52 protein-coding genes, 4 tRNA genes and 1 pseudogene (1 of these 57 cut by a window edge) are annotated in these 55,885 nt (G+C 62.4%); 34 read left to right on the top strand and 23 right to left on the bottom strand.

Going from position 1 to position 55,885, the window contains the following annotated elements:
- A protein-coding gene (locus ACX80E_RS10945) for a hypothetical protein (protein WP_459301959.1) crosses the window boundary here: on the top strand, positions 1-637 show its 3' portion. It extends 20 nt beyond the left edge of the window; only the last 637 of its 657 coding nucleotides appear in the window; the start codon falls outside the window, past its left edge; it ends in the stop codon at positions 635-637.
- Positions 638-692: 55 nt separating this feature from the next.
- Here the strand turns inward: ACX80E_RS10945 and disA are convergent, their stop codons facing one another.
- The 3 genes from disA to ACX80E_RS10930 form a co-directional block, all read right to left on the bottom strand.
- On the bottom strand, positions 693-1,766 hold the full coding sequence (disA, locus tag ACX80E_RS10940; RefSeq protein WP_459301958.1) for a DNA integrity scanning diadenylate cyclase DisA: 1,074 nt from the start codon (positions 1,764-1,766) through the stop codon (positions 693-695).
- A gap of 233 nt (positions 1,767-1,999) precedes the next feature.
- Positions 2,000-3,391, bottom strand: coding sequence for a DNA repair protein RadA (gene radA, locus ACX80E_RS10935; protein WP_459301957.1), 1,392 nt, complete (start codon positions 3,389-3,391; stop codon positions 2,000-2,002).
- Positions 3,392-3,485: 94 nt separating this feature from the next.
- Positions 3,486-4,619, bottom strand: coding sequence for an FUSC family protein (locus tag ACX80E_RS10930; protein WP_459301956.1), 1,134 nt, complete (start codon positions 4,617-4,619; stop codon positions 3,486-3,488).
- 282 nt (positions 4,620-4,901) lie between these two features.
- Between ACX80E_RS10930 and pstS the strand changes: the two genes are divergently transcribed.
- From pstS to pstB, 4 genes are read left to right on the top strand one after another with little or no spacing between them, the layout of a single operon-like run.
- A complete protein-coding gene (gene pstS, locus ACX80E_RS10925; protein ID WP_459301976.1) occupies positions 4,902-6,020 on the top strand; it encodes a phosphate ABC transporter substrate-binding protein PstS in 1,119 nt (372 codons plus the stop codon).
- A 23-nt stretch (positions 6,021-6,043) separates the two neighbouring features.
- Positions 6,044-6,976 carry a phosphate ABC transporter permease subunit PstC gene (gene pstC / locus ACX80E_RS10920; RefSeq protein ID WP_459301955.1) on the top strand — a complete coding sequence of 311 codons (933 nt, stop codon included), beginning with the start codon at positions 6,044-6,046 and terminating at the stop codon, positions 6,974-6,976.
- A gap of 11 nt (positions 6,977-6,987) precedes the next feature.
- On the top strand, positions 6,988-8,082 hold the full coding sequence (gene pstA / locus ACX80E_RS10915) for a phosphate ABC transporter permease PstA (protein ID WP_459301954.1): 1,095 nt from the start codon (positions 6,988-6,990) through the stop codon (positions 8,080-8,082).
- Positions 8,083-8,108: 26 nt separating this feature from the next.
- Positions 8,109-8,888, top strand: a complete 780-nt coding sequence (gene pstB / locus ACX80E_RS10910; RefSeq protein WP_459301953.1) for a phosphate ABC transporter ATP-binding protein PstB — start codon at positions 8,109-8,111, stop codon at positions 8,886-8,888.
- Positions 8,889-9,131: 243 nt separating this feature from the next.
- Here the strand turns inward: pstB and ACX80E_RS10905 are convergent.
- The 4 genes and pseudogenes from ACX80E_RS10905 to ACX80E_RS10890 all read right to left on the bottom strand — a co-directional run bounded on the left by ACX80E_RS10905 (position 9,132) and on the right by ACX80E_RS10890 (position 13,238).
- A pseudogene (locus ACX80E_RS10905) lies at positions 9,132-10,444 on the bottom strand (amino acid permease).
- A 323-nt stretch (positions 10,445-10,767) separates the two neighbouring features.
- Positions 10,768-11,778 carry an inorganic phosphate transporter gene (locus ACX80E_RS10900; protein WP_459301952.1) on the bottom strand — a complete coding sequence of 337 codons (1,011 nt, stop codon included), beginning with the start codon at positions 11,776-11,778 and terminating at the stop codon, positions 10,768-10,770.
- A 2-nt stretch (positions 11,779-11,780) separates the two neighbouring features.
- The gene (locus tag ACX80E_RS10895; protein WP_459301951.1) at positions 11,781-12,344 is read right to left on the bottom strand and encodes a DUF47 domain-containing protein; all 564 of its coding nucleotides are present in this window, start codon (positions 12,342-12,344) and stop codon (positions 11,781-11,783) included.
- Positions 12,345-12,590: 246 nt separating this feature from the next.
- Entirely contained in the window at positions 12,591-13,238 is a 648-nt protein-coding gene (locus ACX80E_RS10890; protein ID WP_459301950.1) for a hypothetical protein, read from the bottom strand.
- Positions 13,239-13,475: 237 nt separating this feature from the next.
- Here ACX80E_RS10890 and ACX80E_RS10885 point away from each other — a divergent pair.
- The 4 genes from ACX80E_RS10885 (at position 13,476) to ACX80E_RS10870 (ending at position 15,691) form a co-directional block, all read left to right on the top strand.
- Positions 13,476-13,548 (top strand) — tRNA-Lys (locus ACX80E_RS10885).
- Between the two features lie 157 nt (positions 13,549-13,705).
- The gene (locus ACX80E_RS10880; RefSeq protein ID WP_459301949.1) at positions 13,706-14,539 is read left to right on the top strand and encodes a hydroxymethylpyrimidine/phosphomethylpyrimidine kinase; all 834 of its coding nucleotides are present in this window, start codon (positions 13,706-13,708) and stop codon (positions 14,537-14,539) included.
- 54 nt (positions 14,540-14,593) lie between these two features.
- Positions 14,594-14,929, top strand: coding sequence for a GNAT family N-acetyltransferase (locus ACX80E_RS10875; RefSeq protein WP_459301948.1), 336 nt, complete (start codon positions 14,594-14,596; stop codon positions 14,927-14,929).
- Entirely contained in the window at positions 14,930-15,691 is a 762-nt protein-coding gene (locus ACX80E_RS10870) for an SDR family NAD(P)-dependent oxidoreductase (RefSeq protein ID WP_459301947.1), read from the top strand.
- 142 nt (positions 15,692-15,833) lie between these two features.
- Here the strand turns inward: ACX80E_RS10870 and ACX80E_RS10865 are convergent, their stop codons facing one another.
- The 6 genes from ACX80E_RS10865 to ACX80E_RS10840 all read right to left on the bottom strand — a co-directional run bounded on the left by ACX80E_RS10865 (position 15,834) and on the right by ACX80E_RS10840 (position 23,508).
- Positions 15,834-17,429, bottom strand: coding sequence for an MFS transporter (locus ACX80E_RS10865; protein WP_459301946.1), 1,596 nt, complete (start codon positions 17,427-17,429; stop codon positions 15,834-15,836).
- 211 nt (positions 17,430-17,640) lie between these two features.
- Positions 17,641-17,916 (bottom strand): HPr family phosphocarrier protein, encoded by a 276-nt coding sequence (locus tag ACX80E_RS10860; protein ID WP_459301945.1) that lies wholly within the window; start codon positions 17,914-17,916, stop codon positions 17,641-17,643.
- Between the two features lie 45 nt (positions 17,917-17,961).
- Complete coding sequence (locus ACX80E_RS10855) at positions 17,962-19,680, bottom strand: phosphoenolpyruvate--protein phosphotransferase (protein WP_459301975.1); 1,719 nt, start codon at positions 19,678-19,680, stop codon at positions 17,962-17,964.
- Between the two features lie 30 nt (positions 19,681-19,710).
- On the bottom strand, positions 19,711-21,759 hold the full coding sequence (locus tag ACX80E_RS10850; RefSeq protein ID WP_459301944.1) for a PTS fructose transporter subunit IIABC: 2,049 nt from the start codon (positions 21,757-21,759) through the stop codon (positions 19,711-19,713).
- A 1-nt stretch (position 21,760) separates the two neighbouring features.
- A complete protein-coding gene (locus ACX80E_RS10845; protein ID WP_459301943.1) occupies positions 21,761-22,723 on the bottom strand; it encodes a 1-phosphofructokinase family hexose kinase in 963 nt (320 codons plus the stop codon).
- Positions 22,720-23,508 carry a DeoR/GlpR family DNA-binding transcription regulator gene (locus ACX80E_RS10840; RefSeq protein ID WP_459301942.1) on the bottom strand — a complete coding sequence of 263 codons (789 nt, stop codon included), beginning with the start codon at positions 23,506-23,508 and terminating at the stop codon, positions 22,720-22,722. The genes ACX80E_RS10845 and ACX80E_RS10840 overlap by 4 nt, the downstream gene beginning before the upstream one ends.
- A gap of 206 nt (positions 23,509-23,714) precedes the next feature.
- On the opposite strand from ACX80E_RS10840, the gene ACX80E_RS10835 reads away from it, so the two are divergent.
- Both ACX80E_RS10835 and ACX80E_RS10830 read left to right on the top strand, forming a co-directional pair.
- Positions 23,715-24,356 carry an alpha/beta hydrolase gene (locus ACX80E_RS10835; RefSeq protein WP_459301941.1) on the top strand — a complete coding sequence of 214 codons (642 nt, stop codon included), beginning with the start codon at positions 23,715-23,717 and terminating at the stop codon, positions 24,354-24,356.
- Between the two features lie 118 nt (positions 24,357-24,474).
- Positions 24,475-25,365, top strand: coding sequence for a hypothetical protein (locus ACX80E_RS10830; protein ID WP_459301940.1), 891 nt, complete (start codon positions 24,475-24,477; stop codon positions 25,363-25,365).
- A 70-nt stretch (positions 25,366-25,435) separates the two neighbouring features.
- Here the strand turns inward: ACX80E_RS10830 and ACX80E_RS10825 are convergent, their stop codons facing one another.
- Positions 25,436-26,725, bottom strand: a complete 1,290-nt coding sequence (locus ACX80E_RS10825; RefSeq protein ID WP_459301939.1) for a DUF445 domain-containing protein — start codon at positions 26,723-26,725, stop codon at positions 25,436-25,438.
- Positions 26,726-26,747: 22 nt separating this feature from the next.
- Between ACX80E_RS10825 and ACX80E_RS10820 the strand changes: the two genes are divergently transcribed.
- Genes ACX80E_RS10820 through ACX80E_RS10800 form a run of 5 tightly spaced genes read left to right on the top strand, consistent with a single transcriptional unit; the run spans position 26,748 to position 30,998 of the window.
- Positions 26,748-27,617 (top strand): glycerophosphodiester phosphodiesterase, encoded by an 870-nt coding sequence (locus tag ACX80E_RS10820; protein ID WP_459301938.1) that lies wholly within the window; start codon positions 26,748-26,750, stop codon positions 27,615-27,617.
- Positions 27,618-27,650: 33 nt separating this feature from the next.
- Complete coding sequence (locus ACX80E_RS10815; RefSeq protein ID WP_459301937.1) at positions 27,651-29,525, top strand: glycoside hydrolase family 15 protein; 1,875 nt, start codon at positions 27,651-27,653, stop codon at positions 29,523-29,525.
- On the top strand, positions 29,522-29,920 hold the full coding sequence (locus tag ACX80E_RS10810; protein WP_459301936.1) for a DoxX family protein: 399 nt from the start codon (positions 29,522-29,524) through the stop codon (positions 29,918-29,920). The genes ACX80E_RS10815 and ACX80E_RS10810 overlap by 4 nt, the downstream gene beginning before the upstream one ends.
- Positions 29,917-30,690 (top strand): AzlC family ABC transporter permease, encoded by a 774-nt coding sequence (locus ACX80E_RS10805; protein ID WP_459301935.1) that lies wholly within the window; start codon positions 29,917-29,919, stop codon positions 30,688-30,690. Before ACX80E_RS10810 ends, ACX80E_RS10805 begins: the two co-directional genes overlap by 4 nt.
- A complete protein-coding gene (locus tag ACX80E_RS10800) occupies positions 30,687-30,998 on the top strand; it encodes an AzlD domain-containing protein (RefSeq protein ID WP_459301934.1) in 312 nt (103 codons plus the stop codon). The genes ACX80E_RS10805 and ACX80E_RS10800 overlap by 4 nt, the downstream gene beginning before the upstream one ends.
- Here ACX80E_RS10800 and ACX80E_RS10795 read toward each other — a convergent pair.
- On the bottom strand, positions 30,975-31,577 hold the full coding sequence (locus ACX80E_RS10795) for a DUF5684 domain-containing protein (RefSeq protein WP_459301933.1): 603 nt from the start codon (positions 31,575-31,577) through the stop codon (positions 30,975-30,977). The genes ACX80E_RS10800 and ACX80E_RS10795 overlap by 24 nt on opposite strands.
- A gap of 99 nt (positions 31,578-31,676) precedes the next feature.
- On the opposite strand from ACX80E_RS10795, the gene ACX80E_RS10790 reads away from it, so the two are divergent.
- The 3 genes from ACX80E_RS10790 to ACX80E_RS10780 all read left to right on the top strand — a co-directional run bounded on the left by ACX80E_RS10790 (position 31,677) and on the right by ACX80E_RS10780 (position 33,696).
- Positions 31,677-32,009 carry a thiamine-binding protein gene (locus tag ACX80E_RS10790; protein ID WP_459301932.1) on the top strand — a complete coding sequence of 111 codons (333 nt, stop codon included), beginning with the start codon at positions 31,677-31,679 and terminating at the stop codon, positions 32,007-32,009.
- 86 nt (positions 32,010-32,095) lie between these two features.
- Entirely contained in the window at positions 32,096-32,764 is a 669-nt protein-coding gene (locus ACX80E_RS10785) for an O-methyltransferase (RefSeq protein WP_459301930.1), read from the top strand.
- Positions 32,765-32,835: 71 nt separating this feature from the next.
- On the top strand, positions 32,836-33,696 hold the full coding sequence (locus ACX80E_RS10780) for a spermidine synthase (protein WP_459301929.1): 861 nt from the start codon (positions 32,836-32,838) through the stop codon (positions 33,694-33,696).
- A 241-nt stretch (positions 33,697-33,937) separates the two neighbouring features.
- Here the strand turns inward: ACX80E_RS10780 and ACX80E_RS10775 are convergent, their stop codons facing one another.
- Positions 33,938-35,371, bottom strand: a complete 1,434-nt coding sequence (locus ACX80E_RS10775) for an amino acid permease (RefSeq protein ID WP_459301928.1) — start codon at positions 35,369-35,371, stop codon at positions 33,938-33,940.
- Positions 35,372-35,573: 202 nt separating this feature from the next.
- Here ACX80E_RS10775 and ACX80E_RS10770 point away from each other — a divergent pair, with 202 nt between their 5' ends.
- The 4 genes from ACX80E_RS10770 to ACX80E_RS10755 all read left to right on the top strand — a co-directional run bounded on the left by ACX80E_RS10770 (position 35,574) and on the right by ACX80E_RS10755 (position 42,042).
- Positions 35,574-36,368, top strand: coding sequence for an IclR family transcriptional regulator (locus tag ACX80E_RS10770; protein WP_459301927.1), 795 nt, complete (start codon positions 35,574-35,576; stop codon positions 36,366-36,368).
- A gap of 234 nt (positions 36,369-36,602) precedes the next feature.
- The gene (hutH, locus tag ACX80E_RS10765) at positions 36,603-38,174 is read left to right on the top strand and encodes a histidine ammonia-lyase (protein WP_459301926.1); all 1,572 of its coding nucleotides are present in this window, start codon (positions 36,603-36,605) and stop codon (positions 38,172-38,174) included.
- Between the two features lie 116 nt (positions 38,175-38,290).
- The gene (locus ACX80E_RS10760; protein WP_459301925.1) at positions 38,291-40,021 is read left to right on the top strand and encodes an ABC transporter ATP-binding protein; all 1,731 of its coding nucleotides are present in this window, start codon (positions 38,291-38,293) and stop codon (positions 40,019-40,021) included.
- Positions 40,021-42,042: an ABC transporter ATP-binding protein gene (locus tag ACX80E_RS10755; protein ID WP_459301923.1), complete on the top strand. Its 2,022-nt coding sequence runs from the start codon at positions 40,021-40,023 to the stop codon at positions 42,040-42,042. Before ACX80E_RS10760 ends, ACX80E_RS10755 begins: the two co-directional genes overlap by 1 nt.
- A 116-nt stretch (positions 42,043-42,158) precedes the next feature.
- On the opposite strand, the gene hutG is transcribed toward ACX80E_RS10755, so the two are convergent.
- On the bottom strand, positions 42,159-43,112 hold the full coding sequence (gene hutG / locus ACX80E_RS10750) for a formimidoylglutamase (protein ID WP_459301922.1): 954 nt from the start codon (positions 43,110-43,112) through the stop codon (positions 42,159-42,161).
- Positions 43,113-43,334: 222 nt separating this feature from the next.
- On the bottom strand, positions 43,335-44,789 hold the full coding sequence (locus tag ACX80E_RS10745) for an NCS2 family permease (protein ID WP_459301920.1): 1,455 nt from the start codon (positions 44,787-44,789) through the stop codon (positions 43,335-43,337).
- A 273-nt stretch (positions 44,790-45,062) separates the two neighbouring features.
- On the opposite strand from ACX80E_RS10745, the gene ACX80E_RS10740 reads away from it, so the two are divergent.
- Positions 45,063-45,635 (top strand): copper resistance CopC family protein, encoded by a 573-nt coding sequence (locus tag ACX80E_RS10740; RefSeq protein ID WP_459301919.1) that lies wholly within the window; start codon positions 45,063-45,065, stop codon positions 45,633-45,635.
- Positions 45,636-45,668: 33 nt separating this feature from the next.
- Here the strand turns inward: ACX80E_RS10740 and ACX80E_RS10735 are convergent, their stop codons facing one another.
- The 3 genes from ACX80E_RS10735 to ACX80E_RS10725 form a co-directional block, all read right to left on the bottom strand.
- Entirely contained in the window at positions 45,669-46,322 is a 654-nt protein-coding gene (locus ACX80E_RS10735; protein WP_459301918.1) for an FAD-binding protein, read from the bottom strand.
- A gap of 75 nt (positions 46,323-46,397) precedes the next feature.
- Positions 46,398-47,705 (bottom strand): D-arabinono-1,4-lactone oxidase, encoded by a 1,308-nt coding sequence (locus ACX80E_RS10730; RefSeq protein ID WP_459301917.1) that lies wholly within the window; start codon positions 47,703-47,705, stop codon positions 46,398-46,400.
- Positions 47,702-49,003 carry a type III PLP-dependent enzyme domain-containing protein gene (locus ACX80E_RS10725; protein ID WP_459301916.1) on the bottom strand — a complete coding sequence of 434 codons (1,302 nt, stop codon included), beginning with the start codon at positions 49,001-49,003 and terminating at the stop codon, positions 47,702-47,704. Before ACX80E_RS10725 ends, ACX80E_RS10730 begins: the two co-directional genes overlap by 4 nt.
- Positions 49,004-49,217: 214 nt before the next feature.
- Between ACX80E_RS10725 and ACX80E_RS10720 the strand changes: the two genes are divergently transcribed.
- On the top strand, positions 49,218-50,222 hold the full coding sequence (locus tag ACX80E_RS10720; protein ID WP_459301915.1) for a universal stress protein: 1,005 nt from the start codon (positions 49,218-49,220) through the stop codon (positions 50,220-50,222).
- Between the two features lie 72 nt (positions 50,223-50,294).
- On the opposite strand, the gene ACX80E_RS10715 is transcribed toward ACX80E_RS10720, so the two are convergent.
- Both ACX80E_RS10715 and ACX80E_RS10710 read right to left on the bottom strand, forming a co-directional pair.
- Positions 50,295-51,743 (bottom strand): C40 family peptidase, encoded by a 1,449-nt coding sequence (locus ACX80E_RS10715; RefSeq protein WP_459301914.1) that lies wholly within the window; start codon positions 51,741-51,743, stop codon positions 50,295-50,297.
- Between the two features lie 177 nt (positions 51,744-51,920).
- The gene (locus ACX80E_RS10710) at positions 51,921-52,328 is read right to left on the bottom strand and encodes a metallopeptidase family protein (RefSeq protein ID WP_459301913.1); all 408 of its coding nucleotides are present in this window, start codon (positions 52,326-52,328) and stop codon (positions 51,921-51,923) included.
- Between the two features lie 140 nt (positions 52,329-52,468).
- On the opposite strand from ACX80E_RS10710, the gene ACX80E_RS10705 reads away from it, so the two are divergent.
- From ACX80E_RS10705 to ACX80E_RS10665, 9 genes are all read left to right on the top strand, one after another.
- A tRNA-Glu gene (locus ACX80E_RS10705) sits at positions 52,469-52,541 on the top strand.
- A 103-nt stretch (positions 52,542-52,644) separates the two neighbouring features.
- Positions 52,645-52,718: transfer RNA gene (locus ACX80E_RS10700), tRNA-Asp, on the top strand.
- A gap of 58 nt (positions 52,719-52,776) precedes the next feature.
- A tRNA-Phe gene (locus tag ACX80E_RS10695) sits at positions 52,777-52,852 on the top strand.
- 299 nt (positions 52,853-53,151) lie between these two features.
- A complete protein-coding gene (locus tag ACX80E_RS10690; RefSeq protein WP_459301912.1) occupies positions 53,152-53,667 on the top strand; it encodes an Asp23/Gls24 family envelope stress response protein in 516 nt (171 codons plus the stop codon).
- Between the two features lie 2 nt (positions 53,668-53,669).
- Positions 53,670-53,861, top strand: a complete 192-nt coding sequence (locus ACX80E_RS10685; RefSeq protein WP_459301911.1) for a hypothetical protein — start codon at positions 53,670-53,672, stop codon at positions 53,859-53,861.
- Positions 53,858-54,250, top strand: coding sequence for a hypothetical protein (locus ACX80E_RS10680; protein ID WP_459301910.1), 393 nt, complete (start codon positions 53,858-53,860; stop codon positions 54,248-54,250). Before ACX80E_RS10685 ends, ACX80E_RS10680 begins: the two co-directional genes overlap by 4 nt.
- An 8-nt stretch (positions 54,251-54,258) precedes the next feature.
- Positions 54,259-54,822 (top strand): hypothetical protein, encoded by a 564-nt coding sequence (locus tag ACX80E_RS10675; RefSeq protein WP_459301909.1) that lies wholly within the window; start codon positions 54,259-54,261, stop codon positions 54,820-54,822.
- Positions 54,819-55,439 (top strand): hypothetical protein, encoded by a 621-nt coding sequence (locus ACX80E_RS10670; protein ID WP_459301908.1) that lies wholly within the window; start codon positions 54,819-54,821, stop codon positions 55,437-55,439. Before ACX80E_RS10675 ends, ACX80E_RS10670 begins: the two co-directional genes overlap by 4 nt.
- Positions 55,440-55,508: 69 nt before the next feature.
- Positions 55,509-55,796 carry a hypothetical protein gene (locus ACX80E_RS10665; protein ID WP_459301907.1) on the top strand — a complete coding sequence of 96 codons (288 nt, stop codon included), beginning with the start codon at positions 55,509-55,511 and terminating at the stop codon, positions 55,794-55,796.
- Positions 55,797-55,885 lie beyond the last annotated feature (89 nt).

Genomic DNA, 55,885 nt, shown 5'->3' with positions numbered 1-55,885 from the left:
AACAGGCGGCAGGGGCCCCGCAGCTGTGCCCGCTGCCAAGCCCCGCGTTTCGGCCAAGGTGTTCCGCAGGCGCCGCCAAGTCGCGGGCGTTTTGGTCTTGCTGATCATCGCAGGGCTGATAACCGGCGGAATTTTCGTTTCCCGGCTGATGAGCGGCGGCCCGGCGCCAACTGCCGGCGCCGGGCCGACCAGCAGCAGCTCAGCGAAACCCAAGGCGGCAGTGGATCCGGGCACCCCGCCGGCCGCCGTCTGCGATGAGGGCGGTATCAAGGTGACGGCCGCTGTCGACAAGAAGTCCTACGGGTCGGAGGAATCCCCCGTGCTGACCTTGCGTGTGACAAATTCCGGCAAGTCATCGTGCGACATCAACGTGGGCACCAGCCAGATGGAGTTCCAGATCTCCAGCGGTGAAGACGTCGTCTTTAACTCCATGCACTGCCAGCTGAAAGCCACCGATCTGGTGAAGAATCTGGCCCCGGCCGCTTCGGAGTCGGCCAATTTTGTGTGGAAAGTAAAACGCAGCGCCCCCGGATGCGCCAAAGCTGCCGCTGAGCCGGGCCGGGCGGGTGGGACCTATTCGTTCGTGGCAAAACTTGGCAAATGGTCTAGCGACGCCGTGACGTTTACGCTGCAATAGTTTCACCCACCGTGTTGCCGTGCCGGCCGGGCATTGCCGCCGGTGGCCTGTGTGGCTAAAGGAAGCGGTCCAACAGGCTGGCCTCGGCGATGCGGGACAGGCCTTCGCGAACGTTCCGCGCCCGCAGTTCGCCAATGCCGTCAACAACCATGAGCTCATCAATGGTGGCCGCCATCAGGTCTTGCAGTCCACCAAAGTGGTCCACCAGGCGCCCGGCCACGGCACCGGGCACAGCCTTCAAACCGGACACCAGACGGTATCCGCGCGGTTGAATGATGACATCAAGGGAATCGTTGCCGCCAGTGGGCAGGCCAACAATGTTGGCGATGAGGTTCAAGTTGATCAAGTCAGCCTGATCGATCTCTTGCAGTGCAGTTACCGCGGCGTCCACATCCGTTGTCTCCGGGGCTGTGTAATCCCGAATGACCATGTCAGCACCGGAGCCTCGGGTGGTGGAGAGCTCCTCCAGCTGCAAAGAGAGCAGGCGCCCGTCCACGCCCAATTCCAGCACGTACTGGGCGATTTCCTCGGAGATGCGGCGCACCATCTCGTGACGCTGCAATGTGACGGCAACATCGCGCACGGTAACCATGGCTTCGATCTCCAACGCCGAGAGGGAGCTTGTCACCTGGTCGAGGCGCGCACGGTAACGTTCCAAAGTAGCCAGGGCCTGATTGGCGCGGGCCAGAACCTTCTCCGAACCTTCCAAAACGTAGCGCAGCCCGTCAACATACAGGGCAATGATTTGCATTGACTGGCTGACCGAAACAACTGGTACACCGGTTTGGATGGCTACCCGCTCAGCCGTTCGGTGGCGGGTGCCTGATTCTTGGGTTTCAATGCTGGGGTCCGGCACCAGCTGAACGGCTGCCCGAACAATCTTGGTGACGTCCTTGTCACACACAATGGCGCCATCCATTTTGGCAAGCTCACGCAAACTTGTGGGGGCAAAGTCGATGCCGATCTCGAAGCCGCCGGAGCACAGGCTCTCGATGATTTTGTCCGAGCCCAACACAATAAGGGCCCCTGTGCGGCCTCGAAGAATCCGTTCCAGTCCATCACGCAGCGGCGTTCCCGGCGCGACACGGGCAAGAGTGGCCTTCAAGGACTCTTCGGGACTGCGGGTCATGGGCGGTTCCTTCTTTTCGAGCGCGGGAATCCGCACAAGTCACAATGCCCATAATAGGGGAAGTACCTGCCAATTCCGGTTGGGCTGGCCTTTTGGACAGCTCTTTGTGGCCTATGCGCCGTTTTCGCGGGATTTCGGGGCCACAATGCGGTCGCGGAGGCCGTTGTGGACATTCGATTGCGGCCGACCAGGGGCGTATGTCCACAACGGCCCCCGCGGTGGCGGGGCCTGATTTAGCCGTGCAGCAACAGCTCCGTGGCCTCGGCGATGTGCTCAATTTCCTTCACGGTGAAGTCCGGGGGGATGGGGCCGGGGCCGGTGGCACTCAGGGGGACAAGGGCGTGGGTGTAGCCGAGCCGGCTGGCCTCCTGAATGCGCTGATTGATGCCGGGCACCGGGCGTACCTCCCCTGCCAGCCCGACCTCGCCGAAAGCCACCATCTTGCCGTGGACTGGCTTGTTGATCTTGGCGGACACAATGGACAAGGCCACAGCCAAATCCATGGCCGGTTCGGAGAGTTTGGCGCCACCCACAGTCGCCACGTAGCTGTCATCGGCATCCATCCGCAGACCGGCCCTTTGCTGCAGCACAGCCAGCAGCATGCCAATGCGGGTGGAGTCCAGGCCGCTGACTGTCCGCCGGGGCGACGAGCCAAGGGCCGGGGTCAGCAGGGCCTGCACCTCCGCCAACAGCGGCCGGCGGCCCTCCATGGTCACCGTGATGCAGGTGCCAGAAACCGGTTGTGAGGTGCGGGAGGTGAACAACCCGCTGGGATCGGCCAGGCCTTCAATGCCATTGTCCGTCAGGTCAAAGCAGCCCACCTCATCAGTCTGGCCGTACCTGTTCTTCACAGCGCGCAAAAGACGCAGCCGGGAGTGGCGCTCACCGTCGAACTGGCACACAACATCCACCAGGTGCTCAAGCAGGCGAGGCCCAGCGATGGAGCCGTCCTTGGTCACGTGACCCACCAGCAAGGTGGTCATGTTGAGGCGCTTGGCTGCGGCAATGAGCGACGCCGCGACCTCGCGCACCTGCGACACCCCGCCAGCACTCCCCTCAACCATGGCGCTGCTGAAGGTCTGCACCGAATCGACAATCAACAGGGCAGGCTGCACGGCCTCCACATGCCCTAGCGCCGTGCCAAGGTCTGTTTCGGCACCCAAATACAGGGTTTCGGCGACGGCGCCAATACGTTCGGCACGCAGTTTCACCTGGGCGGCAGATTCCTCGCCCGTCAGGTACAGGACTTTTTGTGGTTCGCGGCCGTGCTCGTTGCGGGCAAACTTTGCCGCGACGTCCAGCAGCAGCGTGGATTTTCCGACGCCGGGTTCCCCCGCCAGCAAGATCACGGCCCCTGGCACCATGCCGCCGCCCAGCACGCGGTCAAGCTCCGGCACACCCGTGAGATTGTGGGCGGCCTTGGAGGCGTCGACCTCGGAGATCAGCTGCGCCGGACGGACAACTGTGGTGGCGGCGGTTGTCCTGATGACGACAGTCCCAATTTCCTCCAGGGTGCCCCAGGCCTGGCATTCGCCGCAACGACCCACCCATTTGACGGCAGTCCAGCCGCACTCGGTGCAGCGGAAATTTTGCCCTGAGTTCGTCTTCGCGCTCTTTGATGCCATGAGACAACCCTAGCGCCGGGCACTGACATGGTACCCACGGCGCCGGCGCAGTTGTGGATAAAGGTTCCCCGGACAAGCCCGAGGCGGGCAGCGCCTAGAGCTCCGGCAGCAGGGCCCGTGCCTCCGAAGGCTCCATCCTGGCAGCTTCCAACAGATCGACCATGAGGGTGCGGAAGAGCAGCACGAGCGTTTCACCCTCCATGCGCGTGATCTCCAGCTTGCTGGGGTGCAGCCGAATGGCAATGTCGGCGAGAGCATCGCGTGCGTGGCCCAAAGTGGCGCGGGAGGTGGTGTCGGAAAGCGCGGCACCCAGCTCATCCACAGCTGTTGCGCATTCGCTCATCACCTCGGCCAGGTGCACGCTGCCGGCCTCGGACAGTGCTGCGTTGTTGATGACGCTGGCAAGCCGACGCGCCAGCACCCGGCTTGAACGCATGGCGTAGTCAACCCGCACCATCAATTTCGCCAGCCCGTCCACCTCCTGAAAATGGCGTCTATACAGTGGCGACAACCTGGCAATTTCAACGGAACCGCGCAAACCTTCGCGCATGGCGTCGATGCGCGACTGCTGGTTGCGTGCCCTGACCAGGGCATGCCAGGCGGTGGTGGAATCGTTATAGGACAAGGCCGAGGCGCACTCGCGCAACACCAATGACAACTCGCCGAGGACTTCCTTGAGATCGTCTTTTGGCTCGCGCCGAGGATCTCTTGGCAGCAGGAACGTTGCCGCCAAGGCAAAACAACCGCCCACGATCGCGTCAATGCTGCGGGTGAATGGGCCCCCGGCCGGTATGGGCAACAAGACCACCAGCAGCGACTGCAACGCCAGTTGAGTGGTGAAGATGGCGCCACTGTCCAAGAACCGTGCCAGCAGGATCGACAAAAAGAGTACCAGCGCTGCCTGCCAAATTCCGGGGCCCAACCAGTGCACCAGGACATCGCCCACGGCAATGCCAATGGTGCAGCCCATGCCCACCTCCAGCACCCGGCGAAGCCGCGGATCCCGGGTAAAACCAAGGGCAATAATGGCGCTGGTGGCGGCGAACAACGGGCCTTGATGCCCCAGGACCAGTACGGAAAAGTAGTAGGCGCCGACCGCGCAGATGGTCATCATCAGGGCCTGGCCAACTGAGTTGTAGCTGCGGCGCCAACCCAAACGGGCACGACGCTTAAGGAACAGTACTGTTGCGGCCGTCTTGCTAGGCCCTGCCGGGGCTGACTCGGACATGGTGCCAAGTCTATGCTTCGCCGGCCTGACCCGGCGCACCACTTCACGTTCACCGGTTAGCTGTAGCCCATGGCACGGACCGCGTCGCAGCCTCCGGATCACGCGTTTGGCAGCGCACTGGGCGCCGCGCGCCCTCGGCGATGTGACCGGCGTCGTACCTCAAAACCAAGAATCCCCGCAGCGTTAACCTTCTGTTCACCTAGGTGGGGGTGTTGCTTTACCTCGGACTCTTAACGTCAAAGAGTAATGAATCGAAAGCAACCCAACGAAGAGGTAGATCGCGTGAAGGCACTTCACATTGGCCGCATGGCAGCAGTACTGACGGTCGGCGCATTGGCACTGACAGCGTGCGGCACTGACAACGTGGTACCCACCGGCAACGGCGGAACCACCGGAGCAGGCGCGGGAACCTCCGTCACCGGCACCCTGACCGGCACCGGTGCCAGCTCCGTCTCAGCAGCCATGGACGCTTGGAAGGCCGGCTTTGAGTCCGCCAACTCCGGTGCGAAGGTCCAGTACTCTCCCGAAGGCTCCGGCGCCGGACGCAAGGCCCTCATTGCAGGTGCCGTGCAGTTCGCCGGTTCCGATGCGTACCTCAAGGACGAAGAGCTGGTCTCCGCCAAGGACAAGTGCGGGCCCGACGGCGCCATCAACGTCCCCTGGTACATCTCACCGATCGCCGTGGCGTTCAACGTTGAGGGTGTCAAGGATCTCAAGCTCGACGCCGACACCATCGCCAAGATTTTCCGCGGCGACATCAAGAACTGGAACGACGCCGCCATCAAGGCAGCCAACCCGGACGCCACCTTGCCGGATCTGGCCATCACCCCCGTGCACCGCTCGGACAACTCCGGCACCACGGAAAACTTCACGGACTACTTGGCAGCAGCAGCCAAGACTGTCTGGACCGACAAGAAGTCAGGCGACTGGCCGGCGGAACTGCCCGGCGAGAACGCCAAGGGCACCTCTGGTGTTGTCAAGACTGTCACCGAAACCTCCGGCGCCATCACCTACGCCGATGACTCAGCAGTCACCGACGCCCTGGGCAAGGTTGAGCTGAAGGTTGGCGACGCGTTTGTCCCCGTCACCGCCGAGGCAGCAGCCAAGGCTGTTGACGCAGCAAAGGTCGTTGAGGGTCGAACGGCCAACGACCTGTCCCTGAAACTGGACAGGACCACCACCGTGGCCGGCGCCTACCCGGCAGTCTTGGTCTCCTACGGCGTGTTCTGCGCTTCATACCCGGACGCCGCAACCGTTGACCTGATCAAGTCCTTCGGCACATTCGTGCTCAGCGAGGAGGGGCAGAAGCAGGCAGCCGACGCCGCAAAGAGCGCACCGCTCTCCGCCGCACTCGCCGCCAAGGCCAAGGCATCGGTCGACTCCATCAGCGTCGCTAAGTAAAGCTCAAACAAAAAGGTATTAGATTGTCCACCACCAAGCTCGCACGTCGAGCCGGAACAGGCCGCACCGGAGATAAAGTCTTCTCCGGTGCGGCGCTGGGTGCCGGTGCCCTGATTGTGGTCGTTCTGTTTGCTGTGGCCCTGTTCCTGGTTGTCCAGGCGCTGCCAACTTTCAGTGCCCCTGCCGCCGAGATTACGGGCGGGGAAGGCTTCTTTGGCTACATCTTCCCCATCGTCATCGGTACGCTCATCGCCGCAACGATCGCCCTGCTGATCGCCACGCCCATTGGTATTGCGGTGGCCTTGTTCATCTCCCACTATGCTCCGCGCAATCTGGCGCGCGGCTTGGGATATGTGGTGGACCTGCTGGCGGCCATTCCGTCAGTCATTTACGGTGCGTGGGGTGCAAGCTTCCTGGCCTCACAGTTGAAGGTGCCGTACCAGTGGCTGGCCGAGAACCTGGGCTGGATTCCCCTTTTTGCCGGACCTGCCTCAAGCACGGGCAAGACCATTTTGACTGCCGGCATTGTGCTGGCGGTCATGGTGCTGCCCATCATTGCCTCACTTACCCGGGAGATTTTCCTGCAGGCACCCATGCTGCACCAAGAAGCGGCGCTGGCGTTGGGTGCAACCCGGTGGGAAATGATCCGCATGGCCGTTCTGCCGTTTGCCCGCGGCGGCATTATTAGCGCCGTCATGTTGGGCCTTGGCCGTGCCCTGGGTGAAACCATGGCAGTAGCTCTTGTCCTGTCCTCGGGACCCCTGATCGCCTCCTTGATCCGTTCCGGCAACCAAACCATTGCCGCCGAGATCGCCCTCAACTTTCCCGAAGCCTTCGGCCTGCGCATGCACGAACTTATCGCGGCAGGCCTGGTGCTCTTCGTCATCACACTGGCTGTAAACATGGTGGCCCGTTGGATCATCAACCGCCACAAAGAATTCTCGGGAGCTAACTAATGGCCACGCTCATGACTGAACGTAAACGCTCCGCCCTGACCCGCGGCCGACTCCCCAAATACACCCCGTACGTCATTGCCGTCAGCGCAGTGATCGTGTCCGCCGCCTTGATGTCACTGATCGGCTTCCACGTCTTTGGCTGGGCCATCCTCTCCGCCGTGTTGTTCGCCGCAGGGAACGTGACAAGCGCCGCCGTCGTCGAGGGCCGCCGCAAGGCCACTGACAAACTGGCCACCTCGGTGGTTTACGGTGCGTTCCTGGTTGCCCTCCTGCCGCTGATCTCAGTCATTTGGACTGTGCTGGTCAACGGCGTGCCCGGACTGCTGACGCCCGGGTTCTTGAGCTCATCCATGAACGGCGTGACAGGTGCCGTGGACAACGCCTCCGTGAACGACGGCACCCCCGTGGTGGGTGGCGTTTACCACGCACTCATGGGCTCCGTCATGATCACCCTCTGGGCAACGCTGATCTCCGTTCCCGTGGGGTTGTTGACGGCCGTCTACATTGTTGAATACAGCGACGACAACAAGTTCTCCAAGGTCATCACGTTCCTGGTGGACGTCATGACAGGCATCCCCTCGATTGTGGCCGGCCTGTTCGCAGCAGCGTTCTTCGCCCTGATCCTGGGGCCGGGAACCAAAACAGGGTTCGTGGCGGCCGTGGCCCTTTCAGTCCTCATGATCCCGGTGGTGGTGCGCTCCAGCGAGGAAATGCTCAAGATCGTGCCGAACGAGTTGCGCGAGGCCGCCTACGCTCTAGGTGTGCGCAAGTGGCGCACCATTGTCAAGGTGGTCATTCCGACGGCGATCTCGGGTATCGCCTCCGGTGTCACCTTGGCGATTGCCCGAGTCATTGGTGAAACTGCGCCGCTGCTGGTGACGGCCGGATTCGCCACCACCATCAACATGAATGTGTTTTCCGGGTGGATGGCCTCACTGCCCACGTTTATCTACACGCAAATCATGACGCCCACCTCGCCCTCCAACGCGGATCCGTCCACGCAACGCGCCTGGGCGGCGGCACTGCTGTTGATAGTTCTTGTCATGCTCTTGAACCTCGGAGCCCGCCTGGTGGCCCGCCTCTTTGCGCCGAAAACCGGCCGCTAAACTAATTGTGAAATGGAATTCTAGCTATGTCTAAGCGTATTGATGTCAGTGATTTGAATGTTTACTACGGTGATTTCCGCGCCGTGGAGGACGTCAGCATCACCATTGAGGCCAAGTCCGTCACAGCGTTCATTGGCCCCTCAGGCTGCGGCAAGTCCACCTTCCTGCGCACCTTGAACCGCATGCACGAGGTCATCCCCGGTGCGCGCGTTGAAGGCAAGGTGCTCCTAGATGGTGACAACCTCTACGGCGACGGCGTTGATCCCGTGACCGTGCGCAGCCAGATCGGTATGGTGTTCCAGCGCCCCAACCCGTTCCCGACCATGAGCATCCGCGACAACGTCCTTGCCGGTGTCAAGCTGAACAGCCGCCGGATCTCCAAGTCCGACGCAGATTCGCTCGTGGAAAAGTCCCTGCAGGGCGCCAACCTGTGGAATGAGGTCAAGGACCGTCTGGAGAAGCCCGGCTCCGGCCTCTCCGGCGGCCAGCAGCAGCGCCTGTGCATTGCCCGCGCCATTGCGGTGTCGCCCGAGGTGATTCTGATGGATGAGCCCTGCTCCGCCCTTGACCCGATCTCCACGCTGGCCATTGAGGACCTCATCAACGAGCTCAAGGACCAGTACACCGTTGTCATCGTGACGCACAATATGCAGCAGGCTGCCCGCGTTTCGGACAAGACAGCCTTCTTCAACATTGCCGGCACCGGCAAACCCGGCAAGTTGATCGAATTCGCGGACACTGCCACCATCTTCAACAACCCGGCCGAGAAGTCCACCGAAGATTACGTCTCCGGCCGCTTCGGCTAGTCCGCAGCTGCTCCGACCCTGCGCATTACCTTTTTTGCCGCCAAGGTCAGCCGCCCAATGGGTTCTTGCGGCGTCCCGTGTCCATTGAGCGTGACGATGCAGCAGTCCTCGCCCCGGTGCACCTTGAGGACCGCGAACGGCTAGACAGCTGTTTTTCGTTCGACGCCGGACAAACTGGCTTGAGTGCGCAGCGTGCCCCGCGCCCGAACCAGCCGCCGTCCGGGCAGTGGCCTCTTGCCAGCGCTACGTGCGGGACCCAACTTCGTCACCGGACTCGCCCTCGAGCGCCTCGGCGGCAGCCGGGCTGGCCGGGCCCTTGCGGTAGCGGAACACGCCAATGGCCACCACCACGGCTGCCAGGCCGACCGACAGCAGCAATGCTTCGCGTGTTTGCGGAACAATGGCCATGCCAACGATCAAGGCCATCAAGGCCATGATGGCCGCGATGGAAAGCCATGTCAGGTAGGGGAAGAACCACATCTTCAACTCGAGGTCCTTGGCCGCGGCGCCCATCCGGCGTCGCAAAATCAAATGGGAACTGGCTATCACCAGCCATACGAACAAGGCGATGGCACCGGAGGTGTTGACCATGAATAGGAACACCGTATCCGGGGACAGGTAGTTCAGACCCACTGTCACGAAACCCACCACTGTGGAGGCCAGAACGGCGCTGACGGGGACACCGCGTTTGGAGATCTTGCGCCAGGACTTGGGCGCATCGCCGCGCGTTGACAGGGAAAACAGCATCCGGCTGGCCGTGTACAGGCCCGAGTTCAGGCAGGAGAGCGCGGATGTCAGGACCACAACGTCCATGATGGTGCCGGCGCCCGGGTCCCAAAAAGCTCAATCACGGCAACGTAGGGGCTCTTGGCCACCGACGCATCATTCCACGGCAGCAGTGTCACAACAATGGCGACGGAGCCAATGTAGACGACCAAGATGCGCCACACAGTGGACTTCACGGCCTTCTTCACGGCATCCACAGGGTTCTCGGACTCGCCGGCGGCAATTGTGGCAATCTCAGCGCCAAAGAAGGAGAACACCACCACCAGGACACCCGCCAGCACGGCACCCGGACCGTTCGGGAAGATGCCGCCGTTGCCAGTGAGGTTCTGCAGGCCGGGCGCGTCAACGCCGGGCAGGAAGCCCAGGATGGCGGTGATGCCCAACAGGAGGAAGACGATGATGGCGGCAACCTTGACGGAGGCAAACCAGAATTCAAATTCTCCGTATGACGTCACGGAGGCCACATTGGTCAGCACCATCAGGACCAGGGCCCATTGCCACTGGTCAACGGCGGGCACTATGATCCAGAACTAGGTGTACAGCCAGCCGATGCTGAAACCTGCCCAGCGGCCCAGTGCCTTGTCGGCATAGGTGGAAAAGGACCCGGTTTCGGGCTGGGCCGCGGCCATTTCCGCCAGCATCCGCATCACCATAATGACCACAATGCCGGCCGCCGCATAGGCCACCAGAATCCCGGGACCTGCCTGCTGGATGGCGGCACCCGATCCTACAAAAAGCCCGGCGCCGATGACGCCGGCAAGGGCGATCATGGAATGGTGGCGGGGTTTGAGGGTCTTGGATAACTGTTGCTCTTGGTGCGTTGGCAAAACTTCCTTTTAGGTTACCCACATGCGGCAACGTTGCCGCGGGCTTCCGTGAGTGGCATCACGGGGACGACTCAGCCTAAGTCGGTCCCGGCCCGTGTTCATTGTCCATAGCCCCAGAATGTGATGACGTAATCTGGTCAAATGCACTTAGGGCCGCAAAATGGCACTGTTTGTTTACCAGCAGGAAACTAAGGCGGGGCTTCGCAACACATGCCTCCTTGCGCCTGTGGGGCATCGGCGCTTGTGCTGCGCCGAAGGCGGGATCGTTACGCCAGCGGCGAGAGGGCCAGGAAAAACAACGCGCCCAACGCCAAACAGGCAACAGGTGTTGCCAGCCAGGCCAGGGCAATCCTGCGCAGCACCCGCCCGTTGCTCGCCGCAAAACGCTGGTTGGCGCCGGCGCCGCCAATGGCCGCTGTGACAGCATGCGTGGTGGACAGTGGCATGTGCAGGACGATGGCACCCACAAACAACAGCCCCGCACCGATCATTTGGGCGACAAAGCCACGCACTGGATCGATCCGGACCAGACGGTGTCCTAGGGTGTAGGAAATCCGCCACCCGCCACACAGCGTCCCGGCGGCCAGAAGGCCGGCGGTGAAGATGGGAACCCACAGCGGAACCTCCCCGGCCCCGATGGTACCGGCGGCTATGAGCGCAAACAGGACAACCGCCGTCGTCCGCTGGCCGTCCTGGAGCCCGTGACCAAAAGCTACAGCAGCCCCGGCCACTGACTGCAGCTGGCGGGTGCGGCGGTTGACGCGGTTGGGGGCGGTGTTCCGGGCGGCCCAGGAGGTTGGGTAAACAGCTACAAAACCGAGCACAAAAGCTACCACGGGGGAGATGAGCAGCGGCAGGAGCACCAGGGCAAGCATGGTGGTGTTGATGCCCTCCAGCGGGGCGTGGCCCGTGATCGCAGACCCCAGGGATGCCCCCACCAGGGCGCTGATCAGGGCATGCGTGGAGGACGACGGGAAGCCGCGCCACCACAAATACAGACCCCACAGGCACGCCCCGATGAGCGCAGCCAGCAACAACAGCAACCCCACCCGCCCCGGCGGGACCGTGAACAGCCTGTCGGCGAAGGCGGCCGTCAGAGCAACGCTGGCCAGCGCGCCCACACAGTTGAACACGCTGGCCAGCAACACGGCGATGGATGGCGTCAGGGCGCGGGTGCGCACGGAAAGGGCGACTGCTGCCGAGGCGTCGCGAAAACCGTTCAGGAACGCGAAAACCGCTGCCGTGGCAATGACGGCACCGAGCAGGAACGCTATCAAGGTCAGGATTCCTTGACGATGATGCTGCCCACCTGGGTGGCAACCGTGCGCATCTGGCGACTTGCTGAGGCGAACTGGTCGGCAAGGGTCTTGTACTTGGCAAAGGTGGTGGGGCTGTGGCTGGCCAACAGTTCCGAGACCAGGACCCGGTGGGTGTGATCTGCCCGCTTGGCCAGCCGCAAGACTTCCAGCCAGTAGTCCTCGAGGCTGTCCAAATCGTTCAGGGAGCGCATAGCGGTGGCCGTGAGTTCGGCCTGCCGGGAGAGGATTTCCAGCTGGTCGCTGACGCGCGTGGGAACCCTGTCAAGGGCGTACAGGTCAACCACTTCGGCAGCGCCGGTGAGGATCTCGCTGGTCTCATTGAGCAGTTGGGCCAAGGAGTACAGGTCCTCGCGGGGCAGCGGATTGATGAAACTGGTGCGCATGGTTGTCAGCAAGGTCGCGAAGTCGGCCGTGGAGGCTGCCTCTTGCTGGCGCAAGGATTCGGTGAGGCTTGCGAAGTCCGCCCTGTCAGCGCCGAGCAGTTCCGCCAAGGTGTGGGTTGCGGACAGAATGTGTTCTGACATGCTCACCAGCGATTGAAGCCCTGCGGTCTCCTGGGGAAAAAGTCGAAACTTCACTATGAGGCCTTTGTGGTAGCGGACTTCTGTAAAACCCGGTTATGTCAGGGCATAAAAGTGGTGTCGAACCGGGAGCGCCTCTCGGCACTGGGCCGCTCTAGGCGGCTATAAAATGGAGCCCGGGGGTTCCACGGTTCGACACCGCTTTTAGTCTTGTACGTCTTGCCCCAAGTGTCAACTGGAGAGCATGTTCTAGTCGAGTTCGCCCTTGCGCCAGGACTTGGCTGCACCCTCTAAATCCTCGGCAGTGCGCACCAACTGGTGGGCTTTTTTGGTGAGAACGGCGGCATGCTCCTCGTGAGCCGCCTCACGTTCAACAGCCAGTGTCGCCTGGCCCAGCGCCACTACTCGGCAAAACGCTGCCGAACGGTCTAGCGCAACGTCAAAGTCGCCGTCGAAAGCGCCCGAAAGGATGGCGTTGGCCATGGTGGTGATTTCCTCGGCCCCGGGCGGTTCGGCAACACCGGCCACGGCGTTGGCTACCTGAGCTTTTTGCTGCCCGGCCCGGAAGAACACGCTAATGCCTTCAGGGTCCTGCAACGTGGCAGCGCGGAGGGCGTACAGGCGCCACAGTGCGCCCGGGAGGGACCGGGCCGGGCTCGCAGCCCACATCTCCGCAATGGCCTCAAGGCCCTGCTTGTCCGCAAGCTTCACAAGCCGTTTGGTGATCTCCGGATCGTTGCTTGCCCGCCCGCTGTGCACCAATGCCCTGGCGGCAAGATGGGCTGCCTCAGACACACGCGCCGGATCGATGCCCCCAGCAAACGGCTCAAAGTCGGCAGGTGAAAACGGTACCGGTTTGTGCGGTCGGGGACTGTTGTTGGCTGGTCGATCATTCATGACACGAACACTACCCCCGCTACTCGGTGTGGTCGAGAGAACTGGTGCGCTGGCGCTCAAATCCGGCCAATCCTGGCCCCGATGGTGGCTGGCGACGGGCGCCCACGGGGGCCGGATCGGCTGTGCCGGTGCCGGGAGCTGGCACCCAATTGCGTTCTGGTGCACGCCGTGCGGTAGTCTAATGTGCGACAACTTCTCCATAGGTGGATTCATCTTTTGGGTAGTTGGCGTTAGGTCGGGCCTTTAGCTCAGTTGGTAGAGCATCGGACTTTTAATCCGTGGGTCGCGGGTTCGAGCCCCGCAGGGCCCACCGGCCGTTGTGAGAATGCCGTCGTTTGCCGGAAATGCCATAGTTCAAACTGTGGCGAATCCGGCAAACGGCGGCATTTTTGTTGTGCCCAATCGCAGAAATCCGCAGCCCGCCGCGCGCACACCGGTGGTGCCCGGCAAGGTGGCAAGATAGTTGTATGAGAACAACTGCTCCCGCACTTGCCCTGACCATCGCCGGATCCGAAGCGACAGGCGGTGCCGGCGCCCAAGCCGACCTGAAAACGTTCCAAGAATTGGGTGTCTTTGGCATCGTCAACCTGACCTGCATCGTGTCCTTTAACCCCAAAGACAACTGGAACCACCGCTTCATGCCCGTTGACCAGCAGGTTATTGCTGATCAGTTGGAAGCGACGACGGCGGCCTATGGTCCCGCATCCGGGGCACCAACAGTGTTGGAAACAGTCAAGATTGGCATGCTGGGCAGTCCCGCGACCATCAGCACGGTGGAAACGGCACTCAAAGCAGCAGCCTTCAAAAACGTTGTCCTTGACCCGGTACTGATCTGCAAGGGCCAGAAGCCCGGCCACGCCCTCGATACTGACCAGGCCCTGACGTCCCAGATCCTGCCGCTGGCCACATTTGTCACCCCCAACCACTTTGAGGCGGAGTCACTCTCCGGCCTGGCAATCAACAACCTCGAGGACTTGAAGGCGGCAGCGCGCAGAATCCACCAGATCAGCGGTGCGGCCGTGCTCGCCAAGGGTGGCGTGCGCCTGGCCGGGGAAGACGCCGTCGATGTGTTCTTTGATGGTGAGACCCTTGAGGTGCTCAGCGCCCCCAAGGTGGGGGAGGTGGCTGTTTCGGGCGCCGGCTGCTCGCTGGCTGCTGCCGTGACGGCGGAACTGGCCAAGGGCGCCACGCCGTTGGAGGCGGCCCGGACGGCTAAGGCGTTTGTTACGGAGGGCATCAAAAACCGCGTCACCTCCGGCGCGCCGTTCACAGCTCTGTGGCAGGGCGGGGCCGGCGCCTAAACACAATCCCGGGCCACGGTTGCCAGCTCCTGTTCAGTGTGTCAAGCTCGCTTTATGAGTGAGTTCGCAGCCCAAGAGTCCGATCCCTTTGACGCCACTGTGCGGATGACGCGCAACGATTCCCGGCACCGCTACGAGCTTTTCGCAGCGGATGAACTGGCAGTGATTCTCACTTTCAAGGACTTGCCCGGGCACATCGACCTCATACACGCAGTGGCGCAACCAGGTTTTGAGGGTCGCGGCCTGGCGAAGGTGCTGGCCAGGTACGCCCTCGATGACGTGGTGGCCGCGGGCAAGCGCATCATCCCGCATTGCCCGTATGTGCTGCGTTTTTTGCACAAGCATCCGGAGCCGTACCTGCAGTACATCGACTTCCCGCAGGACGCCTAAGTGGAACGCCCCATTGCCTTGATCACCGGCGCCACCTCCGGGCTCGGTGCCGAGTTCGCCCAGCAATTGGGCCGCTCACGGCATGATCTGGTGCTGGTGGCGCGCGATGTGGCCCGGCTGGAAGCCAAGGCTGTGCGGTTGCGGACCGACTTTGGTGTTGACGTGCAGGTCCTGCCGGCAGACTTACTCACCGACGACGGCGTTGCCTCCGTCAGTGCCCGACTGGCGGACCCGGTGCGCGGCGTTTCGGTGCTGGTCAACAATGCCGGGTTCAGCTTGGTCAGGGCCTTTGAAAACAACACTGTGGAGGAAGAGACTGCCCACCTGCGAATTCTGGCCCGGACCCCCATGCAGCTCACACATGCAGTGTTGCCGGGAATGTTGGCGCGCGGGCACGGGCGCATCATCAACGTCTCAAGTGTTTCGGCGTTCATTCCCCGCGGCAGCTACGGTGCGGCGAAGGCGTGGCTGACAAGTTTTAGCCGCTTTGCCAATCTGCGCTACGGGCCCAAAGGGGTCGCGGTGACAGCGCTGTGCCCGGGCTTTGTACACACCGAGTTTCACCAACGCATGGGCGCGAACATGGGTGGTGTACCGCCATGGTTGTGGCTCAACCCCGACCGCGTGGTGCGCGAAGGGCTGGCCGCCAATGCCGCAGGCAAGAGCGTATCCATCCCCTCCAAACGGTACGCCACGCTGGTTGCGTTGAGCCGCCTGGTGCCTGACAAAGTTGCGGCCGCAGTGGGCAATCGAGGACGATGATCCCCGCCCGCCCCAAACAGGAACTGACCCGCAGAAAACGCCGAAAATTCGCGTTTTTGACGCGATTTTCGGCGTTTTCTGCGGGTCAGTTCCTGGGGCGGATGAGCGCCGCCACGCCTTCAACTAGCTGACGCTAGGAGCCTTACTCTGGGCGGCCCACCGTGACGGGGATTCCGGCGTCCGCCGTTGCCGGCTCATAGGACTCGTCAAAGGGCATGTGGTCCATATCCAACAGGGGGTTCTCATCCTGTGTCGCCACGAGCTCGTGCGCCTCCTCGAGCGTTGCCACGCTCGGCATGGAGCCTGGCAGCGGCTTCTGTGCGGACTCGCGCAGGAAGTAGATGGCAACCGCACCAATGGCGGAGGTCAGCATCAGATAGTAGGCGGGCATCATGTCATTGCCCGTCATGGTGATCAGGCCTTGGATGATGAACGGTGCAGTGCCGCCAAAGATCGCCACGGCAAAGTTGTAGGAGATGCCCATGCCGCCATAGCGGCTCGACGTCGGGAACAATGCTGGCAGGGCGGAGGCCAAGTTTGAGACGTAGAACGTGACGGGGAAAGCGATCAACGCCAGCCCCAGCAGTGTGGTCCAAACGGGACCGAGGCCAATAAGCATGAATGCAGGGACGGCGAGCACCACTGTGCTTATTGCGCCGACCCACAGCACGGGGCGGCGCCCGACCCGATCGGAGAGGCGTCCTGTCAGCGGGATGCACAGGGCCATGATGACCAAAATGGGGATGGTCAGCAGGGTTCCGTGCACGGGGTCGTAACCCTTGGCATCTGTCAGGTACGTGGGCATGTAGGACGTGAGGGCGTAGCCCACGGTGTTGGCTGCTGCCACAAGGACCATGGCCAGCACGACCTGGCGCCAGTAAACCTTGACCAGGCGGACAGGACCGCTTGAGCTGTCTTCGTCGCTTGCTTCAGCGGACTTTGAATTTTCCTCATTGGCATCCAGGGTGGCCTGGAACTGGGGGGACTCCTCGATCTTCATGCGGAAGTACACGGCAATGAGTCCCAGGGGACCCGCAATCAGGAAGGGCACACGCCAGCCCCACTGCTCCATGGCTTCTTGACCCAGGGTCAGCTGCAGTACCGAGACCAGCGCGGCACCGATGGCGAATCCCATGTAGCTGCCGAGGTCAAGGATGCTGGCAAAGAAGCCGCGCCTGTTGTCGGGAGCATATTCGCTGACAAAAGTGGTGGCACCTGCATACTCACCGCCGGTGGAGAACCCTTGGACAAGTTTCAGCAACACCAGCAGCACGGCGGCCCAGATGCCGATCTGTGCATATCCGGGCAGGAGCCCGACTGCGAACGTCGAGGCAGCCATGACGATCAGCGTGGCGGCGAGTACCTTCTGCCGGCCGACCTTGTCTCCGAGCCAACCGAAGACCACTCCGCCGAGGGGGCGGGCTAGGAAGGTGGCGGCAAACGTACCCAGCAGGAACAGTGTCTGCACCGAGGGGTCTGAATCGGGGAGAAATACCGGTCCCATGGTGGCGATCAGGTATCCGAAGACGCCTACGTCATACCATTCCATGGTGTTTCCGACCACGGTGCCACCAAGTGCTTTTTTGAGCATCGGCGCATTAACAATATTAACGTCGTCGACGCCCAGTCTGCGTTTTTTGAGCTTGGGCAAATGAGGCTTTTTTAGCCTTGTCTGCGATCGTCCTGCGGTGTCCTTGACACCAATTTCTGGTTGAATCGTGCTCGGGTCTCTAGGCATTTGTACGTCCCCTTACGGAGGTCATTTGCGTTGCGACATTCTGCCGCAACGCTTAGGGCAGACTATAAATTCTAGCAGATGGGCTAAATCAGGCCCCAAAGAGAGCTGGGCCACACGCCAAAAAACCCTTGAAAATCCGCGGATTTCGCGAACCTCAAGGGTTTAGTTGGCACATTCAAGCTAAAAATTAGCGTGATAGTTGGCGTGTGTTTTAGGCGTCGTGATTTGTCTCCAAAATGCGCACCAGCAGCTCCAAGGAATCACCGGCAGAATCATTCTCGGCGCGCAGGACAACAACCTCCCCGTGCTCAACACCGAGGCTCATCAGCGCCAGCATGCTGTCGGCATCCACAGCGTCCTCGGCAGGCTCACCGGCACGGGCAATCGTCACCTCAAAACCCAGCTCGCCGGCGGCTTCGGCGAAGATCGAGGCGGGCCGGGCGTGCAGCCCAACAGAGCTGGCAATGGTTGCTGTTCGTTCAATCATTTTGTCTCCTATACGTGTGTGAAATTCGGTGGATGAGCTGGCCGCTCAGAGGCCCAGTTCAGCCAGGGCTGGCAACGCGGCCCTGACCAGTTCGCGCGCCTCGGCTGCGGAGGCAGCGGCGACTGCCCGCTCGGCCAGCTGGCGGGCTTCGGGCATGGTGACAGTGCGCAGGACTGCACTGACGGCGGGGATGGCGCGTGCCGTCATGGAAAGGCTGCTGACGCCAAGCCCCGCCAGTACGACGGCGAGGGCCGGATCAGCGGCTGCCTCACCACACACCCCCACCGGTTTGGGCGCCGAATCCTCGGTGGCCAAGGCGGCCGAGTGCTTGGCCTGGGCCATGGCGCCGTTGACGGTTGCCTGCACCAGCGCCAGCACTGCCGGCTGCCAGGGGTCGTTCAATGTTGCCAAGGGGCCCAGTTGCCTGTCGGCTGCCATGGCGTATTGCGTGAGGTCGTTGGTGCCGAGGCTGGCAAATTCAACCCGATCCAGCAGGTGGCGGGAGGTCAGGGCTGCTGAGGGGACCTCAACCATGACGCCGGGTGTTTGCAGCCCGGCGGCGGTGCACAGGGCGGCGAAGTCGGCGGCTTCGGCGGGCGTTGAAATCATGGGAGCCATCACCCACACGACTGCCGCAGATTGTTGCGCAGCGTCAGCAATGGCTGCCAGCTGGCGGGCCAAGACACCGGGTGTTGTGCTGTCTGTCCGGTATCCGCGAACACCCAATGCCGGGTTGGGTTCGGTGGAATCGGTGAGGAACGGCAGGGGCTTGTCGGCGCCGGCATCAAGGGTGCGGACCACCACTTTTGCGCCCGGGAAGGCGTCAAAAACGCCCTTATAGGCGGCGACTTGTTCGTCATGACCGGGTTCGGTGTCATGGCCCAGGAAGCAGAACTCGGTGCGTAAAAGACCCACACCCTGCGCATTCGCGGCGGCAGCCGCCTGCGCCTCCTTGGCGCCGCCCACATTCGCCAGCAGTGCCAGTGCAGTGCCGTCGGCAAGGCGTCCGGTACCGTCAAAAACGCTCAGCAGGGTGGCCTGTTCCGTCCACTTTTGCGCTGCAGCAGCTTCCTCCTGGCCGGGGTTGGTGGTGATGGTCCCTGCGGCGCCGTCAACAAATACCTGCTCGCCGTCCGTCAGTTCCGTCACCCCGCGTGCGGCAACCACTGCCGGCAGCCCCAGGCTGCGGGCAATGATGGCTGTGTGCGATTGCGGACCGCCGCCGGCGGTAACCAGGGCAATGACCTTCGCGGGGTCAAGGGTAGCCGTGTCTGCCGGAGCGAGATCATGGGCGACAAGGATGAAGGGAACCGGCGAATCTGGAATTTCCGGGGCAGGCACGCCGCGCAGGGCGGCAACAATGCGGGAGCGGACATCGAGGACATCGTGGGACCGTTCAGCCATGTACCCGCCCAGGCTGATGAGCATGGCGGCAACATCATCCCCGGCGTCCCAGATGGCCCGCTCGGCGGACAGGCCGGTGTTGATGAGCTTGATGGCGGCCTTGATCAACATGGGGTCCGTCGCCATCAAGGCCGTCGCCTCCAACACTGCCTTGCCGTCGCCGGTGGCCCGGGCTGCGCGCTCCTGCAAGGCCGCCTTGACGCTTGCACCGGCCTCCTTGAGCGTGGCAGCGGCGGTCTCGGCCGACGTCGAACTTTCCAACTTTTCGCCTGTGGGAGGTGCGCTCAAGGCAGGGGGCATGATCCGTACGGGACCCACCACGCGCCCGGGGGTGACACCGACGCCAACATAGCTTTGCATAAGGCTTCCTTTGAAAGTCATTGCCGGCGCCTAGCTGGACTGGCCGACGAGTTGCGTTGTGGCCACACTATCAACGGGCTTGCGGACGGCCCAGCGTTTGAGCCCCACGACGGCGAATGCCGAAATGACCGTGCCCACCGCGATGGACAGTGCGAACATGCCCAGATTGCCGATGGCGAAGAAGACGAAGAAGCCACCGTGCGGGGCCTGTGAGGTCACGTGGAATCCCATGGTCATGGCACCTGTGACGGCGCCGCCGAGCATTGCTGCCGGGATGACGCGCAGGGGATCAGCCGCCGCGAACGGGATGGCGCCTTCGGAGATGAACGACGCGCCCAGCAGCCATGCGGCCTTGCCATTTTCACGCTCGGCCAGGGAGAAACGCTTCTTGTCGATCACTGTGGCCAGGGCCATGGCCAGCGGGGGAACCATGCCAGCGGCCATGACTGTCGCCATGATTTCCCACGGAGCCTGGTTGGCAATGCTGCCCGCGCCCAAACCGGCCACGGCGAACGCATACGCCACCTTGTTGACGGGGCCACCCAAATCGAAGCACATCATAAGTCCAAGGATGATGCCCAGCACCACGGCGGACGCCCCGGTCATGCCCATCAACCACGTGTTCAGGCCGTCGGTCAGCGCGGCGATGGGTGCGCCCAGGAACAGGAGCATGGCGCCGGAGGCAATGATGGAACCGAGCAGCGGGATGATGACAACGGGCATGAGCCCGCGCAACCAGCGCGGCACCTTCCAACTGCTGATCCAGTATGCGGCGAGCCCGGCCAGGATGCCGCCGACCAAGCCGCCGAGGAATCCTGCGTCCATGAACACGGCAATGGCGCCAGCGGTGAATCCGGGCGCAAGACCCGGCCTGTCGGCGATGCCGAAGGCTATGTAACCGGCCAGCACCGGGATGAGGAAGGCCATGGAGAGCTTTCCGATCATGAAGGCCACCGCACCCAGGTACGCCCCGAGCGGACCCATGGCGTGCTGCGGATACTCGGTGGGCAGGTTGCCGAGGCTGTTGGTCGCGAGGATCTTGTCGGCAACATTGGGAATCTCATAGCCGCCCAACAAGAAGCCGAGGGCAATGAGCAGCCCGCCACCGGCCACAAACGGGATCATGTAGCTGACACCCGTGAGCAGAACCTTCTTGATCTTGGTGCCCAGGTGCTCGCCGGAGGACTCGGCCCTTTGATCGGCGGCTTCCTCGGTGCCAAAGTGCGGCACCTTGTGCGCGTTCGGATCCGTGACGGCCGCAAGGGCCTCCTGAATCATCTTGGCCGGCTCATCAATGCCGCGCTTCACGGGCGCGTTGATCACCGGTTTCCCGGCAAAACGCTCCTTGCCGCGAACATCCACATCCACGGCAAAGATCACGGCGTCCGCTGCGGCTATGACGGCCGGATCCAGTGGAGTCACAGCGCCCGAACCCTGCGTTTCAACCTGCAGCTCAACGCCAGCTTCCTGGGCGGCCAGGACCAAGGAATCGGCCGCCATGTATGTGTGCGCAATGCCTGTGGGGCACGCAGTCACGGCAACGAGGCGCAGCGGGCGAGGGGCCGCTGTCCCGGCTTCACCGGGGGCGGGTGCTGCCGCAGATGCGGTGGTTGCCGCTGCCTTGGGCTTGTCGGCCAGTGCCTCGGCGACGAGGGCGACGATTTCGGCAGGTGTTGCCGCCGCACGCAGGGCAGCCGTGAAGTCCTTTTTGATGAGGGAACGGGCCAGTTTGGAGAGCAGTTTCAGGTGCGCGTTGTCTGCACCTGCGGGAGCTGCGATGAAGAAAATAATGTCAGCCGGGCCATCTTTGGCACCGAAATCTACTGCCGGGTTCAGCCGTGCCATGGCCAGCGTTGGCTCCAGGACGGCCTCGGAACGGCAATGCGGGATGGCAATACCGCCGGGAACGCCTGTGGCAGTTTTTTGTTCGCGGGCCAAGGCGTCGGCGAACAAGCCTTCAACGCCGGAGGCGCGCCCGGTTGCTGTAACGAGTTCGGCAAGGTGGCGGATAACGTCTGTGGTGTCCGTGCCCAGATTGGCGTCAAGGAGCACCAGTTCGGTATTGATAAGAGTTGTCATGTCAGATCTCTTCGACTGAGGCCAGAGCCGTCACTGTGACGGCGGCGGGGGTGGTTTGTGCAAGGGCCGGAACCATGGTTCCGGGGAGAGAAGCTGCGGCCGCCCCATGGGCCACTGCTTGCTGCAAGCAGCCTTGGGCGGTGTCCCCGCGCAAGGTGCTCAGCAGATATCCGGCAAGGGCACTATCGCCGGCACCGACTGTACTTTTTGCTGCAATGGCTGGGCCACGCCCATGCCAACTGCCTTTTTGAGTGACCAAAACAGCGCCCCTTGAGCCAAGGGTGGCAAGAACTGCACCAACTCCCGTGCGGACCAGTTTCAATGCAGTGCTTGCGGCCAGGGCAGGATCCGATTCCAGTGCTGGGCCGTTGAACGTGCCTGTCAGCTCGGCAAGCTCCTCACCATTAGGTTTGATGAGATCCGGGGCGCTGCGCAGGCATTCACGCAGGGGTGCGCCGGAGGAATCAACAGCAATCCTTGGGGCAGTGGTTCCGTACGCCGCACGCACCGCATCGATGACGTGGGCGTAAAAATCGACTGGCACCCCCGGCGGGAGTGAGCCAGCCAGCACAAGCCAGCTGGCGCCGTCGGACTTTTCAACCGTGAGCTCCAGCAGCTCCGCAACCTGCGCGGGTGTGAGGGTGGGGCCGGGCTCGTTGACCTTGGTGGTGGTCCCGTCGGGTTCGGTGATGGCCACGTTGCTGCGCAGCGCCGCGCCGATGGGCAGAGTGATGTGCGGGATGTCTTCCACGGACAGGGCCCGGACGACGGCGTCGTCCGGGTCCCCGGGCAGCAGGGCCAGCGCCTTGATGCCCGAGGCGGACAAGGCCCGGACAATGTTCACCCCTTTGCCGCCGGGGTGCTGCGAGGCCGATACCGCACGCTGAACCTCGCCGCGTTCCAGCGCAGTGTTCAGTTCAATGGTCCGGTCAAGGCTGGGGTTCGGTGTCACGGTGAGGATCATGCGATCACCACGTCAACGCCGGCGGCGGCCAAGGCGGCGGCCAGCTCGTGGGATGGTTCGGAGGTGGTGATCAAGGTATCAATCTCCTCGAGGGTTGCAAAGCGAACAAGTGTTTCGGCTCCGAGTTTGGAGGCGTCGGCCAGGACAACAACTTGGCGCGCCGCCCTGACCATGGCCGTCTTGGTGGCCGCCTCAACGGGGTCGGGGGTGCTCAGGCCAAAGTCGGCGTGGATACCGTTGGTGCCGATGAAGGCGATATCGGGGCGCAGCGCACTCAACTGCTCGGTGGCGCGGGCACCAACTACTGCGCTGGTCAGGCCCCTGACGCGTCCGCCCACAACGTCCAGCAGGAGGTGCGTATTGGTGCTCAAGGAGGCGGCCGTGGGCAGGGAATTGGTGATGATCAGCAGTTCATCCCCTGCGTTGACAGGCGTCCAGTCACTCAGCCTCTCCGCGAGGGCGGCAGTGGTGGTGCCGGAGTCGAGTAGCACCGAGGCGGTGGGTGCGTGGGGAATCAGGGCCATGGCGGCAGAGGCTATGCGCTGTTTCTCGTCCAACCGTTGGGTTTGGCGTTCAGTCAGGCTCAGTTCCGAGCGGGTGAGTCGGTCAAGGGCCACGGCACCACCATGGACGCGGCGCAACTGGCCCGCTTCCTCCAGGGCGGCAAGGTCACGGCGCACAGTTTCCTGGGTGATGGAGAACAGTTCCGCCAGCTCATTGACGCCGACCCGGGCCTGGGCACTGACGAGCTCGACGATCTTCTGGTGCCGTTCCTCCGCAAACATGCCGATTCCTTCTTCTAAAGACGTCCCGTGGTGTGCGTGACGCGCATCACGATGTTGTTTCACATGACTTTATCTGTGTTTATCTTTGCTTGTCAAGAACTTTCCCACATAAACACAGAAATTCGGGGGGGCTGGGGGGCTGGGCCGGTGTGCAGTTAGGCCCAAGGTGCACCCTGAAACTCCGTGACAGTCAGTAGTCTTGGGCCATGGAAAACCTCTTGTGGTCGCGCCCCGAGCAGGAGCGCGCCAGCACGCCCTTGCTGCTGATGCTGCATGGCTATGGATCGGATGGGACCCGCATGGGCGAGTTGTTCAACCAGCTGCCGGATGGTTTCACGTGTGTGGCGCCCCGGGCCCCACTGGATATTTCCGGCGACTATGGCTGGTTCCTGCTGGACTACTTTCTGGCCAATGATTTCGCTGAAGTAGTGGGTTCCGCCACTGCCGTCCTGAGCTGGCTGGACACAGTCATGGCCAAATACACGTTCAGTTCTGTATCACTGTTGGGCTTCTCGCAAGGCATGGCCATGGCGACCACTTTGATGCGGCTGCGCCCGGAGATGTTCACGGCGGGTGTGGGTCTTTCCGGGTTTGTGTTGCACAACGAGTTGCTCGCCGCCCTGGAACCGCTGACCACACGGATCCCCTTCTATTGGGGCCATGACCCTGCGGACCTTGTCATCAACCCGGATGCCACGGCCTTCACAGCAGGCTGGCTTGCCGCGAACACAGATCTCAGCGACGCCGTTTATGACGGGCTGGGACACACCATCAGTGCCGTGGAAATGAGCGATGTGGCAGCTTTTCTCACGGGACACGTGCGGGGTTCGTACGTGCCCCGCCCCTAGCGCCCCGGGGACCCAAAGCGGGTGGATCCGTGCAAAACAACATGTCCCAGGGGTGAACGTCTGGGCCGTTGTCAGTTTGGGCGACTACCCTTGAGACAAAGACACGGCAGGGGATTCGATGGCACGCAAGGACAATAATCACGCAGGGCTGGCACCCTCACTTGGCTTCACCCGGTCGGCCGGCAGGCCCAATCCGGCGGTGGAAATTGCTGCGGGCGCCGCTTTTGATGACAGTGGCCACCCCAAACCTGCGGTTCACAGCATGTTGCTCAAGGCCGTGGAGGTTCAGCGCCCGCTGGTCATGGCGAATCTGCGCCGGCTTCGCAAGCGTCATCCGCACGCCACCGCCTTCGAGTTGAGCCAGCGTCTGGAGCGCGATTTTCTCTCCGGTGTGGGAACAGGCGGCGCGGCCATTGGGGCCACTGCCATCATCCCCGGTGTGGGAACAGTTGCCGCACTGTCCATCTCTGCTGCCGCCACAGTGGTTTTTCTGGAGGCCACTGCCCTGTACGCCCAATCCATTGCCGAGCTCCATGGTGTTCGGCTGCAAGACCCGGAAGCCGCGCAAGTCACAGTCATGGCCATTATTTTGGGGGACGAAGGCATTGCCATGCTGCAGGGGCTGACGGGGCACGCGCTGGGCAACGGGAAAACGCCCATGCAAGCGTGGGGGAAAACAGTCACCAAGAGCATTCCGCTGGCCGCCGTCAAGAGCATCGTCGCACCGATGCAGAAGAAGTTCTTGCGGAAGATGGCCATCAAGGGCAGCGCCTCTGTGGTGGGCAAGGCCCTGCCGTTTGGTATTGGCGCAGTTGTTGGCGGGGTGGGAAATTACATGATGGGCCGTGCCGTCATCGCCTCAGCCCAGCGCGCGTTTGGTCCGCCACCCATGATGATCCCGCCCGAACTGCTGGCCGAACTCGACGCCGCACGCAAAGCACCCAAGGCGCCCAAACCCCCGAAGGCACCCAAGGCGCCCAAAATCAAGGGGCCGAAACCGCCGAGATAGCGGTCACTGGACAGATAATGCCGCCTTGAATTTTCAAAGCGGCATTATCTGTCCAGTGACGGTGCCAAACTTAGCCGAACACCAGGGTGGCAATCGTGAAGATCGCCACACCGGCCAGGGACCCCACAACTGTGCCGTTGATGCGGATGAACTGCAGGTCCTTGCCGACTTGCAGCTCAATCTTCTGGCTTGTCTCCACGGCATCCCAACGCCCCACGGTGTCGGTGATCAGGGACGTGATCTCGTGCTTGTAGGTGCCCACCAGGTAGGCGGCCGCGTCGGCTATCCACTTGTTGGCTTTGGCGGCCAGCTCTGGATCGTTGACGAGTTTGCTGCCAAAGTCCTGCACGGCTGCGGTGAATTTGAGGCGTAGTGCGGAGTTGGGGTCTTCCACGGCCTCGGTCAGTGCGGACTTGATGGTGGCCCAGGTGCGACTGGCCAATTCCCGAACCTCCGGGTCGCCAAGGACCTGACTCTTAATGGCCTCCGCCTTGGCAATCATAGCCGGGTCGTGTTGCAACTCTTGGGCCAGTTCCTTGAGATATTCATCGAGTTTCAGGCGTACCTCATGCTGCGGATCGTCCTGGACGGCGCGGGCGAACTTGTAGATTTCGGTGTAGATCTTGTCCCCCACCAGGCCGTCAACAAATTGTGGGACCCAGCTAGGGGACCTGTCGGCAACCAGTCCGCTGATGGTGGTGTGATTGGCCCGGATCCAAGTGGTGGAGCGGTCAACCAGCAGATCCACAAGGGCATGGTGGTGGCCGTCGGCAAAGATTCTCTCGGCCAATTTACCAATGGGCGGACCCCACGGCGGCTCGAGCACGTGCTTGCGGACCATGGCCTCGATGACGTCCTGAACGTCGTCGTCCTTAAGAACTGCCATGGCGCCGCGAATGGCCGCCGAACCCTCGGTGGCCACGCGTTGGGCGCTTTCCGGTTTAGCCAGCCACGTCCCCACCTTCTGGGCGATCTCGGTGTTCGCCAGCCTTTCCGAGACAACAGCCTCGGACAGGAAATTTGTTTCCACAAAGTCGGCCAGTGACGCGCCAATCTCGTCCTTGCGGTTGGGGATGATGGCAGTATGCGGGATCTTGATGCCCATGGGGTATTTGAACAGTGCAGTGACGGCGAACCAGTCAGCGAGTGCGCCCACCATGCCACCCTCGGCGGCGGCACGAACGTACGTCAGCCACGGGTATTGGTGTTGGAAGGCAAAAGCGAAGCAGAAGACAACAGCCATGAACAGCAAGAGTCCTAGGGCAATGCTCTTCATCCGCCGCAACGCAGCGGCCTTTTCAGCGTCGCGATTGAATGCAGTTGTAGAAGATGCCGAGCCTAGCTGTTGTGTTTGCGCCATAAAGTAAGCGTAGCGTGGTGCCATGACCGTTCAGATCTTCGCCCACCGCGGTTCTAGCGCCCACTACGCTGAGCACACGCGTGCCGCCTATTTACAAGCGCTGGCCGACGGTGCTGACGGTGTTGAATGCGATCTGCACCGCAGTGCTGACGGGGCCGTGGTGCTGCTGCATGACGACACCGTGGACCGCACCTCCAACGGCACAGGTCACGTGGGAGAGCTGACGCTTGCCCAGTTGCGGGCTCTGGATTTTTCCAGCTGGCATGGCGCCGCGATCCCACCCGCCTACGGTTCGGTGGCCACGCAACTGTTGACGCTGCCCGAACTCCTGGACATCCTTGCCGGGGCGGGCAGGCCCGTGGAATTGGCCATCGAATTCAAGTACGGCCGCGTCTTTGACCCCCAATTGGTGGACGCCACACTGGCAGCATTGGTCCTGCACGGCTGGGTGCAGGAGACCTCGTGCGCCGGATCCATCAGCGTTTCCTTCATGAGCTTTCACCCCGACGCCGTGAAGTATTTGGCGCAGAAAGTCAGTGCCGGGCAGCTGTGTCAACTTCTGGAGGAAGTGGCAGTTGAGAATGTGCGCGAGGAACTGGAGGTGGGCCCCATCGTGGGCCACACCTTGGCGTTTGTGCTGCGCCGGGCCATGGCGGAAGCTGAACAATTAGTGGACGACGGCGTGGCTCGGCTCGCCGGGCCCGGCCTGGAGTACCTGCGAGCCCACCCGGGCAATGCCGCAAGATGGCTCGCGGCCGGGCGGACGCTGCGGGTGTGGACGGTAGATAGCGCCGAGGACCTGCGGCAGTGCCTGGACGCGCAGGTGGTTCAGGTGATAAGCAACAAGCCCGCGGAGATCCGTTTCATATTGGACAGCTTCGCCACTTCTTAGCTGATGCTCCGCCGGATGTGATTGCATGGAGTCATGGCATCGCGAATTGAAGATTATGCACTCCTCTCTGACCTGCACACAGGCGCCCTGCTAAGCCGGGATGGGAGCATCGACTGGCTCTGTTTCCCCCGCTTTGATTCACCGGCGGTGTTCACGGCGCTGCTGGGGACGGCCGACCACGGCCGTTGGCACTTGGCGCCCGCACACCCGGAGGCGGCCGTGGAAAAACGGGCCTACCTGGGCCGGACGTTTGTGCTTGAGACTCTGTGGCGTACGCCCACGGGCACAGCCAAGGTCACCGAATTCATGCCCGTGGGGGACCGGAGGGCTTCGATCGTGCGCCGCATTGACGGCTTGAGCGGCGAGGTTGAGTTTAACCAGGAAATCACTGTTCGCCTGGGCTACGGCAAGGTGCTGCCATGGGTGCACCGTGTGGGTCAGGACGACGGCACTGAGGTGATTGTTGCCGTGGCTGGACCGGACGCCCTGGTGCTTCGCGGGGATGAACTGCCCCAGGCCAGCGAACATCAACACAGCGGCCACTTCACCGTCAGGGCTGCCGAGCGGGTAGAGCAGGAACTGTGCTGGTACCAATCGCACAGGTCCATCCCCAAGGCTATCGACACCGATCTTGCCCTCCAACAAACTTGTGCCTATTGGGAAGACTGGGCCGCGAGGTACAACCAGGATGGAAAGTATTCCGCCATTGTTGAGCGTTCCCTGCTGGTGCTGCGGGCCCTGACGCATGAGGACACAGGTGGCATTGTGGCCGCACCCACCACGTCACTGCCCGAGGACTTTGGCGGCGCACGGAACTGGGACTACAGGTTCTGCTGGTTGCGGGATGCGGCGTTGACGCTTGAGGCGATGCTGACTCATGGCTACGCCGATGAGGCGCTGCGGTGGCGTGACTGGCTGTTGCGCGCCGTGGCAGGCAACCCGGAAGACCTGCAAATCATGTACGGGCTATCCGGGGAACGGGACCTCGGCGAGAGCGAACTAGGCCACCTGCCGGGCTATGAGGGGGCTCTTCCCGTCCGGATTGGCAACGGCGCCGTGGGCCAATACCAGGCGGATGTGGTTGGCGAAGTGTTGGTGGCACTGGAAAAGTTGCGGCTGGCAGGCGGGCACGAAGACCACTTCTCCTGGCCGTTGCAACAAGCAATGCTGGGTTTCATCGAAAAACACTTGGAAGCCAAAGACCACGGCATTTGGGAAATGCGTGGCGAATTGCTGCACTTCACGCATTCTCGGGTCATGATGTGGGCTGCCTTTGACTGCGCCGTGCGTGGGGTTCGCAACCACGGTTTGTCGGGCCCGGTGGAAAGTTGGGAGGCCACGCGGGATTTGCTGCGGGTAGAAATCTTGGCCTACGGCTTCAACCGCGAACTGAACAGCTTCACCCAGACGTACGGCGGAACAACCACCGATGCGTCACTGCTGGTCATTCCGCAGGTCGGATTCGTCGCCTACGATTCCCCGGAAATGCTGGGCACGGTGGCGGCCATGGAAAACGAGCTGGTGGGGGAGCGTGGGTTGATTCTGCGCTACCGCACCGACTCCGGCGTCGACGGGCTCGAGCCCGGGGAGCACCCGTTCCTGGCCTGTTCGTTCTGGCTGGTTGAACAGTACGCGCACACGGGGCGCCGGCGCGAGGCTGTGGCGTTGATGGATACTTTGGTGGGCCTGGCCAATGAGCTGGGGCTGCTCAGTGAGGAATACGATCTTGATCAGGACAGAATGGCCGGGAACTTCCCGCAAGCGTTCTCCCATTTGGCACTGGTCCGGGCGGCCGATGCCTTGCACGGGACGGAGGCGCTGAGCCTGGCCACGGATGCACTACCCATTGTCCGCGTGGTGGACGGGAAAGCGGTATGGCCCAAACGGCAAGACAGCATGGACGCATGAAGCCTAGAGACGTCAGTGCCTGGGTACTTGCCGGCCTATTAGGGGCAAGTGCTGTGAACCACGTTCGCAATCCCGAGTTTTACTACCCCGTGGTTCCGCCGTTCCTGTGCACGGATAAGACCGGTGCTCGCGGCGTCATGACGCGCCACCAGTGGGTGCTGGCGTCGGCTGTCCCGGAGGCCCTGGCCGCCGTTGGCCTGGTGCACCCGGCAACCCGCAAGGCGGCAGGGACGGCAACGGCGCTGATGTTGGCCGGGTTCACCGCCGGTCACGTCTCGGCGCTGCGCCGGGCCTGTGGCCCGGCCGGTACCAGCGCGGCCCGCCGCGTCCATGCGGTGCGTCTGCCGCTCCAGCTGCCACTTATTGCCTGGGCGTGGAGTATGCGCCGCTCATGAGGCTTGTTGATTCACCGGCGGCCAAGGTGGGCGCCTCGATAGCCATCGCCACGGGACTGTACGGGGTGTCCTTTGGTGCGCTTTCGGTGGCTTCCGGTCTGTCCTTTTGGCAGACGATGGTGTTGAGTCTGTTGCTGTTTAGCGGCGGTTCCCAGTTCGCGTTCATAGGCGTGGTTGCCGGTGGCGGCTCCGGGGTGGCTGCCATGAGCGCTTCGGCGCTGTTGGGCGTTCGCAACGGCATTTACGGCATGCAGATCAATGCGCTGTTGCGCCCCACGGGGTGGCGACGTTTTGTGGCGGCCCACGTCACGATTGACGAATCCACTGCCACAGCAACTGGCCAAACGGATCCTGACGAACAAAAACGCGGCTTCTGGGTTGCCGGACTTGGCGTTTTTGTTCTGTGGAACATCATGACAGCCGTGGGTGCTTATCTTGGCGGTGCGTTGGGAGACCCCAAGCAGTGGGGGCTCGACGGCGCAGCAGTGGCGGCGTTCCTGGGCCTGCTGTGGCCGCGCATCAGGGCGTTGCAGCCGGCCGCGATAGCCATAGTGTGCGCCCTGGCGACGCTGCTGGCTATTCCATTCGTGCCAGCAGGTGTGCCCATTTTGGTGGCAGCCGTGACGGCCGGGCTGATTGGCTGGTTCCGACCGGCCCCCGATCCCGGCCACGACAACGACGGGATGGAACCGGATATTGACCCCTACGCGACCCACAACCGCCGCGAGACGCGGCACGGGAACCCTATCGGGAAGAGGGAAAAGCCATGAGCTTATGGTTTTGGTTGCTGGTCTCAGTGGTGCTGGCGTATGCCACAAAACTTGTGGGGTACCTGGTTCCGGCGAAAGTGTTGGACAGCCCGAGGATCTCGCATTTGGCCGGCACCTTGACCATTGGGCTGTTGGCCTCGCTCACTGTGGTCAACGCGGCCGCCAGCGGAACAAATGTGGTTCTTGACGCCCGGGTGGGTGCCTTGGTGGCGGCAGCGGTTGCGCTCTGGTTCAAGGCACCCTTTTTGGTGGTGGTCATCGCCGGCGCAGGCGCCGCCGCCGCGCTACGGCTGCTGGGGTGGCCCTGAGCCGTACGGGGGCTGCTGGCTGAACTGCTGGCCGAACTGGGCGCCACCGTACTGTGTCGGGGCGTACGGTGGCTGTCCGTAGGGCGCTTGGCCGTACTGCTGCTGGTACATGATCTGCTCGGGAGTCCGGTAGGCCGGGCCCAGGTATTTCGCCTGCCCGTAGGAGAGCATTGAAGCAAAGACTACCGGGACAAAGATTAATCCAACCGTGTACGCCACGTCCTTGCCGAAGGACTTGGCCAGGTCATTGAACGTGAGGACCGACCAGTAGATTCCGGCGTAGGGAATGAACTGCAGCCAAAAATTTGATTCCGGGCGGCCGGCAATCTTGACCATGACCCAGGTGTTGTAAAAGGGCACAAAGGCGGCCCATTTTGGGTGACCGGCCTTGCCGAACAGGCCAGCCCAGGCGAAGCCGCTGGCCAACCAGATGCCCAAGACCAACAGGGCATAAAGGCCAAACACCAAGGCAATTATTCCCAGGGCGGCAGCCGGATCCATGGCGGAATCGCTGTTGTAGGAGTAGTCGTACGGATCCGGCGAGGGTGCCTGTGGCAGGGCAAGGAGAGCGGAAAGCATACCGGAAACTTTATCCGCCCGCAGGGGCAGGACCCAATGGGCAGAACTACCCATAATAGAAGCTGACTGAACACGTAAAAGCTACAAGAGGAGACTTTCATGATCGTGGCATTTTCGGTGGCGCCCAGTGGCACCCCAACAAACGCTCCCGCGGGAACTGGCGACGACGCCTCAGTCCACACAGCAGTGGCGGCGGCTGTGAAAGTGGTCCGGGAATCCGGACTGCCCAACCACACCAGCTCCATGTTCACCGAGATTGAGGGTGAGTGGGATGAAGTCATGGATGTGGTGAAACGCGCAACCGAGGCAGTGGGCCGCTACGGATCACGTGTTTCCCTGGTCCTCAAGGCAGACATCCGCCCCGGCCACACCGGCGAGCTCAGCGGAAAGGTGGCCCGGCTCGAAGGCGCGCTGGACACCATGGGTGAGTGACCGGCGTCGCGCCTTCCCCTAGCTTTGACCCCGGGTATCCCGGGCGAACCCTTTTGCGAGCCGCCAAAGCGGCCTACGCTGGGGTCATGATGGAGCATCGCAGCCGTCCGGGATGGGTCGACGTTGAGAAGTACTTGGCCGCCACGCTGGTCCATGGCGGACCTGAGTTTGACGCCGTCATTGACAGCACTGACGAGGCGGGGATGCCGCGGATCGAGGTGGCGCCCACGGCCGGGAAGCTGCTGATGCTGCTGGCCCGCATTCAAGGTGCAAAACGTGTGCTGGAAATTGGTACTTTGGCGGGGTTTAGTACTCTCTGGCTGGCGCGGGCGCTGCCCGACGACGGCCACCTCACCACCTGTGAGTACCTGCCCGAGCATGCCCAGGTGGCGCAGAAGAACATCGACCTGGCCGGTTTCGGGGCCAAGGTGGAGATTCGGGTGGGGGCCGCCCTGGCAACCCTGCCCACGCTGCTGGGCGGGGAACCTTACGACTTTGTGTTCATTGATGCGGACAAGGGCAACAATGTGCAGTATCTGCAGTGGGCGCTGAAACTGACCCGCCCCGGTGCTGTGATTGTGCTGGATAACGTGATCTGGGAGGGTGCCATCCTGGATCCGGGCGCCGACCCCGAGGCGGCAGCAATTCGGGCGTCGCTGGAATTCTTGGGTGCCAGCGATTTGCTTGACGCAACGGCCATTCAAACGGCCGGCTCCAAGGGTTGGGACGGGTTCGCGATCGCCGTGGTGCGCTAGGGCTGGACTACGCTGGGAGGCGTGACTATTTTGCTGCGTCCTTCTGCCTGCCACCGCGCCGAGACTCCCTGATGGGGCGCCAACGCACGCCCAAGAACGCCCCGCCTGAACCTGAAACGTTCCTCAAGGGTCCCGTGGCCGGGACGTTCACGACGGATACCGGCACGGCGGAGCTGATTCCCGACGGCGACAACCCAAACGGCTGGTTGCTGATGCTCAACGGCGTGCAAAGCTCACATGTGGATCTGGCGGATCCGCTGCGCCTGGATTTTGAATACATGCGCTGGATCATGGCGTTGGTGGAGGACCGCTGGGCGGCGGGGGAGAAGCTGCGCACCCTGAACTTGGGCGGCGCGGCCTGCTCCATGCCACGCTATTTGGTGGCGGCCTATCCGAATTCCCGCAATGTGGTGGTGGAGATTGATGGCAAACTGGCCAACTACGTTCGCGACTGGTTTGACCTGCCGCGGGCGCCTTTGCTGAAAATCCGTGTGGGCGAGGCCCGTGAGGTGACACAAACACTCACCGATGCCAGCCGTGAACTGATTATTCGTGACGTTTTTTCCGGCGCCAAGACTCCGCATACCCTGACAACGGCCGAGTTCACTGCGGCAGCCCACAGGGTACTTATTCCCGGTGGCGTATATGTTGTCAATTGCGGGGATTCACCCGCTTTGACCATTGCCCGTCGCGAGGCTGCCACCATAGGGGCGGCCTTCAAACACACGGTGATCATTGCCGATCCGCCCATGCTCAAGGGCCGCCGTTCGGGGAACATCATCATCGCCGGCAGCGACGCACCCCTGGGCGACGGCGCCGGCCTGGCCCGCGTCCTCCTTGGCGGTGCCATGCCGGCGCAACTTTGGGATGATGCCAAAGTCCGCCAATTCGGCCGCAGCGCAGTGGTGTTGACCGACGCCGTCGCCTCCTAGCCACGCGGAGAACGGCGGGCCCCTTGCTTGGGCACGGGGACTAGGCCACTGTGGCGGCGGCCACCACCAGGTTCAAGAAGAAACCGGGCACGATCTCGTACGTCGACGTCGCCAGCGGCGACTTGGCCCAGATCAGCACTGTGACTGCACCGACCAGCATGCCGGACAGTGCTCCCGTGGTGGTCAGCTCCAGTACAGGGACAAGACGACAATGGGTCCGAATGCGGCGCCGGTGCGCGTCTCAGCGGCGGGCGAGTGCCGCCGTCGTCCGCTCCGTGGAAGTTGTTTCATCCACGAGCACCGCGCGGTCCAGGCCCTTGCCGCGCACCCACAGTTTGAAGGCGATGACCAGCAGGACCAGCCAGATGCCGCCAACATAGAGGGCCACGCGGGTGTCGGGGTACATGCCCAACAGCACAATCACGCCCACCATGAACACGCCCGTCACAGCTGATGCGAGTGGCCAAAGGGGGACGGGGAAATCTGATGGGGGCAGTTTGCTTTGCGCAATTTCGCGTTTCATGGCGATGTGCGAGGCCAGGATCATGAGCCACACCCACACTGTGGCGAAGGTGGCTATTGAGGCGATGAGCAAGAAGACGTCTTCGGGGATGGTGGCGTTGAGAACCACGCCCACCAGAAGTACGCCCGTCATGAGAACAACCGTCATCCAGGGAACGCCCGAACGGGAGATCTTGCCGAAGACGGCGGGTGCGTGGCCTTGCTGTGACAGGCCGTAGAGGACCCGGCCCGAGCCAAAGATGTCGCTATTGATGGCTGAAAGGGCTGCCGTGATGACAACAGCGTTGAGGATATGTGCCGCCAGGGGGATGCCCAGGGAATCAAAAATTTGCACAAAGGGGCTGGTTTCGCCGGTGATGTCACTCCACGGGATCAGCGTCATGAGAACGCCGATTGTCAGCACATAAAACAGCAGGATACGTACCGGGACCGTGTTGACGGCTGCCGGAATCGATTTGGCCGGGTTGGCTGCCTCGCCGGCCGTCACGCCAATGGTTTCAATGCCGCCAAAGGCGAACATCACCACGGCGAACGCCGCCAACAGGCCCACCCAGCCGTTGGGCATGAAACCACCGTGATCCACAAGGTTGTTCAGGCCGGCAACCGTTTGGGCTCCCTCGAGCTTGAAGCCAAACACAATGATGGCCACGCCTCCTGCGATCATGGCAATAATCGCCGAGACCTTGATCAAGGAAAACCAAAACTCCAGCTCACCGAAGACTTTTACGCTGAGTAAGTTGATGGCTGCCAGGAAGAAAATGATGGCCAAAACCCAGATCCAGCGCGGGACCTCCTCGAACCAGAAGCCCATGTAAATGCTGAATGCCGTCACATCGGCAATGGCCACAATGGCCATCTCAAACACGTAGGTCCACCCCGTGATGAATCCGGCCAGTGGGCCCAAGTAGCGGCTGGCATACTGGCCGAAGGATCCTGAGACGGGGTGGCGCACGGCCAATTCACCCAAGGCTCGCATCACCATGAACACGGCAGCGCCGGCGATGATGTACGCCAAAAGCACCGCGGGGCCGGCCTTTTGAATGGCGCTGGAGGAGCCGTAGAACAATCCGGTGCCGATGGCTGAACCGAGCGCCATGAAACGGATGTGGCGGGCGTTCAAGCCGCGCTTGAGGACGGGTCCTTTGGTGTTCATGCGTGAGCTTTCTAACACAGTGAGCTGCCGCGGCAGGGGTGTCCTGCCTCACTAAAGGGGTGGGTAGTGGTGGCCGGCGTCACTTTAGGGGGTGATTTCATGCTAAAAGTGTCAAATCTGGCCCAAGAATCTGGGATTTCAGACGGCAATATTCTATATTGAGAAAAGACTGTTGGCGATTTCGGTGTAAAACTAGGAAGCCATGACAACTACTGCACGGACGCCGTCCAAAGTACCCGCGGCGGAGAACACTCTGCGCATATTGAAGTTACTCTCCTCCAAGCGTGGACCACTGGCGGCCTCCACCATTGCAACCACACTCGACTTGCCGCGCTCAAGCGTTTATCACCTACTCGGTGTCATGGAGCAAAGCGGCTTTGTCATGCACCTGCATGAGGAACAACGCTACGGCCTGGGTGTTGCCGCCTTTGAACTCAGCAGCGCCTACTCCCGCCAGGAACCCCTATCCCGTTTGGGGCGGCCACTGCTGGCGTCACTGGTGGACAAGATTGGTGAAAGCGCCCACCTTGCTGTGCTGCACGGGCGCGACGTTTTGTACATTGTGGAAGAACGCGCCAAGCACCGCCCTTCCCTCGTGACGGACGTGGGTGTGCGGCTGCCCAGCCACCTGACGGCCAGTGGCCGTGCCATTCTGGCTGCCCTGCCCAAATCCCAGGTCCGGGCCCTTTACCCCAACGCGGCTGCATTTAGTTCACGCACCGAGGTGCCGGACCCCATCGGCAAGTACTCAAAACTCTCTGCGCATCTGGATCAGGTCAGGCTGCGCGGCTACTCCACCGAGAGTGGCGAGGTCACCGACGGCTTCGCCTCCGTGGCGGCGGCTGTGACCGATCATGTGGGCTGGCCCGTGGCGGCCGTGGCCGTGACGTTCCTGGAGGAAAAAGTACCCGCCGCGCAGTGGCCGGCACTGGCGGAACAGGTGACCAAGGTTGCCGCGGAGCTGTCCACCCGAATTTACGGTCGCAACGAGCGGTAGATTCCGGCCCGGGGACTGCAGTTTTGAGTCGGTTTCGCTGCTCGGGGGCCACTGTGGACATTCGATGATGGCCCACCAGGGGCGAATGTCCGTAACGGCCTCCGCAGCGGATTGGATTGTCCGCAGCGGGGGCGTCTGGAATCCCGTACAACATGCGCAAGAAGGGGCAGACTTCCGCGGCCCAACAGGGAATAGTGGCAACTAGGCCCATTCTCTTCGCGCAAAGGATCCACCATGAACACCGCCGTTCTGTCCGCACAAGTAGTTCTCTCCTCCTCTGGTGTCACCCCTGAGGACGTCATCGCCGTAGCCCGCCACAACGCAACGGTGACCATCAGCGAAGAGGCGCTGGCCGGCGTCGCACGCGTCAGGGCGCACATCGACAAACTGGCCAACTCCGAGACCCCCGCCTACGGGATTTCCACAGGGTTCGGCGCCTTGGCCAATCGGCACATCCCCGCCGACATGCGCACGCAACTGCAAAAATCGCTCATCCGCAGTCACTCCGCCGGCATGGGTCCGGCCGTGGAGCGCGAGGTGGTGCGCGCGTTGATGTTCCTGCGGGCCAAAACCTTGGCGAGCGGCCGCACGGGCGTGCGCCCCGTCGTCGTGCAGACCATGGTGGATGTCCTCAACGCCGGCATCACACCGCTGGTCCGCGAGTTTGGTTCGCTGGGCTGCTCCGGCGATCTGGCCCCGCTGTCACACTGCGCGCTGGTCCTGATGGGCGAGGGTGAGGCCGCGGGCCCGGACGGTGTGGTGCGGCCCGTCCCGGAACTGCTCGCCGAGGCTGGCATCACACCCATTGAACTTGCCGAGAAGGAGGGGCTGGCCCTGGTCAATGGCACCGACGGTATGCTCGGCATGCTGCTCATGGCCATCGCCGACTTGCGCCTGTTGCTGACGACGGCGGACATCACCGCCGCGCTCAGCGTCGAGGGCCTGCTGGGCACCGACCAGGTGTTCGTGCCCGAACTGCACATGGACCTGCGCCCGCACCCCGGCCAGGCCGCCAGCGCCAACAACATGCTGCGGGTGCTGGCCCATTCGCCCATCGTCGCCTCACACCGTGTGGGCGACTCCCGCGTGCAGGACGCTTACTCGTTGCGTTGCGCCCCCCAGGTGGCCGGTGCGGCCCGTGACACCGTGGATTACGCGCTCATGGTGGCAACGCGCGAGCTGGCCGCCTCGATCGACAACCCCGTGGTGCTGCCCGATGGCCGGGTCAGCTCCAACGGCAACTTCCACGGCGCCCCGGTGGCCTATGTCCTGGACTTTTTGGCCATCGTCTCCGCGGACGTTGCCTCGATCGCCGAGCGCCGCACCGACAGGATGCTTGACCCCGCCCGCTCCCAGGGGCTGCCGGCCTTCCTGGCCGGTGACCCCGGCGTGGACTCGGGTCTCATGATCGCCCAGTACACCCAGGCCGGGCTGGTCTCGGACTCCAAACGGTTGGCAGTTCCGGCGTCGGTGGATTCCATTCCCAGCTCCGCCATGCAGGAGGACCACGTGTCCATGGGCTGGCACGCCGCCCGCAAGCTGCGCCGTTCGGTGGAGAACCTGCGCCGCGTGCTCGCCATCGAGCTGGTCACAGCCACCCGCGCCATCGACATGCGGACGTCCATGTCCGACGGCGAACTTGTCCCCGGTCCCGCCGGCGCGGCCGTCCTTGGGGTGCTTCGGGCGACCGTGCAGGGTCCCGGATCGGACAGGTTCCTGTCCCCGGAGCTGGAGGAAGCGGATCGCCTGGTGGGCTCCGGGGCCATCCGCGCCGCTGCCGAGAAGGCGACTGGCCCGCTGAACTAGAGCAGCCGGCGTCGTTTTCCGTCGACCCACCGAAAAGGTGTTGTCAGCGCCGCATTGGGCGTGTTTAATGTTTTGTACCCCTCTATTCAAACGTATATTCGAATGGGATACTTCTCGTGAAACTGCTCCGGCTGTCCCTGCGGCACGCTGAACCCTATTGGGCTTGGATAGTTGCCGTGTTTGTTCTGCAACTGATCTCCACCATCGCTGCACTGTATCTGCCCAGCTTGAACGCACAGATCATTGATCAGGGCGTGGCCACGGGTGATACAGACTTCATCTGGTCCACGGGCGTCACCATGGTGCTGGTCTGCTTTGTGCAGGTGATCACGGCGATTGGTGGCATCTATTTTGGTGCCCGCACGGCCATGGCCATTGGCCGTGATCTGCGCCGTGAGGTTTACTACCGGGTCAACGCCCTGGGTGCGCTGGATGTGAGCCGTTTCGGCACGGCAACGCTGATCACCCGCAACACCAATGACGTCCAGCAAGTGCAAATGCTGATCCTGATGACCCTGAATTTCATGGTCTCCACCCCCATCATGAGCATTGGTGGGATCATCATGGCGCTGCGCGAGGACGTTGGGCTGTCCTGGCTGGTCTGGGTTTCGGTGCCGCTGTTGTTCCTTGTGGTTGGCTTCTTGGTGGTGAAATTGCTGCCGTTATTCCGGGAAATGCAGGAGCGGATCGACGCCGTCAACGGCGTTTTGCGCGAACAAATCGTTGGTATTCGGGTCATTCGGGCGTTTGTGCGGGAGAAGTTTGAAGCTCAGCGCTACCGTGACGCCAACCAGTCCCTGACCCGCGTTTCGGTCAGGGTTGGCAACCTCTTTGTACTCATGTTCCCCGTCATCATGATGATCCTGCACCTGGCGACGGCTGCGGTGTTGTGGTTTGGCGGGCAGCGGGTGGATTCCGGTCAAATGCAGATCGGCTCGCTCACAGCGTTCTTGCAATACTTGCTGCAAATCCTGGTGGCCGTCATGATGGGCGTGTTCATGGTGATGATGATTCCGCGGGCGGCCATCTCGGCCGAACGCCTGGATGAGGTCCTGTCCGCGGAACCGAGCCTGAGCGTGCCCAGCGGTGCCCCGGCGCCGGCAAGTCACGGCGTCGAATTTTCTGGCGTCTCCTTTGGCTACCCGGGGGCCGAGCGTCCGGTGTTGAACAACGTGAGCTTCACGGCCAGGGCCGGACAAACCACTGCGATTGTGGGCTCCACCGGTTCCGGGAAGTCAACGCTGTTGAACTTGATCCCGCGCCTCTTTGAGCCCCAGAGCGGGAGTGTAAGCATTGGCGGGGTGAGCGTCAGCGATTTCACCCGCCCACAGATGGCACAGCTGGTGGGGTTGGTGCCGCAGAAGCCGTACCTTTTCTCCGGCACCGTTGCCTCTAACCTGAAGTTTGGCCACCCCGATGCCAACGACGGGGAGCTGTGGGAGGCCTTGCGGGTTGCCCAGGCCAAGGATTTTGTTGAAGATAAACCCAAGCAGCTCAACACGCCCATCGCTCAGGGTGGCACTAATGTCTCCGGCGGTCAGCGCCAGCGGCTCTGCATTTCCCGAGCCTTGGCCGCCCGGCCACGAATTTTCTTGTTTGACGATTCGCTCTCGGCTCTGGATGTGGCCACGGACCTGCGCTTGCGCGAATCCCTGCACGAGGCCACCAGCGGGGCCACCGTCATCATCGTGGCCCAACGCGTCTCCACCATCCGGGAGGCCGATCACATCATCGTGCTGGACAACGGCGAAGTTGTCGGCGCCGGAAACCACGACGAACTCCTCGACAGCAACGAAACCTACCGCGAGATTGTTCAGTCGCAGCTAAGCATTGAAGGTGTTGCATAATGGCGCGCAAAGCTAAGATTCAGGCTCCGGAGCAGGACATTGTCGAGGACGAGGAGCTCTACCCCGAGTACAAGCCCACGGAGGCTGACGGGGACATGTTTGGTGGAACTCCCGCCAAGAAGGCCGAGAACTTTTGGCCGGCGGCCAAGCGGCTTGTTGGCCTGTTGCGCCCCGAACGGACCATGTTCGCCGTGGTCCTGGTGTTTGTTGCCGCTTCAGTGGTGCTCACGGTCATCGCCCCCAAGATCCTTGGCGCGGCCATGGACGTTATTTTCAACGGCGTGATCGGCTCACAGCTTCCCGCGGGTGTTCCACTTGAAACGTTAGTGGAAGCCCAGCGCGCTGCAGGCAATGGCCAGTTTGCGGACATGCTGGCCAAGGCCAACGTTGTGCCCGGAGCCGGCATTGACTTCGTGGAGCTCAGCCGGCTCATAGTCATAGTGCTGGCCCTGTATTCGGTGGCCTCGGTCTTCATGTGGTTGCAGGGGTTCTTGCTCAACGCGCTGGTCATGCGCGTTGTCTACAAGCTCCGCGAGGATATTCAAGGCAAGCTCAACAGGCTCCCGCTGGGGTACTTTGACATCCGGCAGCGCGGGGACCTGATGTCCCGGGTCACAAATGATGTGGACAACATTCAATCGGCGTTGCAGCAGGCGTTCTCACAGCTGGTGCAGTCGGTTCTGACGGTTGTTGGCATTGGGGTCATGATGTTCATTGTGTCTTGGCAGCTGGGCTTGATTGCCCTCATCGCGCTGCCCCTCTCGGCTGTCATTGCGGGCGTGATTGGCTCCAAGTCCCAGAAGCTCTTCGCCGCCCAGTGGAAGCAAACCGGCGCGGTGAACGGTCATGTTGAGGAGACGTTCTCCGGGCTTGAACTGGTCAGGGCCTATGGTCGTGACGAGGAGATGCTGGCCGAGTTTGACGAACGCAACGAGCGCCTCTTCAAGGCGTCCTTTGGTGCACAGTTCGTCTCCGGCATGATCATGCCGGCCATGCAATTTGTCTCCTACCTCTCCTACGTGCTGGTCGCCGTCGTTGGTGGCGTGCGGGTAGCCACCGGAGGCATGACCCTGGGTGATGCCACGGCGTTCATCCAGTACTCCCGCGAATTCTCCCAGCCCATCGGTCAAATTGCGGGCATTGCCAACATGATCCAGTCGGGTGTGGCCTCCGCCGAGCGGACCTTTGAAATCCTCGACGCCGATGAGCAGGAAGCCGAACAGGACTCTGATTTGCTGCCGGAGAAAACCGACGGGCATGTGCTTTTTGAGAACGTCTCCTTCAGCTACTCCCCGGAGACCCCGCTGATCCGCGATGTTTCCTTCACCGTGGAGCCCGGACAGACAGTTGCCATTGTGGGGCCCACGGGCGCCGGCAAGACAACGCTGGTCAATCTGGTCATGCGCTTTTACGAGCTCACCGGCGGGCGGATCATGATCGACGGCGTGGACACCCGCGAGCTGTCCCGCGAGCAGGTGCGCTCACAGGTGGGCATGGTGCTCCAGGATGCGTGGCTCTTTGAAGGCACCATCAAGGAGAACATCCGTTACGGCCGCCTGGATGCCACCGACGAGGAGATCACCGCCGCAGCCGAAGCAACCATGGTGGACAGGTTTGTGCGTCAGCTACCCAAAGGCTATGCCACGGTTGTCGACGCCGACGGCGGCACAGTCTCCGCTGGTGAGCGGCAGTTGATCACCATTGCCAGGGCGTTCATTGCCCAGCCGTCGCTGCTGATCCTCGATGAGGCCACCTCCTCGGTGGATACGCGCACCGAGCTGCTGGTTCAGCACGCCATGGCGGCGTTGCGCACGGACAGGACATCGTTTGTCATTGCGCACCGGCTCTCCACCATCAGGGATGCCCACACCATCCTTGTCATGGAGGACGGGGACATTGTCGAACACGGCAACCATGCTGAACTGCTGGCCCGCAAGGGTGCCTACTACGATCTGTACAAGACGCAGTTCCAAGGTGGCCACGAGCCGGATGTCGCAGAGCTGCCGGCGGCCAGTCACTGATTCCGTCCCGCCTCGCAACTTTCCCGCCTACAAACTGACCCGCAGAAAACGCCGAAAAACACGGTAAAACCGCGCATTTTCGGCGTTTTCTGCGGGTCAGTTTGTAGGGCCGGGCGTTAGCGCAGCAGGGTGTCCACCAGCCGGGCGGCCACCTTGGCCGTGCGATTGTCGATATCGAACTCCGGGTTCAGCTCCGCCACATCACAGTGGAACAGTTTTCCGCTGGCGGCCACCTGACGGCACACGGCTGTGATCACCGGCAGCGGCACCCCGTAGGCGGCCGGGGCGCTGACACCGGGAGCCACGGCCGCCGGCAGTACGTCCAGATCGATGGTCAAGTACACAATGTCCACCGTCTCCAGAAACGAGGACACAAACGCTGCGGTGCGCTCGCCGGAGCAATCCTCATCCAATAGGTACTTCACGTCAAGGCTGTGCGCCGTGTCAAAGAGTGTGCGCGTGTTGTTCGGTTCACTGATGCCCACGACGGCGTAGTTCAGTTCCCGCCCGGCGGCGGCTTCGGCGTGGGCCATCTGCAGGAACGGAGTGCCCGAGCTGGGAGCCGGCGCCTGGCGCAAATCAAAGTGGGCATCAAGATTCAGCACGCCCAAACGGGCGCCGTTGGCCACTGCGGCTGTGCCAGCCACGCCCAGGTAGCTGGCAAACGCTGTCTCGTGGCCACCGCCAAGCACCACGGTGAGGTATCCGGCGTCGAGCAGCGAGGTGAGTGCGGTCCCCACTCGCGCCTGCCCCGTTTCAAGGGCATCGTTAGAAACCACCACGTCTCCCACGTCGCTGATACTGCGGGTGCCGTGGAATGCCAGGGACCCCAGCGCGGCGCGGATGGCTGCCGGGCCCGAGGCGGCACCCGTGCGGCCGTGATTGCGCAGCACCCCGGCATCGGAACAAAAACCCAGCAGGGACGCGGGTCCGGGGAGGGCGGCATCCAGGGCCGAGGGTGCCGTGTTGCCCACAGCCTGCCACCAACGGCGGTGGGCGGGACCGTCGCCGTCGTTCCTGCCCGTCCACGGCGTTGCAGGAGTATCAATGGTGAGAGCAGAAAAGTCCATACTCCCAGCGAACAGCACGGTTGGCCCGCGCGCCAGTCCACCGGGGCCTGCGGCGTCTGGCATGGCAGACTCCACCGCGCACCCGATGGTTCCCTGGCCTCGTCCCTCGGACAGGGAACCATCGGGTGCGCGGGACCAACCAAACTGACCCGCAGAAAACGCCGAAAGTCGCGCTAAAAGCGCGCATTTTCGCCGTTTTCTGCGGGTCAGATGAGGAGGGGGCTACTTGATGCCGACCAGGGCTTCCACCGTGCCGATGCCGAAGAACAGCAAGAACGCGCCGGCAACGACCCACATCAGGGGATGGATTTCCTTGACGCGGCCCTGGCACAGGCGGATCAGCACGAACGCGATGAAGCCGGCGCCCAGGCCGTTGGCAATGGAGTAGGTGAAAGGCATCAACGTGAACGTCAGGAACGCGGGGATGCCAATGCCCCAATCGGACCAGTCGATCTTGCCCACCTGGGAGACCATCATGAAACCAACCACCACGAGTGCCGGGGCAACAGCTTCAAAGGGGACCAGCTTGATCAACGGGGTGATAAACATGGCCAGAATCAACAGCAGGCCAGTCACCATGGAGGCCAGGCCCGTGCGGGCGCCTTCGCCGATGCCGGCGCCGGATTCGACGTAGATCTGGTTCGAGGACGCCGACGCGCCACCACCGGCAATGGCACCGAAGGCGTCGACCAGCAGCACGCGATCAACGTTGGGGATGTTGCCGTCCTTGTCCATGGAGCCGGCCTCTGCGGCAAGACCCACCATGGTGCCCATGGCGTCGAAGAAGATGCTCAGCAAGATCACAAACGCCAACAAGATAGCCGCCAGCGCGCCCAGCTTACTGAACGCGCCAAAGAGGTTCACCTGGCCCAGCAGCGACAAATCGGGCATTGACCACTGGGACAGCTGCGGCGACACCAAGGACCAGCCCTGCGGGTTGGAGGTGGTGCCGTCAAAGGACGGCCCAATGTGAAGTGTCATTTCCAAGATGTTGGCCAAGATGGTGGAGACCACAATGCCGATCAGGATGGCGCCCTTGACCTTGCGGACCACCAAGCCAATGGTCAGCGCCAGGCCAACAACAAACACCAGCGTGGGCCAGCCCATGAGCTTGCCGTCAAAGCCAAGGCCGACGGGAACAGTGGTGCCTGCAACGTCGGGGATGCGGCGCACAAAGCCGGCGTTGACCAAACCAATGAGGGCAATGAACATGCCAATACCCACCACAATGGCGGTTTTCAGACCCTCGGGGACTGCCTTGAACACAGCCGTTCGGAAACCTGTCAGCACCAGGATGAACATGGTGATGCCCGAAAGGACCACCAGACCCATCATGTCCGGCCAGGTCAAGCCCGGGTGGGTGGCCACCGTGACGGCAACAAACGCGTTGACGCCAAGTCCGGCAGCCAGTGCGAAGGGGTGCTTCGCCCAGGCGCCCATGATGATGGTCAGGATACCGGCCACAAATGCTGTGACAGCTGCAACGCGTTCCAGGCCCAGCTCGCCGCCGGTGGAGTCAGCGCCGCCTAGGATCAGCGGGTTGAGCACTACGATGTAGCTCATGGCAAAGAATGTGGCGAAACCGCCGCGGATCTCTCGCGAGTAGTTGGAGCCGCGGGCCGTGATCATGAAGTATTTGTCGACAGCTGACAGCCGGACGTCCGTTTTGGTAGCCATGTAAGAGCCCTCCGGGCGAAGTGAAATGAAATTATGTTATTCGAGGAAATACTAGCCGGTAAAGACCGGGCGCAACGTAGTGGTGCAGGCTCGGCTCTTCCACCATTTCCACGCACGACGCCGACATGGTGCCGCCGCCCGTGCGGCCGCAAATGCCTGAGTTCTGCAGGAAACTCACAAGATTCTGGGATACCGTGAGGAGCCATCGCTCCATCGAACAAAGGAACCCACGCCGTGAAGAGTCCCGTAAGTCTTCGGCTTAGTGAGACGAAAATGACACCGCAACCACGGTTGAGACGTACTTTGGTGGCCGTCGCGGCCGCCCTGTTGATCGTGCTGGGATCATCCACGGCGGCATTGGCGCACGACGCCGTCCTTGAAACTTCTCCTGCCAACGGGTCAACGGTGGCGACCGTGCCGGCGAAAATCCAGATCAGCTTGAGCAACAGCCCCGCTGTTATTGGTTCCCAAGTTCTGGTTCTTGATGAGGCCGGCGACAACTGGGCCCAAGGCGAGGTGGACGTGCTGGACAAGGTGGCAGCACAGGGTGTCCGCCCCGGCGCCCCGGCCGGAAAGTACACCGTCCAGTGGCGCCTGGTGTCCTCCGACTCGCATCCCATTGAGGGAAAATTCAGTTTCACCGCCACCGCAGCCGCCACAACTGCCGGCCAGGGTGTTGGTGCCGGGCCCATGCAGTCTGTCCAGGCCCCCACCGAGGCTGGCGCCGAGCCCGTTCAGGACAGTGGCGCCGTGCCGTGGAGTGTCTTTGCCTTGATTGGTGTTTTGATCGTCGTGGTGGTTGCCATGGTGGTGGTGGCACGACGCCGTTTGGCCAGCGAAGAGTAGCCGCTGCGGGGCCGCTGGCCTGGGGCAGGATTCCTAGACCAGCGCCAGCCCTGAACCGTGTTCCAGGGCTGCTACTCGAGACGAGATGGAGGAGCCAGCACGTTTGGCTTGGTGCAAGATTTCCTGCGTGGTGGGGATGACCAGATCGCCCACACCCACGAGATACAAGCCCAGGGCGTGCATCCCTGAGCGCAGCTCGGCAGCTGTTGTGACACCGGCGTTGTGCAGGACGCGCAGCAGTTGGTTTAGGGCGCCTCGGGTAAAGACGATGCTGTGGGCGCTCAACGTTCCCGTGGCCGTGCGTACGCTCCAGTAGGGGGTTTCCGGGAGCGGCCCCTCCTGCCGGGTGAGTGACAGGGCCCGGGTTGACGGCCGAATATCCAGTTCGTGGCGGCGTGCGTAGTGCTCCAGGAGCCGCAAAATTTCGCTTCGTTCATTCAGTGCTGCCAGGCTAATGCCACCTGTTGTGGGCGGTGGTGGCGGTGTCTGCTTCAGGGGGCAGAAGCTTTCCACCACAATTGCCTGGACGCCCTGCCTGTTGAGTTCGGCTGCCACCGCCAGGGCTGAGAATCCGGAACCAATCACAATGGTGGAGGTGGTTTCGGTAGAGCCCTGCACGGGGTTGGCAAGAGGATCAGCCGCGCCGCTGGTGGGCAACGGCGGGGCAGCAAAGGACGCGGCCTTCATAGCAAATAGCTCCTCGAACGGTAGGAGAACTTACAGGCGGCACAGCCAAGGGCAAGGCTGTGATGTGGTGCGGATCTAGGGAAGTACCCGGTCTAGATAGGCGTTGCTGAACACCCCGGTGTGATCGAGAACATCTCGAACCTTACAGAACTTTTCAAGGTCTGGATAGAGCCGCTCAAAGTCTTTCGATTGGAGAAAGTGCCACTTGCCCCAATGCGGCCGTCCGGCGTGTGCTGTGAAGATTTCCTCGGCTGCCTTGAAGTATTCAAAGGGGGCAGTCTTGATGTGCTGGTGGATGGCTATGTACCCACTGTGACGGTTGTTCGCTGTGGATAGGGCAATGGTGTCAGCAGCTGCGCTGCGCACCTCAACAGGAAATGAAATGTGTAGTCCCTTGCGCTTGATCATGGCATCGAGTTCGCCCAACACGGCGGGAATGGTGTCCAGCGGGAGCGCGTATTCCATTTCCCTGAAGCGTAGAGTCCGCTCAGTGGCGAACACCTTGTGGGAGGCGTCGCCAAATTCCCTCGTGCCTGTCAGCTTCGAGGCAAGGTCATTGACCGTGGGGATGATCGAGGGCAGCTTGTGGGTGACAGTGCACAGGGCCGAGAACAAGGTGTTCGGGACCAGCCTGTCAGCCACCAGATGCGCCGTTGCTGACAAGGGGGCAACCCCGCCCGGGAGGGTCCCGGGTGTGTGCCGGGTGTTGGTCTTGGTTAACGCCATTGACGTGTGCGGGAACCAGTAGAACTCAAAATGATCGGCCACCAGCTGGCGTTCGGACAATGACTCCAGAACTTCTGCCAGCGGTTCGGGGCGCTCCACCGCGTGCAGCATGAAGGCGTCAACACACTGCAGTGTCACGGAGGTAATGATGCCCAAGGCGCCTAAACCCACCCGGGCCACCGAAAACACGTCAGCGTTTTCGGTGGCGGAGCACGTCAGCACCTCGCCAGTTCCGCTCACCAACGTCAGGGCGCGCACCTGGGTGGCAATGCCACCAAACCGCAGCCCCGTGCCGTGGGTGCCTGTGGAGATGGCCCCGGCAATCGACTGCCTGTCAATATCGCCAAGATTCTCCATGGCCAGGCCGTATGGCTTCAGCAGGGCCGGAATCTCGTGCAGCCTGGTGCCACCGGCCAGGGTGACCACTTTGGCTGCCCTGTCCACCTGAAGGAGCCCGCTGAGGCCGTCCAGGTGCAGCTGGACCCCGCTACTGAGGGCAATGTCGGTAAAGCTGTGCCCGGCGCCGACTGCCTTGATGGTGCCCCCGGATGCTGCTGTGGCCATGACAAGAGCCGAAACCTCGGCTACCGTGCGCGGCCGCGCCACAGAGCTGGGCGTGCAGCGTTGATCCCCAGCCCAATTGCGCCACTCACTCATATAAACGTCTTCCCTTCGCCGCGATAGGTGAGCGCCGCGCCCACTCTGCGCCCGCCGTCGAGCAGCTCCAAAGCAGCCACATGCTCGCACACCTCACCGGATTTGGCGGGCCGGAACCAGACCTTGTCGCCAATACCCAGCGCAGCGGCCGCAGCGCCGCGCAGGGGCGTCTGCACCTCGCCGGCGCCCTCAATGCCCAGCAGGGCCAAACCGGGCGGGTAGACGGGGGTCGGGGACCTGTCAGCCCCGGGCGGGCCCGAAGCAATCCAGCCGCCGCCCAAAACTGTCACCATGTCGGGGGCCGGGCGCCTGACCACCGGGGCGGCAAACCCCACCGCGTGGGAGGGGCTAAAGCGCGAATAGCCGTCAAAAAGTGTGGGACCAAACAGGCCCGAACCGGCCGCCAGCTCGCTCACCGAAGAATCAGTTGTTGTCAGCTCCAGACTTCCGGTCCCACCGCCATTGACGAATTCAAGGTCGGTCACGTTGCGCACCGCTGCCACCATATTGCCGCGGCGATGAATGAGCTCCGCCATGGAGGCGCGCTGCATCCGGCGCAACAGCTGGGACTTTGCCGCATCGGCCGCCGTATTGCCTGTGTGCGGGGTGTCCGCCAGACCCGCTATTTGGGCTTCATAGGCCATGAGCCCCACCAAGGTGAAAAGCTTGACGCCGGCACGCCTGTACGTGTCAATGAGCAAGGCCATGGCAATGGCCTCGGAGCCGGTGCGCACAGGTGAGCGGCGCACACCAATGTGCCCCAGCGGCCTTCCGCGCACTGTGGGCCGCCATGACACATCAAGGTCCAGGCAAAGGCGGAGCGGAGCGGCAGGGGTGACGTCGGCCAGTGTGGTGGCCATCCACGCAAGATGCTCGGCGGAATCAACCATCACGGTGACGCGCTCGCAGGCGACAGGGTCCACGGCCAAGGCTCGCAAGGCCCGCCCGTCCGCCGTGGGATAGGCCACCACCACGTCCAGGAACGCATCGGTTGGGTCAGCTGCCAGCCACAAGGCCTCAGGCAGGGTGAAACTGAGGATGCCGGCAAAACCGTCCCGTGCCAGCACAGCACGCAACACTTCCCTGGAGCGGATCGACTTGCTGGCCACCCGAATGGGTTTCCCCGCGGCCCGGCGCAGCAAGGAACCGGCGTTGAAGGAGAATGCCTGCACATCCAAAACCGCCAGGGGGGCTTCAAAGCTGGCGCAGGCGGTGCTGGCGTTGGCCCAGTTCTCCCCGGGGGCGCCAAGATTGCCGTTTAGCCCGCGTGATACGCCGGACTCAAGCAGCTGCAGCATCGATACCCACTCTCCAAAGGTGATATTGCTCTCACACTCTTTCATACGTGCGTGGTCCTTGGGTATGGCCGCAGATGACGCACCATTTCCCGCGGCCCGGCGGGGGTAACTTGACGCGCTAGGCCTAAACCGCGATAGTCACAGGTACAGGCCGCGAAGGGGAGGCGCCATGGTGTGTTGGCCCCTTGCAGCAAGCTGAACAAGGAGGCGCAGCATGAGCACCCCAGAGCAATCACCGCAGTCGGCAACGCCCGAATCGATTCCGGCACCCACAGGAATCGTCGTGGGCATCGACGGCTCGGAACAAAGCAATTGCGCCTTGATATGGGCCGCGCGCCAAGCCAAACTGCGCAACCTGCCGCTGCATCTCGTCACGGCCTATACAGTCCCCATTTTTGCCGCGTCCGGGCTCGACGGCGGGTACGCCACAGTGGACGACGACGTGATCCGCCAAGGCGCGGAGGCTGTCCTTCGTGAGGCGGCCGCCAAGGTGGCGCACCTTGATATCGAGATGGATGCGCGGGTTGAAAACGGTGACGCTGCAGGGGTGCTGCTGGACTTGAGCGAATCGGCGCAGTTGCTCGTCTTTGGTTCGCGCGGACGCGGCGGCTTCCTTGGCCGGCTCCTTGGCAGTGTCAGCTCCGCGCTGCCTGCCCACGCGCACTGCCCCACCGTGACAGTGCCCCTGAGTTGTGCTCAGCGCCTGGGGGAGGGTGTCCCCAGCGACAAACCTGCCCCGGTGATTGAAAACCTTGTCACGGTGGGTGTTGACGGCTCGCAACACGCCCGCTACGCCGTTTTGTTGGCGGCCGAACAGGCCGAACGCTCCGGGGCAACGCTGCGCATCATTTGCGCGGTCAAGCCCTACACCGGTTCGCTCGCCTGGATGCCGGCGCCGGTGGACCGTGAAGCGTTGTTTACCGAGATTCAACAGCAGCTCGACGCCGGAGAGAAATGGATTCGCAGCCATTTCCCGAAGCTGCCCATCGAGGTCAAACTCATCGAGGGTTCGGCCGTTGAGGAGTTGGTGAAGGCGTCGGCGACATCTGAACTGGTGGTCATGGGCACGCGAGGTCGCGGCGGTTTTGCCGGCATGATGCTTGGCTCCACGACCGACGGCGTCCGTCACCACGCCAAGGGGCCCATCATGGTGGTGCGGGACCGTGAGGACCCGCGACAGGATGACCGTTCGGCGTTTGGTCCGCTCCTGCAGGCCTAGCGTGACGCAGCTGAGGCGCCGTTGACCATGAATCTCATGGCAAACGGCGCTTCAGTTGCGTGTGTGGCCGCCCTAGAATCTGGCTGCGTACGGGTAGAGCTTCATGCCTGACATATATGCCAGCGGTGTGACGGCAATGGGCTGGCCCGGGCTCAGCGCCTGCACCACCTGGCCGTTGCCAATGTAGATGGCAATGTGGCCAAACCGGCCGCCCCCGGCGTCGTCAAAAACCAGCAGGTCCCCGTACCGCATCTGCGAGAGCGGCACGCGCTGCGGGGCAGCCCAGAATTGGTCGCTGCCTTGTCGCGGCACGGATATTCCGGCGGCGGCAAACGCCTGTTGAACGAGGCCGGAGCAGTCAAACGCCGTGGGCCCATTGCCGCCCCACTGGTACGGGCCACCGATCTTGGACATGGCGTAGTTCACCATGACCTGGGTGTAGGAGGACGTGGGTGGCGGCTTCACCGGTGGCTTGACCGGCGGCTTGGGTTGCACCGGCGGCGGCTTCACCGGCGGTGCGACCGGTGGCTTGGGTTGCGCCGGCGGTTGCACGGGCGGAGGAGGCTTCGGGGCCGGTGGTTTCGGCACAGCAGGGTTCGGCACGGCAGGGTTTGGCGCAGCAGGGTTCGGCGCTGACGGTGCCACGACAGGCGCCCCGGTCGCGGGTGGCCGGACGGGGGCCGGGGCGTTGGTGGAGGCAGCAACTTGGGCCTTTAGGGCCGCTTCTTGAGCCTTGCGGGCCACTGCGTCCACGCGGGCGCCCTCCAGCGCGGTTGTGGTGTTGTGCAGCGTCGCCAGCCGCTGGAGCAGGACATCGCGTTGACTTTGGTTTTCAGCCACGACGGCGGCCTGGGCGTCGGCAGCTCCCTGCGCCTTCGTGCGTGAAGCGTCGGCGACTGTTGTGGCGTCCTTGGCGGCCTTGCCGGCCGCCACCGCCTGTGCATCCAAGGCCGCCGATGTGGCCGCAGCTGCCTGGGCCGCGTCAAATGTGTGTGCGCGGTTGGCGCTCAGGGCCATGAGGGTTGAGGCCTGGTACATGGTGTCGTCGGCATCGGCGCTGGTCAGGAACGTCTGAACGCCCAGATCCAGTCCGCCATTCTTGTAGAGGCTGCCCGCCAGCTGGCCCAGTTGGGCTTTAGCGTTCTTGTGGGCACTGGCGGCCGTGGCGGCTTTTGCCGTGGCCGTTTCGGCCTCTGCCGTGCGTTGTTCAAGGACCACCAAAGCATCCGTGTAGGTGCTATTGGCGCCCATGGCCACCAGTGTGGATGCTTGCAGACGGTCGTTGGCCGAACTGAGGATTGCGTCCAACTTGGCCGATGCGGCGGCCGTGGCGGCCTCGGAGTCCTTGGCTTTTGTGATGTCGTCCTGGCTGGGAATGGCCGGACTCAAGGGGCGCAGCGCTGAGCCAAGGAACGTCGTCGTACTGGCCGGCACGGCGCCGGCAAACGACGGGGCGATGAAGGCGGAGGAGGCCAACACGGCACAGCTCAGGGCCGTGGTGCCACGAATTAGAAAGCGCATTCTCATCCAGTTGCCTTACTGCAGAAGTAGAGAGGGGTGCTGTTTAAAGCTCACCGGGCTGGGCCAAGTTTCGCGGGAATCCGCGGGTGCAATTGCGCAGCTGATCTGACACTACGGCCACCCCGAACGCTTTGGCAACACCAGTAACACCAGCAACTAGAACCACAACAGTGTAATTTAGCCCCAGCCGAGGTCGTGCAGGCGTTCGTCGTCGATCCCGAAGTGATGGGCGATTTCGTGGGTCACAGTCACCATGACCTCGTAAATGACCTCTTCGACGCTCGTACAGATAGCAAGGATGGGCTGACGGTAGATCGTGATCCGGTCCGGTAGTGAACCTGATTCCAGGCCGAGGCCGCGTTCGGTCAGCGGCACCCCCTCGTAGAGGCCTAGGAGCACGGTGCTTGGATCCTCGCCCGGGCCGGGCGTGTAGTCCTCGGCAATGAAGATCACCACGTTATCCATTTGAGCGCGGAGCTCGGCCGGGATCCGGGCAATGGCTGCTTGTACCGCGGCATCAAAATCGTCCTCAGTCATGGCGAAGGGACCAAAGTGCGGGATGCCAGCTAGGGGGTTCTCATGCATGTGTTCAGCCTAGCGAGGTTGCCCGAAACAGGACCCCCAGATGCTCGTTTTGCGTTCTGAGCGAATTGCCCCTATAGTTTTTGGAGTCCACTTCGGACCGAAGCGTTGGAAACAACGCGGCGGAAAAGAAGCTGACTTAGGCCCCCATCGTCTAGCGGCCTAGGACACCGCCCTTTCACGGCGGCGGCACGGGTTCGAATCCCGTTGGGGGTACGTACGAGTGAGTGGTAAATCAGTTGAAAAATAACTGGTACGCTATAACTCGTGAAAATCACACGAAAGTGTTGATAGTAACAAAAAAAGTAGTACATAGTATGGCCCTGTAGCGCAGTTGGTTAGCGCGCCGCCCTGTCACGGCGGAGGTCGCGGGTTCGAGTCCCGTCAGGGTCGCTTTGGTTGTCTTGGCTCGTCCAAGGGAATCTGGTGACGAGGATTTTCAGATCACCAAGGCTCTGTAGCTCAGTTGGTAGAGCGTTCGACTGAAAATCGAAAGGTCACCGGATCGACGCCGGTCGGAGCCACCACAAAGAAAGACCCCTGCATCCCATTGTTTATATGGGAAGTAGGGGTCTTTCTCTTGCCCTCCCGAAATTCCGAAAACTGGCTTGGTGTAGCCGTGGGTGTAGCCCACCGTCGTGATTGTGCTCACGGCTGGTTCTCTGGCGCAAGGAAGAATCCACGTCACGGACACCAAGAGTCTCACCCTGAACAAAAAACTGGGGCAATTGGAACCCTTTTGTAAATGTATGCGAACTGTCGCGGCGTTGCCCCTCAAGTTTTCGGTGCATAGGCTTACCGTAAAGGAAACAGAAAGGGCCCGCACATGGACTCGCACAACCAGTCGTCACGTATTCCGGCCGCCACCAGCCCGGAGGAACCTCAGGGACGCACAGTCATAGCTGAAACAGCAGTGGCCAAAGTAGTTGGCATTGCGGCGCGGGGTGTTGCCGGAGTCCATGCCCTCGGTTCGGGGGCCTCACGCTCCATCGGTGCCATTCGTGAAGTTGTGGGAGCTGCGGATCTCACTCAAGGCGTGCGGGTGGAAGTGGGCGAATCCCAAGTGGCCGTGGATATTGTTTTGATGGCCGAATACGGCTACCCGCTACAGCAGCTGGCCAATGCGGTCCGCAGCGCCGTATATACGGCAGTGGAGGATTTGGTGGGACGCAGCGTCATCGAGGTGAACATTGAGATCACAGATGTTCACATCTCCAGCACGGATGCGGACAGCCCTGCGGCACGCACCCGACTCACCGAACGTCCGGGCGCTGCCGCTAGACCCTCGAACCCCCAGGCCGTGGCATCTGGCCTCAAGATCTCAAAAGAAGCAGGAGAGTAGCCATGAATCTGAGCATAGTGTGCGCAGCATTTGGTGCATTTTTAGCGTTCATGGCCTTCGCCTTCGGCTTTTGGGGGTTCGCTGTCGCCGCGCTGTTCATAGCACTAGGTGCCCTGGTGGGCCGTGCCGCCGGCGGCAAACTTGATTGGCGCGGTGTCCTAGACGCCCTCACCGGCCGCCGTTCGTCGTCGTGAGCGAGAATGCCCCGTTGCCCGTGGTGACCCCCGTGAGAACTGGGCTGGCCGGGCACAACCGCATCAGCACTCAGGCGCTGACGTCAGTGGCCAGGGTTGCCGCGGCCCAGGCTCTTGCCGTGCAGCCCGCCCACGTCAGGGTGAATTTCTCCGACGACGCCGGGGCGCTGGCTCTCTCCGTGTCCTCACCCATGGGCGCCCCGCCCCTGCACGAGGTGCAGCGCAACCCGGACAGGGTGGCCAAAAGCGGTGGTAGCGTTGTGGCCCGGGCAACGGCTGCAAAGGCGCTCATCCTGGCCCAGGTCGAGTATCTGACTGGTTCGCAGGTGAGCCGCGTTGATGTGCGGATCTCGGCCCTTTCGACACGCCATGACGGGAGGGTTCTATGAGCGAGTTCATGACGCGAGTAATCCGCCGGGAAACCCACTCGCCGCGTTCGACTTTTTCAGTGGTGGCGGCCATCCTGGTGGCCTTGGCAGCCATTTTCGCGTTGTTGGAAACCGTGATAGCCGCGCTGGGCCAGCCCACCTGGCTGGTTCATCCGCTGGACGCCCTCCAATGGGTTGCCGATCTGCCCGGGCCCTACCCTCCGGCCTTGCTCGGTGCGGCAGGGGTTTTGCTGGCTCTGGTGGGCTTAATTTTCCTCGGCAACGGACTTCTTCCGGGTCGCCGGGCCAAGCACGTCATCGCCAACCCTCGCGTTGCCATTGTGGTTGATGATGAGGTCATAGCGTCGGCGTTGGCCAAATGCGCCCGCATGGCAGCTGGTGTTACCCGCGAACAGGTCATGGTGATTGTCTCGGCGCGCCTTGTGCAGGTCAACGTCCGCCCGACGTCGGGGATCCGCGTGTCTGAACACGACATTCAAACGGCTGTGGAGAGCGAACTTGCCGCCATGGAACTCAATCCTCAACCGGGCGTTTCGGTGAAATTGGCATCGAGCGGGGTGATAGGGGTATGAACGGCACACCGCGAGGCCTCAATCGAGTCCTGCTGAGCCTGATGGGACTGGTCCTGTTGGTGGCCGGGTCCGGCGTGGTGGCACTCGCGGCAGTTCCCTCAGCCGCCGCCTGGTGGCAAAACTATGCGAGCAACCAGGTGGCCTGGCTGCGCAACTACGTGGACGGCTCGAGGCTCATCCTGACCTCCCAAAGCTGGGTCTGGCTTGCCGTCGCTGCCGCCCTTCTGGTGGTCGTCATCGTCATGATTTCTTGGATTGCCAGTCAAGGCAAGGGCCGTGCGGTCACCTTGCTGGACTATCCCGGCAACGCGGACGACGACGGTGCCGCCGGCGTTGTTCGGCTCAGTTGCGCTGTGGCTGAACAGGCGCTCAAGAGCGCCCTGTTGGAGCGCACGGATGTGTTTGGCGTTTCCGTGACGAGTTATGAATTCCGCCAACAAACGGCGCTGAAGGTGCGCGTCTTCCCGCGGCAGGGGGTTGCCCCGCATGTTCTGGCTCATGAGATCGCGGAGCTCGTGGCGGCTCTGGATGAACTGCTGGGGCTTGAAGTTCCTGTGCTGCTGAGCATCGGCACCGCGGCCAGGTCACGGTTCACGAAAGCGGAAAGAGTCCGCTAAGGTAACCTTCATCAACACCCTCGGGTGCAAGTGTGCCTTGGGAGCGTTTCAACTGCAGGGGAGAAAAGCATGTCTGAGAACAATTCCGAGAATTCCGTTGCCGACGCGGCCAAGGACGTGGCCGCGGACGCAGTTGAAAACGTCAAGGAATTTGCCAGCGACGCGACCGAGAAGGCCAAGGACGTTGCTGCCGATGTTGCGGAAAAGGCGAAAGAATTTGCCGGCGACGCTGGTGAAAACATCAAGGAGTTCACCGAGGACGCCGTGGAGAATGTGAAGGAATTCACTGGCGAAGCCGTGGAACACGCCAAGGGTCTTGGCGCAAGGATTGCAGGAATCTTCAAACACGACAAGTAACAACAGCCCGGTTGAGGGGGGGGGGGGGGGGGGGGGGGGGGGGGGAAAGGGGGGGGGGGGGCTCTTTTTGGGGTTTGGGGGTGGGGGTG

It is taken from the genome of Arthrobacter sp. TMN-49, assembly GCF_054511095.1.
This window is presented reverse-complemented; position numbering and strand designations above follow the sequence as displayed.

What these genes read in the sequence shown, in the direction of transcription:
- disA (WP_459301958.1), bottom strand. Translation starts at nt 1,766, where the DNA reads ATGACCCGCAGTCCCGAAGAGTCCTTGAAGGCCACTCTTGCCCGTGTC.
- radA (WP_459301957.1), bottom strand. Translation starts at nt 3,391, where the DNA reads ATGGCATCAAAGAGCGCGAAGACGAACTCAGGGCAAAATTTCCGCTGC.
- ACX80E_RS10930 (WP_459301956.1), bottom strand. Translation starts at nt 4,619, where the DNA reads ATGTCCGAGTCAGCCCCGGCAGGGCCTAGCAAGACGGCCGCAACAGTA.
- pstA (WP_459301954.1), top strand. Translation starts at nt 6,988, where the DNA reads ATGACTGAACGTAAACGCTCCGCCCTGACCCGCGGCCGACTCCCCAAA.
- pstB (WP_459301953.1), top strand. Translation starts at nt 8,109, where the DNA reads ATGTCTAAGCGTATTGATGTCAGTGATTTGAATGTTTACTACGGTGAT.
- ACX80E_RS10895 (WP_459301951.1), bottom strand. Translation starts at nt 12,344, where the DNA reads ATGTCAGAACACATTCTGTCCGCAACCCACACCTTGGCGGAACTGCTC.
- ACX80E_RS10890 (WP_459301950.1), bottom strand. Translation starts at nt 13,238, where the DNA reads ATGAATGATCGACCAGCCAACAACAGTCCCCGACCGCACAAACCGGTA.
- ACX80E_RS10880 (WP_459301949.1), top strand. Translation starts at nt 13,706, where the DNA reads ATGAGAACAACTGCTCCCGCACTTGCCCTGACCATCGCCGGATCCGAA.
- ACX80E_RS10875 (WP_459301948.1), top strand. Translation starts at nt 14,594, where the DNA reads ATGAGTGAGTTCGCAGCCCAAGAGTCCGATCCCTTTGACGCCACTGTG.
- ACX80E_RS10865 (WP_459301946.1), bottom strand. Translation starts at nt 17,429, where the DNA reads ATGCCTAGAGACCCGAGCACGATTCAACCAGAAATTGGTGTCAAGGAC.
- ACX80E_RS10860 (WP_459301945.1), bottom strand. Translation starts at nt 17,916, where the DNA reads ATGATTGAACGAACAGCAACCATTGCCAGCTCTGTTGGGCTGCACGCC.
- ACX80E_RS10855 (WP_459301975.1), bottom strand. Translation starts at nt 19,680, where the DNA reads ATGCAAAGCTATGTTGGCGTCGGTGTCACCCCCGGGCGCGTGGTGGGT.
- ACX80E_RS10850 (WP_459301944.1), bottom strand. Translation starts at nt 21,759, where the DNA reads ATGACAACTCTTATCAATACCGAACTGGTGCTCCTTGACGCCAATCTG.
- ACX80E_RS10845 (WP_459301943.1), bottom strand. Translation starts at nt 22,723, where the DNA reads ATGATCCTCACCGTGACACCGAACCCCAGCCTTGACCGGACCATTGAA.
- ACX80E_RS10840 (WP_459301942.1), bottom strand. Translation starts at nt 23,508, where the DNA reads ATGTTTGCGGAGGAACGGCACCAGAAGATCGTCGAGCTCGTCAGTGCC.
- ACX80E_RS10835 (WP_459301941.1), top strand. Translation starts at nt 23,715, where the DNA reads ATGGAAAACCTCTTGTGGTCGCGCCCCGAGCAGGAGCGCGCCAGCACG.
- ACX80E_RS10830 (WP_459301940.1), top strand. Translation starts at nt 24,475, where the DNA reads ATGGCACGCAAGGACAATAATCACGCAGGGCTGGCACCCTCACTTGGC.
- ACX80E_RS10825 (WP_459301939.1), bottom strand. Translation starts at nt 26,725, where the DNA reads ATGGCGCAAACACAACAGCTAGGCTCGGCATCTTCTACAACTGCATTC.
- ACX80E_RS10820 (WP_459301938.1), top strand. Translation starts at nt 26,748, where the DNA reads ATGACCGTTCAGATCTTCGCCCACCGCGGTTCTAGCGCCCACTACGCT.
- ACX80E_RS10815 (WP_459301937.1), top strand. Translation starts at nt 27,651, where the DNA reads ATGGCATCGCGAATTGAAGATTATGCACTCCTCTCTGACCTGCACACA.
- ACX80E_RS10810 (WP_459301936.1), top strand. Translation starts at nt 29,522, where the DNA reads ATGAAGCCTAGAGACGTCAGTGCCTGGGTACTTGCCGGCCTATTAGGG.
- ACX80E_RS10805 (WP_459301935.1), top strand. Translation starts at nt 29,917, where the DNA reads ATGAGGCTTGTTGATTCACCGGCGGCCAAGGTGGGCGCCTCGATAGCC.
- ACX80E_RS10800 (WP_459301934.1), top strand. Translation starts at nt 30,687, where the DNA reads ATGAGCTTATGGTTTTGGTTGCTGGTCTCAGTGGTGCTGGCGTATGCC.
- ACX80E_RS10795 (WP_459301933.1), bottom strand. Translation starts at nt 31,577, where the DNA reads ATGCTTTCCGCTCTCCTTGCCCTGCCACAGGCACCCTCGCCGGATCCG.
- ACX80E_RS10790 (WP_459301932.1), top strand. Translation starts at nt 31,677, where the DNA reads ATGATCGTGGCATTTTCGGTGGCGCCCAGTGGCACCCCAACAAACGCT.
- ACX80E_RS10785 (WP_459301930.1), top strand. Translation starts at nt 32,096, where the DNA reads ATGATGGAGCATCGCAGCCGTCCGGGATGGGTCGACGTTGAGAAGTAC.
- ACX80E_RS10780 (WP_459301929.1), top strand. Translation starts at nt 32,836, where the DNA reads ATGGGGCGCCAACGCACGCCCAAGAACGCCCCGCCTGAACCTGAAACG.
- ACX80E_RS10775 (WP_459301928.1), bottom strand. Translation starts at nt 35,371, where the DNA reads ATGAACACCAAAGGACCCGTCCTCAAGCGCGGCTTGAACGCCCGCCAC.
- ACX80E_RS10770 (WP_459301927.1), top strand. Translation starts at nt 35,574, where the DNA reads ATGACAACTACTGCACGGACGCCGTCCAAAGTACCCGCGGCGGAGAAC.
- hutH (WP_459301926.1), top strand. Translation starts at nt 36,603, where the DNA reads ATGAACACCGCCGTTCTGTCCGCACAAGTAGTTCTCTCCTCCTCTGGT.
- ACX80E_RS10755 (WP_459301923.1), top strand. Translation starts at nt 40,021, where the DNA reads ATGGCGCGCAAAGCTAAGATTCAGGCTCCGGAGCAGGACATTGTCGAG.
- hutG (WP_459301922.1), bottom strand. Translation starts at nt 43,112, where the DNA reads ATGGACTTTTCTGCTCTCACCATTGATACTCCTGCAACGCCGTGGACG.
- ACX80E_RS10745 (WP_459301920.1), bottom strand. Translation starts at nt 44,789, where the DNA reads ATGGCTACCAAAACGGACGTCCGGCTGTCAGCTGTCGACAAATACTTC.
- ACX80E_RS10740 (WP_459301919.1), top strand. Translation starts at nt 45,063, where the DNA reads ATGACACCGCAACCACGGTTGAGACGTACTTTGGTGGCCGTCGCGGCC.
- ACX80E_RS10735 (WP_459301918.1), bottom strand. Translation starts at nt 46,322, where the DNA reads ATGAAGGCCGCGTCCTTTGCTGCCCCGCCGTTGCCCACCAGCGGCGCG.
- ACX80E_RS10730 (WP_459301917.1), bottom strand. Translation starts at nt 47,705, where the DNA reads ATGAGTGAGTGGCGCAATTGGGCTGGGGATCAACGCTGCACGCCCAGC.
- ACX80E_RS10725 (WP_459301916.1), bottom strand. Translation starts at nt 49,003, where the DNA reads ATGCTGCAGCTGCTTGAGTCCGGCGTATCACGCGGGCTAAACGGCAAT.
- ACX80E_RS10720 (WP_459301915.1), top strand. Translation starts at nt 49,218, where the DNA reads ATGAGCACCCCAGAGCAATCACCGCAGTCGGCAACGCCCGAATCGATT.
- ACX80E_RS10715 (WP_459301914.1), bottom strand. Translation starts at nt 51,743, where the DNA reads ATGCGCTTTCTAATTCGTGGCACCACGGCCCTGAGCTGTGCCGTGTTG.
- ACX80E_RS10710 (WP_459301913.1), bottom strand. Translation starts at nt 52,328, where the DNA reads ATGCATGAGAACCCCCTAGCTGGCATCCCGCACTTTGGTCCCTTCGCC.
- ACX80E_RS10690 (WP_459301912.1), top strand. Translation starts at nt 53,152, where the DNA reads ATGGACTCGCACAACCAGTCGTCACGTATTCCGGCCGCCACCAGCCCG.
- ACX80E_RS10685 (WP_459301911.1), top strand. Translation starts at nt 53,670, where the DNA reads ATGAATCTGAGCATAGTGTGCGCAGCATTTGGTGCATTTTTAGCGTTC.
- ACX80E_RS10675 (WP_459301909.1), top strand. Translation starts at nt 54,259, where the DNA reads ATGACGCGAGTAATCCGCCGGGAAACCCACTCGCCGCGTTCGACTTTT.
- ACX80E_RS10670 (WP_459301908.1), top strand. Translation starts at nt 54,819, where the DNA reads ATGAACGGCACACCGCGAGGCCTCAATCGAGTCCTGCTGAGCCTGATG.
- ACX80E_RS10665 (WP_459301907.1), top strand. Translation starts at nt 55,509, where the DNA reads ATGTCTGAGAACAATTCCGAGAATTCCGTTGCCGACGCGGCCAAGGAC.